Genomic DNA, 45,800 nt, shown 5'->3' on the forward strand with positions numbered 1-45,800 from the left:
TTTAAAGACTACTTTTGAAGCTATACACACACCGCAATTTAATTAAATTGCAAGAATTAGGAAAGCGAAAACTTTCCTTTTTTTTATGCCACAAAAAAAGCTGCCTCACTTTTGAGACAGCCTCTTTATTTGAATTGCAGTATCGCAAATTTTGAAGATTTAAATCGAAAAATGAGGTTTTTTCACAGCCTGACGTTCTGGTACTACAGCGGGTTTGGGACTAAATTAAGCCGATTCTTTGGATTTGCCAAATTATACAAATACAAAGCCATTTTTCCATTAAGCCTATTGCCCAAATCCGTTGTAGTAGCTGTTGTATGCAGTTGCTTTTATTTAATTCTTTCTGCTGTAAACTTTTCTGCGATTATAAATGGTTGATTCAGATTAAAATCATTTGGGCTTACATCTTCATTTCCAAATATTAAAATTTTTGACTTTGGTTTGTCTGCGAAACCTTTATCTTTTTCTATGATTTCATTCTTTATTTGAAAATTTAATTTATGTTTTTCGCATATTTTACGAATAGGCTTTTCCAAAGATTTTGGAATACAGATTGTTCTTTTTGAGTATTTCTCATAGTATTCCTCATTATTCCAAAAATATTCTTTTACAGCAATCCAATTTCCCGTTTCTTTTTCCAAAACGTTACTAATGTCACCAATAAATTCACTTACATTTTCTGGTTTGTCTTTAATTTCGCATTCAAGTTCATTTTCATGAAAAATTAGTAATAACGGATGTTTGTCCAAGATTTTCATTTTAACGTATGGCAAAGTTAAACTCCAAAAAAAACCATCAAATTTTTCAGTATTACTACACGTTAATTTCCATTCTTCATATTCAATTGGAATATCATAACTATTTTGATTAATTGAAAGTACCATTTCAAAAGTATTATCTGAAGTTCTAAAGCTATATGTTTCAATTTTTAAATCACAATCGTTATAAAAATCTTTGTCGTTGGTTTTTTTTATAAGTTCTTCTATCATAGTGGTTTCTTTGCAATTGCATACAACTCGTTTATATGCGAAACAAACATTCGCATATCTACCCAAATTTAGGTGTATATACGAAGGTTTGTTTCGTATTATTTTTTTTCAAATATATTTATTATTTCTTACAAATCATCAAACAGTATTTTGATTATCTAATAGGAAGGAATTAAGTTTTAAACGAATAGAAAATTTACCTTCCAAATCGGTAATATTCCAAATCCGGGTGTGTTTTGTTTTTTATAGAATCCATAATCGAATTCATGGCCATAACGCTGAAAGTGATTCCGTTACCGCCAAATCCTAAAATGTAGTGTTCGTTTACATCAGGATCTGGTTTTCCAAAGTAGGGCAGTCCATCTTTGGTCTCGCCAAAAGTACCAGCCCATGAATAATCTATTTTGAAATTAATTTTCGGGAATTTTTTTTCGAATTTATGTAAAAGAAACTTTTCTTTTCTGGGCAGAAATTTGTCACGTTTTACAGGATCTTTAAAATCTTCATCTCCACCGCCCATAATAATTCGATTGTCAGGAGTACTCCTAAAATAGAGATAGGGTTTTGATGTATCCCAGAAGATACAATTTTTAAATGCAGTAGATAATCCTGGTATGCTTTCAGATGCAATTACATAAGTGCTTTTTAAGTTCACCACTTTCTCTTTAAGGGTTTCGGTGCTTTCGTAACCGCTGCAGTGGATGATGTGGTTTGCTTTTATGGTATATTTATTTTGCGTTCGGGCAATCATTTTTTCTTTTTGATTTTCTGTCGAAACAATGTTTGTACGGTCAAAAATCTGCATTCCTTTTTCTTCGCAATAAACATATAAATCTTGCGCAAGTCTGTACGGATCCATCACGGCAGCTGTTGTGGATTCTATAGCAGCAATAGCATTTAGCCCATATTTTTCCAGATCCCATCTTTCAAGCCAGTTTACATCAAAACCATGTTCTTTTCTGGCATTAAATTCATTTTTTAAAAACGGAATATCTTTTTTTAAAGAGCAGAAATAAATGCTTTTTTTGAATTCAAAATGGCAGTCGCTTTTTACATCGTCTATAATTTTTCGGAGGTCAAAGATGGCTTTTTTTCCGTTGTTATAACTGTCAACAGCGCATTCTTTACCCCTTAAATTAATGAGTTCATGCAGCGGAACGTCAATTTCATATTGCAGCAGGGCAGTACTTGCTGCTGTACTTCCGTTGCCAATGTCACGGCGGTCAACGACAACTACTTTTTTTCCTTCATTAATAAGCTGATAGGCAATGAGGGCTCCGGTAATCCCGCCTCCAATGATTAAAATTTCCGTTTCAATATCAGAATCTAATGATGGATAACTAGTGTTCATTGCATGTTTCAAGGGCCAGAAACTTTCTGTTGAGCGTAATTTCATGTTTTTAGGGGTTTGGCGTCGATTTTTATATTATTTCGCTTGTGCTTATAGATAAGTGTCTTTTTAATATTGCATTTATTTTACTTCACTTTTTCTTTCTTTATTACTGTATTGCTTTTTTCGTTATAAACAGCACCAAGTATTTCTTTTCCTGTTTTGCTGAATATTTTTATTTTCGGCTCTTCATGAGTACCGGTAATGGTTATTGGAAAACCAACAATCCCAAATGGCGGAAGCCCCAATCGCATTCTTAAGTCCAGTAATCCGTTAAAGCTGGTTGTTCCTTTTACAGTGGGTCTAAAACTGGCTACACTGAAAGTAAATGGTTCAAGGTGAATGAGATTCTTATCAATTTTTGATTTGATTTCGATACCTTTCATATCAGGATTGTTTAGCCCATCCTGACCGGTTTTAGAACTTATTCCGTCAAATAATTTAAGGCCTTTGATTTTTACATCGCGCAGATTCAGCGTACCGCCTCCTTCAAGAGATTCGTATATCGGACTCATATTTCCGTCCAGATCACCTTTAACTTTATAATCTACAGAGATAATTCCATGCGCTTTTTCGGCGGCAGTAACCATCTCATGAAACATCGGGATTTCTTTATAAGCTCTTTGAACACTGAAATCTTTTGCACGAAAATGTGCATCAAAACGAGCTGCAGTAGGAGATTCATCTGTGTATGATGCATCAACCACCAGCGCACAATCAATAATATTAAATACGGCATTTTGCAAATAGAAATTGCCTTTAGAGACACCTGTTTTTCCTTTAAGATCGTTAAAGACAAGACCGTTATATTCGACTTTATCTGCATTTGCGGTAAGGCTGACATCTAAATTTTCGGGTATAATAACTACTCCGCTCATTTTTGGATGATCTTCTTTTGCATATTCTACTTCTAATTTCCGGTCTGTGTTTTCACCTTTTTCCAAAGCCATAAATTCATCCACATTGATCAGTTTCGATTTCATATTGAAATTACCGCTTAGTGTTCCGCGTGATTCCAGGAAATAATTGATTGTATTCAAAAGGTATCCGTTAATATCGAAATCGGATTTTCCATAAGTAGCGTAGAACTTTTCGAACCACATTTTTTCATTCTGAAACCTGAAATTCCCTTGTTTAATAAAAAATGCCTTCGGAAAAAGTTCTGATGTTGCCTTGATATTTTTTAGTATGATAGTTCCTTTATTATTCAGTTTATCATACTGTCCGTTTGTAGCATAACTTTGTTTTCCCTGAAGTGAAAGGTCTGCTTTGGCATAGCCGGAAACATCCATTCCTTTTTTCGAGAATACCTTGTAAATATTCCCCACGTTGAGTTCTCCCTTGATTTTTGCATTATAAGCCAGATCACTAAAATCTGAAAGTGCTGCATTTACATAAACCGGATTGCCTTCAAACACAAAAGAGGCAGGCGCCACAGCTATTATCAAATCTTTGTAGGTGCCAGCTTTATTAAGTGCATTGGCTACAAAAGTGATATTGGTGATTGGGTTAGGATACGAATCTGTTTTAAGCCAGCCATTGCGTAATGAAATTCCGCCAATGGTTTTTGGGAATAGTTTTTTTGAAGTACTAAATTTACCCTTTGCCTGAATATTGGTTTTTAAAATCCCTTTGAGTTCTAAACTGCTTAAGCCTATAGCAGCATCTACAGTTGCCAGGTCCAATGCGCCTTTTACGCTTGCATCTACATCCATTTCGGTAAAACCTTTGCTTCGTAAATAAGCAGTGAAATAATCTTTTTCGCCCACTTTAAACCTGAATGTCTTTAGATTCACTAAAAGTTTTTCCATATCCAGTGAAGGCATAATAGCATTCACATTCATTTGAAAATCTGTTAATGGGGCAGGGGCATTCTGATAATCGATGGCGCCTTCATTAACTTTTAGATTAAAAGCCAAGTCTGGCTTTTGCTTTTTGGATACATTATAATTACCTTTAAAAGTAAAAATCAAATCACTTTTGCCAGAAATTTTGGTTTCTTCAAGCCATGTTAAATATTCTGGAGGCATTACAGATAATAAATCTTTTACAGTAGTATCCTCTGAAGCAGCTTTAATATTGATTTTGTATCCATCTCTTAAAATAGTAAATAAACCGGTGAACTTTAAAGGCAGTTTATTGATTTTTAATTCATTTTTCTGAAGGATGAATGAAAGTGCATTTGTATTTATTCGTGTAATTAAATCGGCACGCAATTCTTTTTTTCGGAGATAAGCTGTTCGGTCGTAATAAAAATCGACATTATCAATTTTTGCATCCGTATTGAGGTCGAAAATATCTTCGCTTAAGTTCCCTTTTCCAACATAATTGAAACCTTTTGCATCAACCAGAATTTTAGCCGAGCGGTCGTTGTATTTGATATGACAATCTTTAAAATCAATACGTTCCAGGCGAATTGCAGTTCCTTCTTCAGGAGCATTTTTATCCTTTTTCACATCTTTTGGAGCAATATAAATGTTATAATTGGCTTCTCCTTTTTGGTTTACCATCACATTTATATCTGCTTTTGAAACATATAATTCATTAATTTTTACTTCATTGTCGAATAATAATCTTTTAATATTTATTCCAAAAGAAACCTGTTCAGCTTTCAGCAAAGTGTCATTTTTGAAAGGTGCAGAGCCTGTAAGGGATAAATCGTCAAGTGAAACTGTGAGTGAAGGAAAGTGTGTAAAGAATGAAAAATGAGATTTTGAAAACTCCATTTTACTGTCTAATCTTTCATTGGCAATTTTTTTTACTTCAGAAGCAACAGTTCCCGGGAAAAGCAACGGAATCAAAAAAAGTAACAGCAAAATACTTGCTATTACTATTCCTGAAATTTTTGCTGTTTTAAAGGCAATATGTTTGAAGTTGGAATTCATGCACGCTAACTTTATTTATTCTTTTTTTTGTTCTCTTCAGCTTTTTTAGCTGCTTCCTCTGCTTTTTTCTTTTCTTCTTTCAATTTTTCTTCCTTTTCTTTCTCCGCTTTTTCCTGCTGTTCTTCCTTTTTTTCTTTTGCTTCTTCCAGTTTTTCTTCCTTCTCTTTTTCTTTTTTCTTAAAGTAACCTCTTAGCAGAAAGTTGCTTTTGGCAGCTTCCATATTTTCACTGAAACCTTTCGTTCCTTTTTCAAGATTGTTAAGGGTTTTATCCATAGCGTTTGCCATTCCCGGATCGCTAATTAATTTTGACAGAGCTCCGTTACCATTGTTCATACTATGACTAAAAATCGCCAGTTCTTCGGAAATTACGCTTACATTATCCATGCTTTTTTTGACGGTTTTCATAATGTCGCTCATTTCTACACTGCTGACTGAGGCAATTTGACCATTATTTTCAATTGCTGTCTGCGACTTTACTCCCGGAGATATGGTAAGTACTTTATCACCCATCAGTCCGTCAGATCCAATACTTGCCCTTGCATCTGTTTTAATAAATTCGCGGACATCATCTTTAATGACCATTCCTACTACAACGGTGGAATCATTCACCAGCTGAATTTCGTCTATAGTCCCAATATTGATTCCGGAAAATCGTACATTATTACCAACCTCCAATCCGCTTACAGTTTTAAAACTAGATGTAATTCGGAATGTAGATCCAAAAAGATTTTTTTGTTTTCCGATAAAGTAAACTGCCAGTATAAAAAGCAGTAAACCTATTGTTACAAACATTCCTAATTTCCAGGTATATCCAGATTGCTTCTTCATGATCTTTGTTTTTGGTTTTATATTTTTATTCAAAGAATGAGCGTACCCATTCGTCTTCACTTTTTTCTAATTCTTCGTAAGTTCCTTCTGCCTGTATGGTACCTTCTTTTAAAACGATAATGCGGTCAGCGGTTAATTTTGCACAAGGCATATCGTGTGTAATAATGATTGCAGTGGTTTTTTGCTTTTGTTTGATATCTAATATCAATTCGCTGATCTCTCTTGATGTAATTGTATCTAATCCTGTAGTGGGTTCATCATATAAAATAATTTCAGGCTTTAAAATGAGAGTACGGGCCAGGCCTATTCTTTTGCGCATTCCGCCTGATAATTCAGATGGCATTTTATCAATTGCATCGGTCAGTCCTACACTATCGAGCGCTTCTATAACTTCCTTCTCCACTTCATCCGCACTTAAATCGCGCTTGTGTTTTTTAAGGGTAAAAGCGAGATTTTCTCTTACCGACATCGAATCGTATAAAGCTCCGCTTTGAAACAAAAATCCAATTCTGACCCTCATTTCATTGAGTTCCTTTTTTTTAAGTTCCAGCACATTTTCATCAAAGACTTTTATTTCACCTTTATCAGGCGTGATAAGTCCCACAATGCATTTTATGGTTACCGATTTTCCGGAACCTGAGCGTCCTAAAATAACTAAGTCTTCGCCTTTGTTTACGGTAAAATTCACTCCTTTTAAAACCTGGTTATTTTTACCAAAAGTTTTATGCAAATCTTTGATTTCGATTATGGGCGTTTTTTTACCCGCTTCGGCTGTAGGTTCTATATTTTCTTTTTCCTTTATCATCTTAAAAAAATAAATCGGTTATCTGAACGGCAAGCATATCAATAATGAAAATCGAAAGAGAAGCTGTTACAACTGCAGAGTTTGCAGCCTTACCAACGCTTTCTGTCCCGTTGGAAGCATTGAATCCTTTATAACATCCAATCATTCCAATAAAAAATCCAAAGAAAAAAGTCTTTATAGTGGCCGGAATCAAATCCAGAAATTCAAGTGACTGGAATATCTTTGTGATGTATCGGTAAAAGCCCATGTCACCATGTATATTGACACCTATATAACCTCCGAAAATTCCAATAGCATCTGCAAAAAACACAAGAATGGGAACCATTAAAGTGGTAGCAAGGATTCGGGTAACGACTAAATAATTATAAGGGTTAATGGCCGAAACTTCCATAGCATCAATTTGCTCGGTCACTTTCATAGATCCTAATTCGGCACCAATTCCGGATGATACTTTTCCGGCACAAATCAAAGCGGTAATTACCGGAGCAATTTCACGGATTAAGGAAAGGGCCACCATACCAGGCAGCCATGATTCTGCGCCAAATTTTACTAAGGTAGGTCTTGATTGTAAAGTAAGTACCAGCCCCATAATAAACCCTGTTATGGCTACCAATGGCAATGACTTATAACCAATAACATAACATTGTTTAAGGAATTGTCTGGTTTCATAAGGCGGAACAAAAAGCTCTTTAAAAAACCGGACTGCAAACATTGTTGTATTTCCTATATCTTCGAAAGTATTTTTTAAGGTTAGAATCAAAATCTTTAGTTTTAGAGTTATGTGTTCTGAAAATCAGTTTTTTAACAATTTTATATTGCTTTTTAATTATAGTTGAAAGTTACCTCGATACTTGTTAAAATTCTTTACACAACTTTTTTGCAACCTTATATAATTTTCATTCTGTTACAATAATTATATAAGAATGACGTTTGGGACAATTTTAAATAAAAAAAAATCCCTTTCGCTAAAAAGGGATTTTGGTTTGAAATATATAAGCACTTTAAGAATTTATAATCAGGTCAGCCTTTGTTTTAACAAGGTCAATTACCTTGCATTCGGCTTCTTTAAAGTTCTCCATGATTAATCTGGCTGTCAGATAACAAACAGTTGATTCTGCACCCTGGTTAAGATTTATATTGTCTTTTTCAAGGCCGTCATAACCGCCTCCGCTAACCGGATTATACATAATCTGATTTAAATGATTTTTGCCTAAAAACCAGTTAAATGCGGTTTTCATATATTCTTTGTATAACGGATTTTTGAATTCATTATAAAAGCCGTTTAGTGTCTGTATAATGTATGAAACATCAATTGGCTGTTCTCCATATTCCTGAGGTTCTGAACCTTTATGATACCATCCGTTATTTGAAATAACTTTGAAACCATTTTTAGTAAACATTTTTGACAGAAGGAAATCCAGTGATTCCAGTGCTATTTTTTTGTAAATAGGCTTGTTGGTTACCAAATAGGCGTACAACATAGATTCAGGAAGGATTCCGTTTCCGTAGGTTAAATAATTTTCGAACCATTTCCACTCTTCGGTAGCATGGATTTCGTAGTTGGAAACCAGTTTTGCATTCAGTTTATTAACAATTGCCGAAACATACAAGTTTGGGATTGCAGAATTGTATAAATACAGTCCTTTTGTGGCAAATCCGATGGAACGCGGTGACTGAATCGTTTCAGCCCAAGGCAGGCTTTTCAGAAAACATTCTGAAGCTTTTTGTACAATGTTTTCCGGTAAAATATCTTTTAAGGCAATTACGCTTCCTAATGCCCAGATTCCTCTGGCGTTGGAGTCTTCCAGGTTTACCTCTGCATTTTGTTCGATATGTTCTCTGTTGTGTTCATCAACATAATTAATGAAACTTCCGTCTGGTTTTTGACAACGGTGAATAAAGTCCAGATAAATCAGCATATAAGGCAAATCGTCTTTGTCGCCCGTCAATTTATAGTGCATTCCAACGGCTACCAATGCTCTGGCGTTATCATCCAAGGTATAACCAGAAGATAAATCCGGAATAGAAATGTTACTGAATTGAATCATTCCTAAATCGGTTGTCAGTTTTTTAACGTGTTTCAGTTGAATTTCAGGATAATCGAAGTCAATTACGGTATCGTTTTCAATTAGGTCTGTGTATCTGCTCATGTGTGTTATGGCAACATTTTCCCATGAAGATGCTCTCATTTTACGAAAAGCATTTTTACCCATTTCCTCTCTTAGATTATCATCAGAAAGTAATTTAAGTGTTGCTTCAGCAAACTGATCAACATTTCCGATATCAACTAAAACACCACAATCTGAACTTAGGACTTCTAAAGTATGAGGAATTTTTGATGCAACAAGAGGGCATGCGCAGCTCATTGCATAAGCAAAAGTACCGCTTACAGCCTGATTTGGATCTTTTGAAGTAAATAAATAGATATCTGTTGCTTTCAGGTAATCCAAAAGTTCATTTGTTTCTAAATATTGATTGATGAAACGAACATTGTTATGTAAGTTTAATTCGTCAACAAGGGCTTCTAATTTATTACGGTAATGATCAACACCATCTATAATTAAATTAGGATGTGTCCTTCCGATAATCAGGTAAAGCACATTGGGCTCTTTTTCTACAATTTTAGATAAAGCCTGTAATCCTGTCTCAATATTTTTTCCTTCACCCAAAAGTCCGAAAGTAGAAAGTACTTTTCTGCCTTCCACATTGAATTTTTGTTTGGCCTGTTCAGGTGTTTCATAAACCACAACGTGGGTTCCGTGTGGTACGCATGTGATAATGTCTTCCTGAATGTTATAATCTCTCATTAGGATTTCCTGAGATTGATTAGTCATCACAAAAACAGAATTACTGTAACTTAAAAGTAATTTTACAAAAGTTTTTAATTCGTTATTTGGATTTTGAATAACACTGTGAAAAGTAAAGGTTACAGGTTTCTTTATAGCATTTAAAAACTCTAATAAATAATCTCCATAGTTGCCGGCAAATAAACCAAATTCATGCTGAATGTGTACCAGTTTTACCAAATCATCATTATTGATTTCTTCGGCAACTCTTACATAATCTTCCTTGTCATTTGTATTTAATGTAAAAGCCTGAGTTGGATTTTCTTTGGGAGATTTTACCAGTTCACAAATTTCACAGCTGATTGAGTTTCCATATACGTCCATAATCCCTTTGATGGTATCTTGTGTATAAGTGGCAATACCACATTGAGTCGGCGGATACGTTGACATGAAAATAATTTTCGATTTAATAGTTTGTAGCGTTTTCATTGGGATCATTTTTATTTCGTTTAATAAATCATTCGGTTTATATAAGAAGTCAAGGATTTTAATTGTTTTGTAGTTAAATTCCTTACTTAATTTATTTTGATATAAAATTATTTTAGAAGCAAGCCTGTATTTAATCCAATCAGCTAAAAAATTAACTCAAAAGGTTTTAGATGGGAATTATGTAAAACTAAAGGACTTGTAGAAAGTGTTTTAAAGTTAAAAAAAAAATCAATAGGATTAATACTATATTTTTTATTGTATGATATTTATGATTAGTTTAAAAAACTGCAAATCAGGTATTTGGTTTTTGGATATCCCTAAAAAATAAGCCCTAATTATATACTAATATGAATACAACTACAAAGTCCCACGATAAATTAATGACCCTTTTAATCACAAAACCTGAGAAGGCTATAGAAAAATTAGATTTGGTTTATGTAAGTGATAAATCGATGCCCATAGAGAGATGTAAAGAAGGAGATGTTTTTGTTTATAAAAAAAATGGAAGGCACATTAAAAAGAAGAGTGAATTAAAACGCATTCACAGTCTGGTACTCCCGCCTGCATGGGAAAATGTCAGGATTTCGGATTTGTCCAATGGTCATCTTCAAGCAGTAGGATTAGATCAGAAAAACAGAAAGCAATATCGTTATCATCCAAAATGGAATTTAATCCGCAATCAAACCAAATTTTATAAAATAGCCGATTTTGGGAGAATGCTCCCGGCTATTAGAAAACAGGTCGATTCTGATTTAGAGAAAAAAGAATGGTCAAAAGAGAAAGTCGTAGCACTGGTCATTCGTTTGATGGAAGAAACCCATATCAGGATAGGAAATGAAAAGTATGCGAAAGACAACAAATCTTACGGGCTTTCTACCCTGCGAAAAAGGCACATTAACATTGATAAAAATGCAATAAAATTTGAATTTACCGGCAAAAAGGGCATACAACATACGATAACAATCCGAAACAAAAAGCTGATTAAATTAGTCAGCAAATGCGAAGAGATTCCGGGCTGGGAGGTTTTTAAATATTACGATGAAAATGGTGAAAAGAGAATTCTGGACAGCCATATGGTCAATGTATATCTGCATGAAATATCAGGAGAATATTTTAGTGCGAAAGATTTCCGGACATGGTCAGCATCGGTTATTTTCTTTGAAGCATTAATGGAATTAGGAATTTCAGAAGATGAAAAGGAAATCAAGAAAAATATTTTGACTGCTTTTGATGTTACTGCTGAAGCTTTAGGAAATACCCGAAATGTTTGCAAAAACTATTATGTACATCCTTTATTGATTTCAACTTATGAAGACGGAACGATTAAAGAATATTTTGAGAAGTTAAAAAAAAGCCGCAGCAACAGACAATATTTTTCCCGTACAGAAACCGTATTTTTAGAAATGATACAGCATTATCAGCCGTTATCTGTTTAAGCTTCCGGATTATTTTTTAATGAAGTATAGATATTTTTTAGTTGATATGTATGTCTTTGCGTATGAAAAACTCCAAAGCTAAGCAGTTCATAAATAGTTAAATTTCCTATTCCGGGTATTTCAAAATCCATGCAGGTAAGCGTTAAATCATAATTGGTGGCTATGCTCAGCGTTTCATTTTTGATTTTTTGGAGTGTGGATAGCAGATCAATTTTGTCGTATTCTTTACTTTCCGGATATATAAAATCGGGGGAATCATATTTTTTATTCAAATTAAGAAAAATTTCTTTGAGTGTAGGAATCTTAGCATTCGCTGGCTGATCTAACTTTTTGGTATTTGAACCGCAAACTTTAGTAAAGCCAGATGTTGCTTTTATAATATGTCGGGTGACCTGACCAGCTGTCCAGCTTCCTTCAAACGGAATACGATTAATCTCTTCTTGTGTAAATAGAGAAATTGTTTCATTTAATTGTTGAAAAGTTGTGGTAATTTCTTGTTTTAATTCCATTTTCATAATTTTTAATTAAGATGCGCATTATTTACAGAGGTAATCCACCAGACATTTCCAAAAGGATCGGTTACGCCACAGGTTCTTCCGTAATCCTGATTGCTTAATCCCATTACAGAAACAGCACCATTATTTATTGCTTTCTGATAGGTTTCATCTGCATTATGGACATATACAAATAAGTTCGCAGTTTGTTTTGCCCAGTCAGCAGTTTCATCAGTTACCATTATGGTACTGCCGTTTAGGGTAATTTCGGCATGCATGACAGTGCCGTCTTCCCTAAATGATTTTGTAGTAGTTTCAGCAGCGCCGAAAACTTTTTTTGTAAAATCGATAAATTTTGTAGCGCCCTGTAAAATCAAATAAGGCATAATAGTCTGATGTGCTGCCGGTATATTCATTTTGTACTTATATTAAAGTTGAAACTTAAAATTACGATTTTTATTTATTATTTTGTTAATCAGTAAATTAAGGTTTTATAAAAGTACTTCACACTTAAAGCCATGTGAATTTAGAAGTTCGATTATTTTATGATTTGAAATTTCTGAAGCATGGATACGCAGAATTTTATCGCAGTCCTCCAGATCAAAATTGATGACGCTGTTAGGGAAATGTTCAAGAAGCCGCCCTATAATCATTTCTGAGTGTGCTGCTTCCTGAACATTTGTTTTAAAAACTTCTATCATCGCAATTGGATTTATATAGAACTGTTTTTAGCACGTTCTATTTTATGATGATAGATATAAGAAGTCATTAAAATGGCGAGAATGATTAAAGGAAAGAATCCCTGAAAATCCAATCCGTCAACTGCAAAATGACTTATTGATGCGAATATAAAGTCGAAAGCAAAACCCGCATAAGCCCACTCCTTAATACGATTTGGTACTTGTGGAATCACTAATGCCAATACGCCCAAAATTTTGAAAACGACTAATGCATTTCCGAAATATTCAGGATATCCTAAATGTCTTATTCCTTCTTTTGCAAGTTCAGTCTGTGAAGTCAGTGCCGGCATAACACCTTCAAACAGAAAAATAAGAATGGTCGTAGTCCAGAAAATAATTTTTTCTTTTTTCATTGGTTTGTTTTAAAAATAGTTATTAGTTAATTATTCCATACAAATCTACCATTACTATTTTTTTTATGAAACAGGTATTTCTGACTATTTTAGGGGCATTTAGGACATATTGATGATTTTGGAATTTGAAGAAGAAAGAGAATAGAGAAAGAAGAAAGAAGAAAGAGATCTGCTTAAATCTGTAGAAGCTACATGAAATTTCTGATAATGCAATCGCAATCTTGTCATTTCGACCTTTTGGGAGAAATCACATAAGAAGCTCGACAAAGATTGGCGATTTTGATTGTGGAGTTCCTAGTGTGATTTCTCCTCCGTCGAAATGACAAAAAAACTTTTTATTCGCATTTTCGCTTAGAGAATCCTTATTACGTGTTTCCCATTCATTCGGTTTCCAAAACATAATTCTTAATCAAAAATAAATCCTCAAAACCTAATCTGTTGTAAATAGCCTTTCCCATTGCTGAGGCTTGCAAATGTGCGGTTTCGGCATTTAAATCGATAGAGATATTTATGGCAAATTTCATAATTTCCTCTGCGAAGCCTTTTCTGCGCATTTCGGGAATTACGCCAACACCATGAATCCCCATATCTTTTTCTGTTTGGTAAAGCATAAAAGTTCCGATTGGTTTTTTATCTGCAGAGACCAAATAGAAATGTGCGTTTTGATAATCCTGAATCAGAATGTCTTTTCTGATGACGTAGCCAAAAGCATTGGGATAAACCTCTGACCAGATTTTGGCATCTTCCTCAGTAATTACTTTTTTGAAAGTTAAATTATCCTGAAGTGTAAATTTTTGATTCAGCTCTAAAAACATTCCAATTTGTTCCGTTTTGATTTCAAAACTGTTTTGTTCCAGAAAATGACTGGAATTACTTCTAAAAATATCCCAATACGGAATTACCAAACCTGGATTGTTTTTTACAATTTCAATGATTTTTGAGAGATCATTTTCTTTAATATCTTCTCTAAACCACAACTTATTAGGCCAGCCTGAATTTTCTATTTTACAGTATTCGATTGCATCCTGTTTTTTGTACGCTTGGAAAGGAACTCCAACTGTTTTCCAAAAGCCGGTTAGATTGTCGATATTATCTTTTATGAGATTTATATTTTTCATTTTTTAATAACGAAATTAATAATACAGCAAAGATAAATCTAGCCTTATTGAAAAACCTTTACATATGTTGATTTACAAATCTTTTTCAACGCTCTTCCTGATTCGGCTTAACTGAGTAGGCGTGATTCCCAAATGCGATGCGATATGCAATAACGGAATACGATCTGCAATATCAGTATGTTTTTCAAGAAGTTGTACGTATCTCTCAGTAGCGTTTTGCATAACGAGCGCAACTTCTCTTTGCTCTTTTTCGATAATCCAGTTTTTTTCCAAATGAGCGATATAGAAGTTTTTGAGATCTTCATTTTCGTTAATCAGCTTCATATATTTTTTATAGTCAATGTTGATTATTACACAGTCTTCCAAAGCTTCAATTGTAAAATTTGAAGGCGTTTGAAGCATCAATGAAACTTTAGAACCTGCGAATGCATTTCGAAAAAGAGATTTTTATTGTAGAAATTTCCCTGCTGATCTGTAATATATGCTCTCAGGATACCTTTTGCTATAAAATGAAGGTTTTTAGCAATTTCTCCGTTTTGTAGTAGTGTTTCTCCTTTTTTAAGGGTTTGGAATTCTGAGATGTTGTCAATCAGCTTCCATGACCTTTCAGAAATAGGGGAGTAACTCTGAAAGGTTTGTTTTAGGTTGTTGAGGTATGTTTCTTTATTGAAAGTCATAATTGTTGGTTTGACATAAAGTCAAAAAAGCTTTTTTCAAAAATAAAGAAATACGGTCATACTATGTCATTTTGAGAACGAGAAATCCCATAAGCTGCTTAACAATAAAAATCCAGTATTTGTTGACGTTTCTTACGAAGATCCTTCCTTCGTCAGGATGACAAAAATGACTATAAATCTGCTTAAAAATTAAAATAACAATATTTCCTGAAAACCGATGCCCTAGCCCTGATAGCAGCTACATCTTTTTATGGTGGAGTTCACCATAAAAGATATGAGCATGAAACAGCTCCTAAAAAAAACGCCATGAAAAAACTAAAAGTCCCATAGCATTTTTAAATTTTATCGAAATGTGTTATTCGTAACAAGTGTAATCTACCTTGATGGTTTTGGCTTCATTATCTTTCGTGAAACTGTAGGTATCTACTAAATTAAAGTCATCTAAATGAATGGTTCCAAAAAATTTGTAATCATCATTTTGATCGGCGCGTTCTGCTGCGGAAAAATATTTTTCAAAGGTCCTGTCGTCTTTTTTTTCTATTTTGGATTTTCTGAACTGAAGTACTTCTTTGTCCTGATAGGAGGTATAAGTATGTATAAACGGAAACTTGTTCTCTGCACCGCCACAGTTATTGGACCACACTACATTATTGATATAATAGGAGATACAATTATTTTCGAATTTTTCTTCTGCAAAAGTATTCATATAAGAAAACTTGTCATCTGCCATAAGGGTATATGATTTTTGTAACAGTTTACCATTCTCAAGCCAATATACTGTTGTTTCATTTGCATCGCCAACGTTCCCGCTAAATATCACTTTGTTATCATCGTAGTTAACTGAACAAACCATAGTCTGATCCTCTTTCATGATTTTTGTAAGCATACCATCTTTGTAAACGAATTCTTTTTTGCTGTTGCTTTTTCCTTCATCTTTATAGTAGGTCACGGCTGTGGGAAGTCCTTGGTTGTTAAAAGAAACACTTTTTAAAGGAATCCTGACACCTTTCTTTTTAAGGAAGTAAGAATCCAGCGTTTTTAATTTTGCTGTTCCCTGTTTAAAAATGGCTTCATCATCTAATTTAATATCTGGAATAGGTAGGGAATGATCGCTCAACAATGCTTTCATAACTTCTTTGGATTTGGCAGTAATTTTATTTTTGCCTTGCAATGAAGCAACTTCCTTTTTGTACTTTCTGGTATTGATAACGTATGAGGATTCTTTTTTCGATTTCAATTGTTCTGCTACAAATTCAGTTGCCATTCTTGTGCCTTCCTTTACTTGTACTTTATCATCCAGTTTTCCGCTCCAGTAAGCAAATGCCTGAAAAGACTGGCCGTCTCCGGTAATATCTAGTGTTTGTTTATTTTCGAAAAGAACATAGGTGTATTTATTGATGGTAATGATTTCTAGGTTTTCTTTTGGAAAATTACGATTCAGTTCCGCTTTTTCAGAATTGTTTTCATTGCCTGCATAGACAGTATTTCCTTGTGAAGAATATTCGTTTACATCGACCAGGAAAACATACTTTTTACCTTTTTTAATCTGCAAAGTATCGGGTATTATTTTTTCTTCTATAATTGGCGCTGCCATTGCGACTTCCTGAACCGCTGTGGTTTTAGGTTTAGATATTGGCTTTTTTTTACCTTTTTTCTGGGAATAGCCCTGAAATGAGAGTGTTAGTAGAAGAACTAATGCTAGTAAATGTTTCATTTTGTATTTGTAATTAAATTTTTACAAATATAAGTCTTTTAATAAATTATTAAATAATTATCTTACAAAATTTTAATAAATAGGTATAAATACCTGAATTTCAATACGTATAAAAACGCTGCAAAACGTAAAGTCTCACAGCGCTTTCAGAAATAAATAATTAAAAAACGGGTATTATCTCCAGCCTCCGCCTAATGCGCGATATAAATCGGTATTGGCAGATAAATGTTGTCTTTTTATGTCGGCAAGTTCCAATTCGCTTTGCAACAAATTCGACTGTGCTGTAATTACTTCAAGATATTCAGCCATACCATTTTTGAATAATAAATTGGCATTTCTGATAGCTGTCTGTAAAGTTTTTACACGTTCCTGAAGAAGCGTTTCCTGTTGTTGTAATTTTTCTACTTTTACCATAGCATCAGCAACTTCACTTACAGCAACCAAAACTTGTTGTCTGAAATTTAGAACTGCTTTTTCTCTTTCCGCTACAGCGATATTATATTGCGTTCTCACTCTTTTATTATTGAATATTGGCTGAGTCAGACCACCAGCTACAGTTCCGAATAAAGAAGCCGGAATGTTGAACCAATTGCTTGTTTCGAAAGAGTTTAATCCGCCTTGAGCTGTGATTCTTAACGCTGGATATAAATCTGCTTTTGTGATTCCAACATTAGCATTGGCAGCTTTCAAAGCCAATTCTGCACTTTTTACATCCGGTCTTCTGCTTACTACAGAAGACGGAATTCCGATTTTAGTATTATTTTCAATCGTAATACTGGTCAAAAGTGGATTTCTTTCTTTTGCACCCGGAAAAGATCCTGTTAAAACACTCAAAGCATTTTCCTGAATCGCAATATTTTGTTCTAATAAAGGAACCAATTGTGCTGCAGTTAATTTTTGTGCTTCAGATTGTTGAACTGCTAATGAAGTAACCTGTCCTGCATCATATTTTAATTTGATGATATTGGTTGTACTGTCATTCAACTGAACATTTTTCTTTGCAATTTCCAATTGAGCATCAAGCATCAAAAGATTGTAATATCCTTTAGAAACATTCGCAACAATAGTAGTCTGCAAAGCTTTTTTTACTTCAGATGACTGAAGATAACTAGCATAAGCACCTTTTTTCTGATTTCTGATTTTTCCCCATATGTCTGCTTCCCATGAAAGTGAAGCGCCTGCAGCATAATCGTCAATATGTTTGGCACCAATAGCCTGACTTAGGTTTAATCCTGTAAAACTGTTATCAGACGGATTGCTGGTACTTGCATTTACAAATAAATTAACCTGAGGCACATTTCCCCATTTCGATTGTGTAAATCTGTATTGCGCAATCTCAATGTTTTTTTGTGCAATCTGTAAATCGTTATTACGCGTTACAGCACTATCAATTAATTTGATAATATCCTGTTCTGTAAAGAATTTTTTCCACTCCACATCTCCAATACTTGTTGTATCGCCTGAAACCGATGCACTCCTGAAATTTTCAGGAAATGCATCTTTTGGAGTTTCAATATCCTTAGAAACCTTACAGGATATAAATGTGACGATTAAAACAGCAACCATCACGATTTTGGTTATATACTTTTTCATTTTACTTTGTCGTAATTAAATTTCTGGACATTTATCTTTTTTGCTTTCGAGGTCTTTCGAAATTCTATAAGAGATGTATGCTAGGCTTCCGATGATTGTCATCAGAATTGTCGTTATATAGTTTTCCATTTATTTTTCTTCGTTATAAATTACAGCTACCGGTTTTCCGGAAACTTTTTCTTGTAAATGCTGGAATACGATAAATAAAACCGGGATAATCATTAACCCAAGAATTACTCCCGAAACCATTCCTCCGGCGGCACCAATACTAATAGAGTGGTTACCCTGAGCCGATGGACCTTTGGCACTCATCATCGGAATCAATCCAACAACGAAAGCCAGTGACGTCATGATAATCGGACGTAAACGTAATTTTGCGGCTTCAATTGAAGCTTTTACCAACGCCTGACCAGATCGTCTTTTTTGTACTGCGAACTCTACAATCAGAATCGCATTTTTGGCCAGTAATCCGATAAGCATTACTAAGGCAACCTGTACATAAATGTTGTTTTCGATACCAGTTAATCCAATTGCTACGAAAACTCCAAATATACCTGCAGGGATAGATAGGATTACAGCAAGAGGCAAGATGTAACTTTCATACTGTGCAGCAAGTAAGAAATAGATAAAGATCAGACACAATAAGAAAATAGTTGCCGATTGTCCTCCCGAAGAAATTTCTTCACGGGTTTGTCCTGAAAACTCATAACTATAACCTGCAGGTAATTGTTGCGCTGCCACTTCTTCGATTGCTTTAATGGCATCTCCGGAACTAAATCCAGGTTTCGGAATCGCATTAATCGAAATCGAATTAAACAAGTTGTATCTTGAAGCGGTTTCTGAACCATAAATACGGGTTAGTTTTACCAAAGTATTTATCGGAACCATTTCTCCATTTTTATTTTTTACAAAAACCCTGTCAATTGCTGTCGGATCAGCTCTGTCGGCAATATCTGCCTGAACTACGACTCTGTAATATTTACCAAATCGGTTAAAGTCAGATGCCTGTGCACTACCAAAATACGCCTGCATCGTTTGCAGAATGTCTTTTACTTTTACGCCTAACTGATCTGCTTTTTCGTCATTGATATCCAATTGCAATTGTGGATAATCGGCTTTGAAACTGGTAAAGGCTACAGCAATTTCCGGACGTTTCATTAATTCTCCAATAAACTGCTGAGAAATTCCACTAAACTTATCCAGTTTTCCTCCCGTTTTATCCTGTAATACTAAATCCAAAGCTTCAACATTACTAAATCCTGGTACAGTTGGGAAACTAAATACGAAGAAACTTCCTCCTGAAATCGCGCCTAATTTTCCGCGGACTTCATTCATGATTTCATCAATATTTTTAATCTCTCCACGTTCTTCATTTGGTTTAAGCAATACGAAAACAACTGCAGAAGAAGGGCTTGTAGAGTTCGTCAGTAAGTTGAAACCTGAAATCGCGGTTACAAATCGTGATGAATTTAAACCTCTTAAAGTATTTTCTGCTTCAGTCATTACTTTTTGAGTTCCGTCAAGCGAAGTTCCTGAAGGTGTATTTACCGCAATTGCAATAAATCCCTGATCTTCAGTTGGAATAAATCCGGCAGGAGTTGTTTTTACCATTACAACCGTTGCGAAAGCAATTAAAGCCAAACCTCCTAAACTAACCCATTTGTTACGGATTAAGAATTTTAATCCGCCCACATAACGGTTGGTCAAAGCTTCAAAACTATTGTTGAATCCGATAAAGAATTTCTCTTTAAATCCTTGTTTTTTATACGGAGTATTTCCATCATGCGCTGCGTGATTATCTTTTAAGAATAAAGCGGCAAGGGCAGGACTTAAAGTCAAAGCGTTAACAGCCGAAATAACAATTGCAATTGCCATCGTAAAGGCGAACTGACGATAGAAAACCCCTGTTGAGCCTTCCATAAAACCAACCGGCAGGAATACAGCAGCCATTACCAGCGTAATCGAGATAATAGCACCCGTTATTTCGTGCATAGCTTCATGCGTTGCTATTTTTGGAGACAGACGTTTGTGTTCCATTTTCGCATGCACCGCTTCGACTACCACAATGGCATCATCGACCACAATACCAATCGCTAGAATTAATGCGAAAAGTGTAAGCAGGTTGATTGAGAATCCGAATAACTGCATGAAGAAGAACGTTCCTAAAATTGCTACAGGTACAGCAATTGCCGGGATTAATGTTGATCTGAAATCCTGTAAAAAGATAAATACCACGATAAATACCAGGATAAAGGCTTCCAGTAAGGTATGTTCAACCTGTTCGATAGATTGGTCTAAAGATACTTTTGTACTATAGAAAATGTTATGTTTAATACCATTTGGAAAATCTTTTGAAGCTTTTTCCATCATTTTATTAATCGCAATCTGAATATCATTAGAATTTGAACCTGCTAACTGAATAACTCCGATTACAATTCCTTTTTTACCATTCAGACGTGTTAAACTGTTATAAGAATAAGCGCCCAATTCAACTCTTGCCACATCTTTTAAACGCAGGACAGAACCATCTGCGTTAGAACGAATGGCAATATTTTGATAATCTTCAGGTTTGGTTAGTTTTCCTTTGTATTTAATTACATATTCGAAAACCTCTTTACTTCTTTCACCAAATTTACCTGGAGCCGCTTCCAGACTTTTATCCTGAATAGCGCCCATAACTTCGCTTGGTGTAACATTGTGAGTTGCCATTTGTGTTGGATTTAACCAAACACGCATAGAGTAATCTTTTACACCACCAAAAATACTGGCAGAACCTACACCCGGAATACGTTTAATCTCCGGAATAATATTAATTTGAGCATAATTGGCAACAAATGTCTGATCATATTTTGACTCATCATCAGTATACATACCGATTGCCATGATAAAACTGTTTTGTTGTTTTGCCGTAATTACACCTTGCTGAACAACCTCTGCAGGCAACTGACTTGTCGCCTGAGCAACCCTGTTCTGAACGTTTACAGCAGCCTGATCGGCATCTGTACCTAATTTAAAGAAAACGGTAATCGCTAACGTACCATCATTACTGGCAGTTGAACTCATATAAGTCATATTCTCAACACCATTTATAGATTCTTCCAGAGATGGTGCCACAGAACGTAAAACCGTTTCTGCGTTAGCTCCGGGATATACCGCCGTTACCAAAACCGATGGTGGCGCAATATCAGGAAACTGTTGTAAAGGCAATTTCGTAAGTCCAAGTACTCCCAGAATCACCAGTAAAATGGAGATTACGGTTGCCAGTACGGGTCTTTGTATAAATATTTTGAACATTTTCGTAAAAATTATTTTTTGTTAGTTATTTGAGCAACCTTAGCAGCACCTTTCTCAGGCTGGATCACCTGACCTTCCTGAAGTTTGTCAATACCGCTTAATACAATTTGGTCACCAGCTTGTACACCATCTTTAATCAGATAGTTGGTACCGCTTTTACCTACAACAGTAATTGGCATTTTTGTAACCTTGTTGTCTTTGTTTACTGTAAAGACAAAAACTTTATCCTGCATTTCAATCGTAGCCGATTGTGGAACAAGAATAGCATCATCATGCTGTAGTCCTAAACGGATTCTTCCTGTATTCCCAGAACGTAAAGTTCCGTTTACATTTGGGAAAGTTGCTCTCAACGTAATAGCACCTGTAGTTTTATCAAACTGACCGTCTACCATGTCAATTTTTCCTGTTTGAGGATAAGCGTTGTTATCAGCTAAGATTAAAGAAACAGGAGGTAATTTTTTGATTTTGTCTCCAATGCTGTTTCCTGCATATTGTGATTTGAAGTTGATAAAATCTGTTTCACCTAAAGAGAAATAAGCAAAAACTTCATGAACATCTGAAAGTGTAGTTAAAGGTTCAATATCTGAAGCAGAAACCAGACTTCCTTGTTTTTTAGGCAATCTTCCGATGTATCCGCTTACCGGAGCAGTAACATTCGTATATCCTAAATTGATTTTAGCAGAAGCAACCATGGCTTTTGCCTGTTCAATATTAGCAGCAGCAATTTTTTGAGAAGCTTTAGCCGTTTTTAACTGATAATCAGAAACTACTTTGTTTTGTACTAAAGGAGTTAATTTATCCACTTCTAATTGTGAGTTGATCAAAGCGGCTTCAGCAGCGTGAAGGCTTGCCAAAGCATTGTTTAACTGCTCACGAAACGGACGTTCGTTTATTTTGAACAAAGTCTGGCCTTTGCTTACATAAGCTCCTTCATCTACCAAAACACGGTCAAGGTTTCCGCTTACCTGCGGACGAATCTCCACATCTACAGTTCCTTGTATAGAAGCAGGGTATTCATTGTCAGTAGTAGTATTTTCGCTTGTTATGGCCATAACCGGCAATACAGGAGCGGGTGCAGCGGCCGGAGCCTGCGATTTATCGGCGCAGCTACTAAGAACTAGTGCCAGAATAAAGCTGGTTATAATTACATTTTTCATCTTAATATTGGTTTTAATTTGTTGGACATTCTCGTTTTTAAAAAATTTATTTATAGTATTATTTGAATTTCATATTTAAGCTTGTTTATTTTTCTAACACTGTTAAGTAAAAAAGTGTAAAATTCCATATAATGATGTGTTTCAAATCTATTTTATAATAGTCATTAAATTATTTATCGGTGTTAAGTAATAAGCTAAAGAAACTTATTTTTATGTTAATTAAATTATTTATCACTGTTAAGTAAAAGAGTAAAAAAAAAGTATTAGCTAAATTACCTATTAAATCATTTACCCCTGTTAAGTTAAAATGAATTTTTTTTTATTGTATTGACTTTATGATACCGCCAATTGCATCTTTAAGAATCTGTCCGTTAATAGTGTCCAGCGAAATGCTTTTGTTGATAATATTAATCGCAATCAGACCATGAATGACCGAAAAGAAAGTAAAATACTTTTGTTTGATAACTTCTTCAGTCGGGTTGCTGTTTTTCATGATTTCTGCAATGACCGAAGTAAATAATTTATAAGGTGTTTTTGCAGCATCACATTGTTCAGAACAGCAGTTCATCTGCACACCAAACATTACCTGGTACATTTCGGTATCCGTAAAGGCAAAATCCCAATAGGCCATCCACATGGCTTCAATCTGCTCTTCCGGTTTGTCAAACTTAGCTTTGGCATCTTCCAGCTCTTTGCCTAATTTAAGGAAACCTTTACCGGTTAACTCTCTTAATATGGCATCTTTATTTGAGAAGTACTCATATATGATGGGAGCAGTATATTCGATTCTGTCGGCAATTTTACGCATACTCAAACCAGTCCAGCCTTCTTCTTTCACGATATCATAAGCAGCGCCAAGAATATTATTTCTTGTCTCTTCTTTTTGTCTTAAAATACGATCTTTACTAGCCATTTTGAATAAGTATTAAATTGTTTAACACCGTTAGGCAAATGTAAGGCGGTTTTTCGAATTACGCCATAATTTTATCATAATATTTTCTTATCGTACAATAAGCTTCTTTAAAAAAGCTTGGTAAACATTGTTTTAATTAAGGTTTTTTTGATTTTAAATATTTTTAGGAGCAGGAGATTTTTCGTTTTTCAAGACGTTTTGTCCCGCTCTTCACTATATCTTTTGTGGTGAACCCCACCACAAAAGGATGCCGTTTCGATCTGGGCTAGGTAAAAGGAATTATTGTTTTCATAATTTTCACAGAAAATAACTATCTATGTATTAAATGAATCAATTCCGGATATCAAACTTTTAGTGTTCTATTTGTTTGCGGTGTATTTATTTTACATAGTTTGGGGATACACATGCTTCCCAATAGCTTACAATTGTTTTAATTGTTTGTTTGATTTGATTGTAATCAGTAGGCTTTACAAAAAATCCCTGAATAGATTTAGAATAAGCATCCACAAAATGCCTTTGTTCTGCGCTTGTAGTAAAGAACAAGTATGGAATGGACTTAAGTCTTAAATCTTCATTTTGATGGATTTTTTCCCGCAGTTCAATTCCACTTAGCTTAGGCATATTAATGTCTGAAAAAATGATAAAAGGCTCAATTTCTGTGGTAGTTAAATATTCTAAAGCTTTTTCGCCCTCAGCAAAAAAGATAATTTCATTTTTATAATCAAGTTCATTAAATACATCAGTTAAAATATTCTGGTCATCTAAATCGTCTTCAATAATAATAATTGGACCACCTTTGTTCATTTGTGTTTTTGATAAAGGTAGTTCAATTAATCCTGCATGCAATTTTAAATTTAGAGTAATATAATTAACTGTGATTTTTATGGCTTTGTATGACGCCCAAACATATTCATATTTTGCTCTTCTAAAACTTCTGTCAGCATTGTGGAACGTTTTGGAGTGATTTAAAGTACTGTATCCATGTCATTTTTTTGTATTATTACAGAAAAAAATAAAAAATGAAACCAACGACAGTTATAAAAATTGCGATTTTTACTTTAATTATACAATCAACCCAAGCTCAGGAAACTAAAAAACAAAGAACTTCTGCAGAAATAAAATATTCGATTGAAAATTGTGTGAATCATTTTGATCTAAACAAAGCCACAAAAACAAAGGTGGGGTATCAATATTGGTTTGCCGATAAAAATTTCACTCAGGAAAATACGCTCAAAATGAGTATCGTCGAGCCTGGGAAATCAACCCACGCGCCGCATCATCATCCTGAAGAAGAATTCTTCTATATCCTGGAAGGCACTGCCGAATTCTTTCTTGACGGAAAAACGGTCACAGCCGGACCAAATACCAGTTTTTATTGCCCTCCAAATGCGGAACACGGAATCAGCAATGTTGGGAAAACCGATTTGAAGTATTTGGTGATTAAGAAGGATTTGAGGTAAATTTTCTAATTTGCTTTTTGATTAGATAATATATCCAGACAAATAACAAAAACAAAATGATCTTCATTAATAAAGCCAAAAAATAGTTTGGCGGATAAATCCCTATATCATTATACATTGTAAAGGTACTTGGTAAATAATCACGATGAAAAGTAATAATTAATATCACAAATCGCTCAATTGAAATAATCAGCAAAAAGCTAAACACAATTCTTAAAAAGACATTTTTATAGATTTTTCTAAATCGCAGAAGCTGTGTTATCGTAAACCATAAAATTGGCTGTAGCCAAAATCCAATTGCATATTTTCCAAACATTCTTTGTAGCATATAGCTTTGTTCTTCAGGATTACTTTCGGCATAAAAAACAATTGTTCCAATAATCCATACGAGAAAGTAAATGATTCCAACAAAGGAAATAAACTGAACAGCTTCTTTATCTGTTTTATATAATTGTGGCTTCTTCACAAAAACAGATAGCAATAAATAGAGTAGTGTATATAAGCCAAAAGCTGTAAAAAAGTCTATTGTTATGATTTGAAGAAGTAACAAGATGTTTTCTTTCATGTATTTTATAGATTGTTAATCGAAGTATGCAATTAATTCTTTATCCTCATCAACAATATGATCTGTGATATGAAATACTTCCTGAATCCATGGATGTTCTAATGCATCTTTTCTGTCTAAAATCTTTTCAAGTATTTCATGTTTCCATGGTGATTCCTCTTTGTCCATTAAGCCTATCTGAAAATATGTCTCGTCCAGCCATATTCTAAATGGAAACGAAAACCTGTTTTTAGGCTCTTCATCTGTTCCCCAATCGCCAATGCTAATTAATCCAAGTGCATATTTGTCTTCGTGTCCCTTTGTGAATTTTAAATAATAAATAGCAAATGCATCTTCATCTTTATAAACAAATCGGGTTAATTTAACGGTTTCATTTTCGCAACAGTCACAAAGCTCTATAACTGGTTCTTCAAATTCGATTCGGATCATTAGAATGTTTTACAATTTGTAGTTTCAAATGTATGGATTTTGGATTGAGGATTCATACATTTTATAATGTGAGTTATTATTTCATTCCCCGAATGTTCATCTCCAGCGTATAAACGCTTTTCCCTGCAGTAATAAATAAGGTTTTGAATTTTTTTCCTCCAAAGCATACATTCGCTGTCCAGGGTTCTTTTACATCAATGTGAGCAATTTTTTCTCCCTTTGGATTAAAAACTGAAACGCCTTTTCCGGTTAAGTAAATATTCCCAGCTTCATCAATCGTGATTCCATCTGAACCGGATTCGGTAAAAAGTGTTTTTTCGCCTAATGAACCATCATTGTTGATTTTATACGAGTAGGTTTTGTTTGCTTCAATATCAGCAACGTACAGCATTTTTCCATCCGAAGTTCCTATAATGCCGTTGGGTTTTATCAGGTCGCTGGCAACGTTGGTAATTTTAGTTTTATCAGGAGATAAATAATAAACGCATTCTTTTTCTATTTCTTTGGAAGTATGTTTCCAGTAATCACGTTTGTAAAAAGGATCTGTAAAGTAAATACCGCCTTTGGGGTCAACCCAAAGATCATTCGGGCCATTGAGTCTTTTGCCTTCAAAATCATTTACCAATACCGTAACATTTTTGTTTGGATCAATTTTCCAGATTTCATTTTTTTCATCGGCGCAGGCCAAAAGATTGCCTTCGCGGTCAAAATACATGCCGTTTGCTCTTCCCGCATTTTCCATGTAAACAGAAAGCTCACCATCAACCGACCATTTCATGATTCGGTTATTAGGCTGATCGGTAAAATAAATATTGCCTTTTTTGTCTGCAGCAGGCCCTTCCGTAAAACTATATTGATCCGATAATTTTGTAAGAACCGCACCCTTTGCTATTAAGTTGTGATTTTGATTTTGTGACATTTGCGGATATATAAAATTCGTAAAGACGAAAGCGATAACGAAGAAGTAAATTGTTTTTATTTTAAGTTTGGAATGATTCATAATGAAAAATGGTTGATAATTTTAAGGATTATAGTTTTTTATAAACTCCTTAGCATCACTTAGATTCTTTGGATAATTTACTTTTAAAAAGACACCTTTTTCTATTTGTTCGTAAACCGCTTGGAACTTAAAACCATTTTCAACTAATAGTTTTACCGTTTCCCAATTTTTTGTGTCAGTTTTTTTAGGAGGTTTGAATTTATGATTTACCAGAGTCATTTTTTCACCACATTGTGGACAATTAGATTCTACTTGATTTTCATAATCATTTCCTTTGCTATATGAAGTTCTGCATTTTAAGCAGATATTTTTATATCCCATCTTTTGATTTTAAATTTTGGAAATGATTATGCTATCGATTTGAAATTCGTTGTAGCATCTATTTTAGTGGCTTGGCTTTTAGTTCTTATTAAATTTTTCACAGTATTCGATTTGCCCTTTAAAGTCTACTTCTATGTGTTTAATAATAGTTTCGCATACGTCTTTGTAGTCGTCTTCTGTTATTGGTGACTGTTCACTTCGCCAACCTCCATGTGATAGGTCATTGATTAATGTATATGATTTAGTGTCGTTAGGAATATTCTTTTTTATGTATTCAGCAATTCCGTCTTTTGATATGTCAACGTTTTGAAACTTGGTTAAAGTTTCAATAATGTGTCGAATAGAATTTGCTGTTGTATGATTTGCAAGTTCATTTTTTCTTGCAATGTTGTAAATGTCAATTAAGTGATTGATGTATGGCACAGTCAAATTGTTGTTGAAGTCTTTTAATTCTCCTTTTTTCAATAGTAATTTTTTGTCAACAATGTTATTAGCTGTTAAAACCCGCATAAAATCATTGTTGTGAGTAAAGATTATTAATCTCTCACGCTTCAGTTTGTCAATGATTTTTGAAATGTCACGGATTACACCACTAACAGTATAAACATGCGTAAAATCCATACTTGAAATTGGGTCATCAATTATGAAAAATAATTTTTCGTAATCGTCTTCGTTTTCTACTTTCAAATGTGTGTCGCCAATATAGTATGCAAACGCTATGATATTTTTTTCTCCTTCACTTAAAACGTCTTTTGCTTGGTCTTTTTCGAGTGCGTTTTTATAAAAAACAAGTCTGAAAGTTTCTTTGTCCAAAGTGTATTTGTCAGAGAAAAAGTAATTCAAAACCGCTTTAATTGTTGAGACTACTTTATCTTTTTTACTGACTTTTTGTTGCTCTTTCTTCTTTTTAATTTCTGCATCAAGCGTTTTCCACTTTTCTCTTAATTGAAAAATAATTTTAATGTTTGTCTTGTGTGTTTCAATTAGATGATTGTATGCACATTTACAGATTTCCTTTCTAACTGTTTTATTTTCTTCGCCTATTCCATTTTTTTTAGCGTTAATTATATCAATTTGTTCATTGTTTAGGTCAATAATACTATTCAGTAAAGTTTGGTGTTTTTCGATGTTTTCAATTATTGAATTTTCTATTGGAATAGATTTGCTAATATCTTTAAGTTTTTCTTCAATAATGTCAATGAAAACTTGAATTGTTTTTTGGGCTTCTTCAACAATTAAAGAGCCTAACTCAACTTCTTCACTTGATGGAATGTATTTGGTTTTATATTCATTAAACGTATTTATTCGTTTCGAATTCGTATTTTCTATTGATTTTAAAAAGTCAATAATGTTTGATAACAGTTCTATGTTTCCCTTAAATTGCTTTATAGTTTTTGCTTCTGTGTCGTTAATATATTTAGTGTAGTTGTCAATTAAGCTAAGAGCATTTTCTTGTAACTTTTGTTCGCAGAAAGGACAAGTATTAGTTTCTGTTTCAGAAAGCAATTCCATTCCTGTTTCAACAAATACTTGCTTGCTTTTGATTTTCTGTTTAAAATCGTCTGCTAATGAACTCAAAGAAAATTCTTTGTTTAAGTTTCCCTTAATTGAGTTCAATGATGTGAAGTCAATGTTTATTCTATCAACATTTCCGATATCTTCTAGATTTTCAGGAACTGATTTGATTTTATTGTAGTCTGCAAAAAGTTCATCAATGTTTTTGGAAACTTGAAATAAATCTTTTTCAATGCCTTGAAAAATTTCGTTTGGCTTTAAATACGCATATTCGCTAAGTCTTTTGATGTTTTGAATGTTACTTATGTTTTCTTCTACGTAAGTGCTAATTTCCTTTTCAATTTGTTCCGAAAGTGTTTTTCCTTCTTTTTCAATTTTTTCAAGATTATCTTCGTCATCTTTTAGGTCGATGTTTACTTTACCTAAAATGAAACCTTGGATATCGCTGTCTTTTTCGTAGCCTAAAACTCGAATGTTTTGTTCAACGTAATCTTGGTTAAAGGTGTGATAAAGATATTTAGTGTATGGAATTGTTGGGATTTGTCCTTTTGTTACAGAAATACTGAAGTCATCCTTTACATTACCATCTTTGTCTATTATTTTAAAAGAAAATGTTCCGTTATTTTTTCCAAAAGTCAAAAATTTGTCCGTTGGACTTTTACCATTTTCGTCTAAAACAAGTTCGTCTTGTTTTTCTGTTAATCTAAAAAGTCTGCTGAGGAATGTCTTACCGCTACCGTTGTTAGCAAACACACCCATTTTTAAAGAACTTGATTTGATTTCTCTTGCCAAGTTTTCGATTGGTGCAATGTTTTGGCACTTAATTATGGTTGTAATTTTGTCGTCTGCCATTTTCTATGGTTGTTAGGTTGTAACCTTGCCACTAATTTATTTATACTGGCCACAAAATGGCTTCAAGTAATCTAAATATAGCTGGCTTTATGACATTAAAATATTTTTTAATGATCCGCTAAAATAATTCCTTTTTTGTTATCAATCACAAAATGACATTTTATTGAATGATTTTTCTGCATTTATTGTAGTTAGTGTGAATTAGCATGTTGATTTAAAAAATAAGTAAATCTTATTATAAATAAACCAACCTCAAAACACATTATTTAACATATTCACCTCAAATCTCAAAAATTAAAATCACAAATAACAATCTATAATTAATTGAAAGTAATATTTTTACGAAACAAATACAAAAACCACACACATGGAAGTAGGAATAATAGGATTGGGGAAAATGGGATTCAATCTCGCCTTGAATTTAAAACGTAATAACTATCAGGTTGTGGCACAGGATGTCAATGTCGATTTTGTTTCAAAAATAGGCGAGGAGGGAATTGAAACCGCCTATACTGTTGAAGAACTGTGCCAAAAACTAACTGAAAGAAGAGTCATTTGGTTAATGGTTCCGGCGGGCGAAATTGTAGATGGGGTAATTACTTCATTACTTCCATATTTATCCAAAAATGATATCATTATTGATGGCGGAAATTCGAATTACAACGATTCAAAACGCCGTTATGTCCAGCTAAAAGAACATGGAATTGATTTTCTGGACTGCGGAACTTCCGGTGGAACTTCGGGAGCTTTAAACGGTGCTTGTACGATGATTGGCGGAGATGCTGAGGTATTCGATTATGTAGCCGGAGTTTTTAAGGATATTTCGGTTGAAAACGGATTTCTATACACCGGAGCTGCCGGAAGCGGGCATTTTACCAAAATGGTTCATAACGGTATCGAATACGGTATGATGCAGTCTATAGCGGAAGGATTTGAGGTTTTTGAGCATTCTGAATTTGATATCGATTTTCAAAAAACCGCCAAACTGTTCAATCACGGTTCTGTGGTACGTAGCTGGCTGATGGAACTCACAGAAAATGCGTTTTCAAAAGACGCCAGACTGGACGGAATAAAAGGAATCATGCATTCGTCAGGAGAAGGAAAATGGACACTCGAAACCGCTTTAGATTTAGGTGTTCCAACTCCGGTAATTGCGCTTTCGATCATGATGCGTTACCGTTCTCAAATGTCGGATACGTTTTCAGGAAAAGTGGTGGCGGCACTTCGAAACGAGTTTGGAGGACATGCTGTAGAGAAAAGCGAATAATCTAGGTTGCAATGTTTTTTTTAAACACATAGAAAACATAGGTTTTTCTTTTTCTTTAAGAATATAAAAGAGAAACTTATTTCTCAACACATAGCTATGCGTTTTTACATAGGTGAAATACTTTTGATGAACTTAGAAATTTATTTTTCCATGCGTTAAAAAACTCTACACAAAGTAAACTATGAGTTTTGAAATAAGTGAAACGCCTATTAATAAGCTTACAATATCTATGTTTCTATGTGTTTAAAAATTATACCTAACGAATATCATTAATAACTAATCATTTCGAAATTTATGTCATTACTGATTCTGATTGCCAGTATTCTTTTATTACTTATCCTGATTTCCGGGGTGAAACTTAATGCTTTTATAGCCTTGGTTATTTCCGCATTTTTTGTGGGAATCGCAAAGGAAATGCCTTTTACGGATTTGATTAATTCCATCCAGCAGGGAGTCGGAAGCACATTGGGGTCTTTGATTTTAATTATAGCTTTTGGAGTTGTATTAGGAAATTTGCTTTCAGACAGTGGAGCCGCTCAGCGAATCAGTTCGGTTATGATTCGTTCTTTTGGGGTCAGGCACATCAAATGGGCGATGGTGATTACCGGTTTCTCAGTTGGAATTTCGATGTTTTATAATGCCGGTTTCATTATTTTGATTCCGATGGTTTTTGCAGTAGCGAAAAGCACCAAACAACCCATTATTTACCTCGGTATTGCAATGGCATCGGCGCTTTCGATCACGCACGGCTTTTTACCTCCGCATCCCGGACCGACAGCTATTGCTGTTATTTTCAAAGCAAATATCGGTAAAACTCTTCTCTACGGACTTTTGGTTGCCCTGCCTGCACTTTTTGCTGCAGGTATTGTGTTTCCTGAGTTCATCAAAAAGATCAATGCTTTTCCGCCAAAAGGCTTATTCGAAAGCAAAACGTTCACAGAAGCTGAAATGCCTTCGTTCGGAATTAGTATTGTAACAGCATTGGTTCCGGTGTTTTTAATGGGAATGGCAACCTTCAGCGAATTGGCTTTGCCGGAAGAGAATACATTGCGTTCTGTTTTGCTTTTTATTGGAAACCCAACCACTTCGATGCTGATTGCGGTACTTTTTGCCATATTTTCATTAGGTATTTTTCGCGGAAGAAAAATGCAGGATATCATGGATAAGTCGGGTAGTGCCATGAGTTCTGCTACGATGATTATTTTGATTATCGGGGCAGGAGGTGCTTTTAAACAAGTCTTGATCGATAGCGGAATGGGAACCGATTTGAGTCAGTTTTTCGAAAAGTCATCACTTTCTCCACTGGTTTTAGGCTGGCTGATTGCAACAATAATCAGGATTGCCTTAGGATCTGCCACGGTTGCGGGGTTAACAGCAGCAGGAATTGTACAGCCTTTGGTAGTAGCTTCGGGTGTAAGTCCGGAATTGATGGTGCTTTCCATTGGAGCCGGAAGTTTGATGTGCTCGCATGTCAACGATACCGGATTCTGGATGTTTAAAGAATATTTCGGAATCAGCGTTTCGGATACTTTTAAAACCTGGACGGTAATGGAAACCATTATTGGTGTAATGGGACTACTAGGGGTGTTATTGCTTAATTTATGGATCAAATAAAAGAAATGGAAGCATTTTATATAGGAATCGATATTGGAACCACGGCCACAAAAGCAATCTGTTTTGACGTTCACGGAAATGTAATCAGACAGGTTTCACAATCTTATGAAATGTATCACCCAAAACCAAACTGGAGTGTACAAAATCCTCAGGAAATCTTAGAAACGGTTTTAAATTGTATCACTGAAATTACAAAGGGCATTCGGCCGGAGTTTATCAGTTTTAGTTCGGCGATGCAGAGTATTATAGCTATTGATGAAACAGGAAAACCATTGACTGAAGCTATTCTATGGGCAGATAACAGAGCAATCGGAATTGCAGAACAACTGAAAAAATCTGAAAAAGGAAAGCATTTTTATAATAAAACCGGAATTCCGATTCATCCTTTTTCACCTATAACTAAAATAGCATGGTTTAAAGAATTTGATTCGGAAGTTTTTTCGAAAACTTATAAATTCATCAGCATTAAAGAATATGTGTGGAATTATCTGACCGGGGAATATGTTACAGATACTTCAATGGCTTCCGGAACTGGATTATTGAATATTCATACCTTACAATGGGATGATGAAGTGCTTGATTATTTAAACATAAAAATCGAACAATTATCGAAGATTTGTGACGTAACACATCAATGCAAAGGTATTTCAGATGATTTCCTGTATATCATTGGAGGTGGAGATGGTGCTTTGGCCAATTTGGGAACCGGAGCGATGAATAAAAATTGTATGGCACTGACTATTGGTACAAGCGGTGCAGTACGATTGCCTATTGAAAAACCGTATCTGGATGAGCATATGCGTACCCAGTGTTATCATTTGATGGATAATCAATACCTGACTTTGGGAGCTGTGAACAACGGTGCCATTATCCTGCAATGGCTTCGCGAAACGCTATTAAAAACAGACAAATCTTTTGAAATCCTTTTTTCAGCAGCAGAAAAAATTCCTGCCGGTTCTGAAGGCTTACTTTTTGTACCCTACTTGTTAGGCGAAAGAGCGCCTATCTGGGACGCTTCAGCGCAAGGAACAATTTTAGGAATGCAGATTACCCACACGCAGTCACATTTGGTAAGATCTACCCTGGAAGGCATTTTATTTGGATTGTTCCAAATTACAGAAATTCTCCTTCCTGATCCTGAAAAAAGAAAACAAACCAAAGTCATGGCAAGCGGAGGATTTGGTAAAAGTGAATTGTGGCTCCAAATGGTTGCAGATATTTTTCAGATGACAGTAGAAACCTCACAAACCATTGAAGGTTCTGCCTGGGGCGCTGTTTTGATAGGGGTGAAGTCTTTGGGAATGGATATCAGTACCGAAAATAAAACAGGAAAAACTTTTGTTCCGAATGCTGTGCATAAAAAGGTGTATGAAGAGGCTTTTGCTAAGTTTAAAAAGGTTTATCCTGTATTGAAGGATTTGTAGTGACTTGCAGGAGTATTATTTGAAAACATAGTTATTCATACAAATTTGTCATGCTGACGAAGGAAGCATCCCCACAAGAAACCCCACATTGTATATAATTTAACCGGTTGGGTAAAATTTATTTTTTTTCAATTCTGTCGCATCAACTTAGATATAAATCTGTCTAAATCTGTCTAAATCTGCTTTAATCTGTGTAAATCTGCGTGAAAAATTAATACGCAAAAGTATTTCATGCAGATTTTAAAAGATTTTCGCAGATCAAATTTAAATGAAGCTATTTTATTCTATTTCACCCAACGGGTTATTATATTTGCATATGCGAACGAAGATCCCTCCTTCGTCGGGATGACATGGCTTTATAATTTTCATATGGGAGGTTTGCAAGACACAAAATAGGTTCTTAACTTAATAAGTATCAACCACCGTTACCAATAAATCAGAATCTGCCAAATTAGATGGCGAAACCACTTTTTCTTCCAGCGGAATGTCATTACCATATCTTTCTTTCAGAATTTTTTTAACCCTTTCATCAGTTAAATTAAAATCTTTCAGTTTCTGTAGTTTCGATAATTCAATGTTAGCCCCGTTTTTATAGATTTTCCAGATTAATTCCGAGCAATAAATTCGGGTATCGGTCCATTCAAAAAAGGCATCGTATTTTTTACCCATAAATTGCTGGCTGTAGTCTTTCATTTTTTGTAGCGTATCCGGAGTCAGTATTTTATCAGCATTTTTTAATCTTTTTACCACATAATTTTTATTCTTTCCATGCGTAATCCAATCATCCAAAGGAGTGAGTTTTACGGGCTGAACAGCTTCATAAACAAATAAGCTGCCGTTAATTTTATAAATGATTCCGCAATGCGAAAACTTCGAATTGGTTGCAATTCGTACTGCCTCACACTGAGGTGATTCTGAAGTTTGAAAAATAATATCGCCATCCTGAATCTTATCAGGTAAACTTTTTTCTCCTTTTGTTTTGGATGCCAAAAACGGATTGACTGGAAAAACCTGAAGCGTTACATACAGCGCACAACAAAAGCTTAGTAAAAAGGTAATGGCGGGTAAGAGGTATTTTTTCTTTTTCATTTTAAATTTTAAAGCTTAAAAGTATTATTTATTTTGTACAGATTAACAATTATTGAAATGAAACATGATGATAAATATTGAATAAAAGTAATTTAACGTTTTAGTTTGTTTTGTGAAATCATTATAAGTATATCCTTTTAAAAGTATTAATTCCTTATATTTAGGCGGAACAATTTTTTAATTCAATAATTTGTATATATGTTTAATGATGATTATTCAAGAAGGAAGTTTTTAAGGGATGCTTTATTGGCATCTGTTGCTGTTGCGACACCTGATTTGGTTATGGCTGCAGGAAGGGCTTTTGCGAGCGCTGATAAAGTAAACCTTGCCTGTGTTGGTATTGGTAATCGTGGAGCAGAAATTATTAAAGCATTATACGCTACAGGTTTAGCAAATATAGTGGCACTTTGTGATGTAGATATGGAAGCACCGCATACATTGGATATATTAAAAATGTTTCCTGATGTTCCTAGATTTAAGGATTTTAGGCAGATGTTTGATAAAATGGGCAATAAAATTGAGGCTGTTTCTATTGGAACACCTGACTTTTCCCACTTTCCTATTACGATGATGGCTATTGGTTTAGGAAAACATGTATATGTAGAAAAGCCAATGGCGCGTACTTTTAACGAAGTAGAACTGATGATGAAGGCTGCGGCAAAATACCCAAAAGTAGTGACGCAAATGGGAAATCAGGGGCATTCAGAGGAGAATTATTTTCAGTTTAAAGCATGGAAAGAGGCTGGCATCATTAAAGATGTAACTGCTATTACGGCACATATGAATTCACCAAGACGCTGGCACAAATGGGATCCAAAAATTACTTCGTTCCCGCCAGCAGAACCTATTCCGGCAACGCTCGACTGGAACCTTTGGCAGGCGCAGACAAAGGGTCATGAGTTTAATAAAGATTTTATCAACGGACAATGGCGCTGTTGGTATGACTTTGGAATGGGAGCACTAGGTGATTGGGGTGCACATATTTTAGATACAGCACATGAGTTTTTGGATCTCGGACTTCCTTATGAAGTTGATCCTTTGAAATTAGAGGGGCACAATAATTTCTTTTATCCAATGTCCACCACGCTTTCTTTCAAATTTCCAAAACGGGGCGATATGCCACCAGTGGAAATAAAATGGTACGATGGACTGGATAATTTCCCTCCAATACCGGAAGGATATGGTGTACAAGGTCTTGATCCTAATATTCCGCCTCCGAGTACAGGAGCCATTGAACCGGCCAAACTGAATCCGGGAAAAATTATTTACAGTAAAGAACTTACTTTTAAAGGAGGTTCTCATGGCAGTAAATTATCGATCATACCGGAAGAAAAAGCAAAGGAAATGGCTTCTAAATTGCCTAATGTACCTTTAAGTCCGTCAAATCACTTCGCTAATTTCCTCAAAGCATGTAAGGGAGAAGAACAAACACGTTCACCTTTTGCTATTGCAGGGCCGTTGAGCCAGGTTTTTTGTCTTGGTGTTTTGGCGCAATGGACGGGTGAAAAAATTGTTTTTGACAGAACAAAAAAAGTGATCACTAGCAGTAAAAAGGCGAATCAATTGTTGATGGGACCTCCACCGCGTAAAGGATGGGAAGAATATTATAAAGTGTAATTTTTATTTATGAAACGCAGGGATTTTATTCGCCAATCGGGATTGTTTACCGCTGGAATGTTATTGCATCAGCAAATGTTGCATGCCTATTCTTTTACTGAAACAGCAAAAATAATTTCAGTTGGGATAATTGGCTGTGGCGACAGGGGTAAAGGGCTGGGAAGTGTCATTAACAACATGCCGGAAGAATTTCAGTTGAAAGCCGTTTGTGATGTATTGCCTTTCCGTCTCGATCAGGCAAAGAGACTGGATATAAAGAATAATATTCGTTATGAAAAAGACTATCGTAAACTGCTCGATGATAAAACCATTGAGGCGGTAATTATTGCCACGCCGCTATACAATCATTACGAAATTGCAGCAGCAGCCATTCAGGCAGGAAAGCATGTATATCTGGAAAAAACAATGACCTACAATGCAGATCAGGCGCTTACTTTGGTTAAATTGGCGCAGCAGCATTCGAATCAAATTTTGCAGGTTGGACATCAATATCGCTATACACCGCTTTATTTCAAAGTGAAACAGATGATTGATAATGGTTATCTGGGTAAAGTGACACAAATTGATTGCCGATGGGACCGTAATGCAAATTGGCGCAGACCAGTACCTGCCGGTTATACGGATAAGCAGGTAAACTGGCGCATGTACAAAGAATATTCAGGAGGTCTGCCAGCTGAGTTACTCTCACATCAGGTAGATTTTATCAACTGGGCTTTTGATACACATCCGGATGAAATTTATGGAACCGGCGGTATAGATTATTACAAAGACGGAAGAGAAACTTTTGACAACATACAAACTATTCTGCGTTATAAGAAAGAGGGAATGATTGGAAATTTTGGTGCTACCTGTGCGAATGAAAAAGACGGATATCTTTTTAAGCTAAAAGGAACAAAAGGAACAATCGAATTACTAATGGACGAAGGGCTTTTTTTTCCTGAGAAACAAACCAGAAAAGAACTAGAAACAGTTGATGGAGTTACCGGTGCTTCAAAAATTGAATGGAACAAAGAGGGAGGTACATCCATTCTGAAAGAAAAAACAAAAGATGGCAGCTGGTATGCGTTACAGGAGTTTTATAAAACGATTACAACCAATTCAAAGCCAGTGTCTAATGTTATAACCGGTGCAAAAACAGCTTGTTGTGTGCATCTGATGAATAAAGCAATTTATAAGGATGATATTGAAAAATGGAAGCCTGAATATAATCTTACCTAAGAATAAACAAAAACGACTATGAAAAAAATCACAATAATTTTTTTGTTATGTATTGCAGCTAATGGTATTGCACAAAACAAAGAATGGAAATCCTTATTTGACGGAAAAACACTCAAAGGCTGGAAACAAGTAACCGGATCTGCTCCTTATAATGTTGAGAATGGAATGATTGTGGGCACAACGGTTGACAAATCACCCAATTCATTTTTAGTAAGCGATCAAAAATTTACCGGCGATTTTGTATTAGAAATGGAAACCATGTTATCGGATGCAAACACGAATTCAGGTGTACAATTCAAAAGTAATTTTGACCCTAAGGCAAATAATGGAAAAGGACGTGTTTATGGTTACCAATATGAATTAGATCCTTCAGCACGTAAATGGAGTGGGGGGATTTATGATGAAGGAAGAAGAGAATGGCTGTATCCGGGATCGTATAATCCAGAAGGACAGCAGCTTTTTACCCTGAACGTTTTCCATAAAATACGTATCGAGTGTATAGGCAATACAGTAAAGACCTGGTTAGATGATGTGCCTGTTTCTTATCTGGTTGATTCTTTAGCTGTTAATGAAGGACTTATTGCTTTGCAGGTTCACTCGATTGGAAAACCGGAACATGCCGGCATTAAAATATGCTGGAAGAATATCCGTATTCAGACTAAAAACATAAAACCGCTTCCTCTTCCAAAAGGAATTTATGTTGTTAACCTGATGCCCAATAAACTTATTCCTTATGAAGAAGAAAGTGGCTGGAAATTGTTATTTGATGGTAAAAGTACATCAGGCTGGGTGGGTGCCCACAAAACTACTTTTCCGGAAAAAGGCTGGGAAGTAAAGGGCGGTGTTTTGAAAGTATTGCCATCATCCGGTGGCGAATCTATAAATGGAGGGGATATTGTGACCAAAGAAATGTTCAAAGCATTTGATCTGTCAGTCGATTTTAAATTAACGAAAGGGGCAAATAGTGGTATAAAGTACTTCGTAACACTTAATGAAAAAAGTAACGGATCGGCTATAGGTCTGGAATATCAATTGCTTGATGATACGTTACATCCGGATGCAAAATTAGGGCGTGAAGGAAACAGAACCCTGGCTTCATTATACGATCTTATTAAATCGGAGAAATCTGCACGATTCTTCAAACAGCCAGGCCATTGGAACACTGCACGCATTGTTGTTTATCCAAATAATCATGTAGAGCACTATCTTAATGGAATTAAAGTATTAGAATATGATCGCGGATCTCAGGTTTTCCGCGATTTGGTTGCGATCAGTAAATATAAAATATGGCCAAACTTTGGAGAAGCTCCGGAAGGGCATATTTTAATTCAGGACCATGGCAATGAAGTGAGTTTTAGAAGTATTAAAATCAGGGAGCTGAAATAATTAATTGCATTTGTGACTGCCATAAATAACAAAGCCAACTTAAATAGGTTGGCTTTGTTATTTAATTTTTTTTTTCTAAAACTATATTCTCTTTTAAACCTGCGTTGGCTTTACCTCCTCAGTTTCTTCTTCATCGTCTTTGCCTGGAATAAGGCCATAAATGATAAGACCAATAATGATGAGCAAAATAGCTTTACCGCCATATCTCGTATAAAAACCTAATTGAAGCAGACTGTCTTTGTCTAGTTTGTTATCTTTTATAATTTCAGCAAGCTGTTGATCGGTAAGTTCATAATATACGTCGGAATCTTTTTTCGCCAGTACTAATTTAGGTTCTTGTGTTACCCAGGCCGGAATTACCCATGCAATATTATATTCCTGATGCAGTGTTGCCAGATCCAGATATTCTTTTGAGCCTTCAGCAGCAGTATATTTTTCATTGTTGGGTAAATCTGCTACGATTTCAATTTTATCAATTTTACCAAATGGAATCCTCACTTTTGCAGATACTGTAATCGAAGTGAAAACTGTAAACATTGTGATTAAAAAGAATGCTTTCTTTCTCATATTTATCATTTTTGAAGTTTAAATGTTTTAAAATCAGTTATGATTTGTTTGCAAATAAAACTCAAAATCAGATAAAATTTGTAATCATATTTAGTGATTTTACAATCTTTTTTTTTAATGAAAAAGACGAATTAATTTCAACCAGTTCAATATCCATCTTTTTAATCAGACCGTCGTCCTGAAACGTATAAATATGCTTTACCATTCCGTCAAATACTAAGTCGCCTTGTAAATGTTTTACATTTTGATGCACTCTGACTTCTAAACTACCGTTTTCTCTTTCAGCAAAACCAACAGGTTCTACTTTGGATTTATTTCCGTCCATTGTCTTGTCCAGTACGTCTTTATTTCATCGTGCCCATAATATAGACGCCTTCCCATGCTTTTGACCACTTTACATCTGCCTGCATCGTTGATAAAGCATTGTCTATATTTCTTTCATTAAAAGTAGTATAAGCTTTAAGAATTATGTCTTCTGATTGATTTTGCATATTATAGTAATTTTGTTTTTAAAGAGTACTATGCCCAAAAGTAAGCAGATTATTGTCAGGATCAAGTATCGAAAATTCCTTTTGTCCCCAAGGCTTAATTTGCAAAGACCCGTTAGGGTGTATCTCTGTTTTATTATCTAAGAGTGATTGATAAAAAGCATCGATATCGTTGGTTCTGATATAGACCTGTCCATAATTTTCATTTGGATTAAGTTCTTTAAATTCAAAGAAATGAATTTCAATACTATCTTTTTGCAGCATTAGATAATGCTTATAATCAGCGTTTCCAAATTCTTCGAAGCCAAGTTTGTTGATGTAAAATTCCCGGGTGGCTGTTTTATCGCGCATGGGTAATTTTGGGTTAATAGCTGTGAGCATAAATTTAATATTGTTTCTTTATTTAATTTGATATAGTTATACTATAGTTGTCTCATTTTTTGAAACATTTCTTCATACTTTTCTTTAAACATGCCTTCTGCTTTTTTAGGAAATGGGAGCCTGTCGGTGCCCACATAAATATGAATAGTATTTTTATCCTCGTTCATCTTTCTTAGATGATGATATTTAACTAACCAGGCATCGTAATGCTCTATTAATTTTGACGCTTCGCCTAATAATTCCGGAGGTAAATGATGTCCATTTTCTAAAAGGATATCACGTATTTTTTTGTTAGAAGTGTACATTATTTCATCTTCAAATTTAGCGTCATATTTTTCTAGTCTGGAATAAGTATTTTCGAATGCAAGGCGTGTTCTGTTCAAATGTGTATAAACCTGTCCAAGTAGTTCGGTTGTCTTTTTTCGCCATTCAAAGTCGGTGTTGTGTATTTGTGAGATTCTGTCAAATTCATGTTTTATTACAGCATTGCTTCTTTCAGTCTTTTTATGAAAATAATAGACAATAGCACTTGTTAAAATTGTAGTTACTATTGAACTGCCCAAAATTGTTTTGAATAAGTCTTCCATATCGTTTCTGTTTTTTTACATGTTACTTCTGAATTTTTTTTTAGTCTAAAGCAAAATCAATTGTAGTAGAATGAAGTATTCTTTTTAATAGCCTGAATAGAAAGGTCGGAAGGTTTTTGGGTTAAAAAAGAATCCAGTGAAACGATTATATTTTTTTTGTAACTAAACCGAATGCTCTGCTCTTTATCATTGTCTAAAACAAAAATTCTCAAACTTCCACTCTTTACATAAATATAAATTAGTATCAATTCTGCCTTCACTTTCAGGAAATCATTTCTGTCAATAGTGATGGTTTGACTCGAAAGTTCAATTATTTCTTTTATTAATAAAGTTAAGTTCCGAAGTTTTTAATTCTCATACTTGTTTAAGTATTCTTTATACAATTCTTCTTTACATTGTGGAAGCTCATATGCAATGCAAAAAGGGAATTAATCTAATGTCATTGTAAGCAGCAATAAATTCATGTTTGTGTTCTAACCTTTTATCGGATATATTCAATTGTCATACATAATAATTTAATTGATATAAGGTCCGCCTGTTGCACCCCAATTCCATTTTGGCATAGGTTCGTTTGAGTCTATTGGATTTTCTGTCAGATTAGAATTTATAACTGCCAGTCGGGTGCCCCATTCGATATAACCAACGAAAGCCGAACGGAATTCAGGGTCGCTTTTTAATCCAATTTCGTCTGAAGTTTCCAGCAGTAAATGAACCCAGCGCTGCCTCATTTCTTCTGTCAGCATTTTACCAATATGTTTTCCAATCATTTTTGCATGGCTGCCATTGTCATTGGAAGTATATAATTTTTCGCCTCCAAAAACTTCAGCAACAAAATGTGCTACGTGTTGAACGTGCTCAGGTGACATGTTTTTGAAGACTTCACCCAATATTTCGTCCTTCAGTACTTTTTCGTAAAATTTCGAAAATAAAGTATCAAAGGTTTTCATATCGCCTGCCCACTCATATAATGTTGGTATATTTTTCATTCTTTATATTTTGCTAAGAATCTAAATGAATACTGGTTTGATTTACAATATGTTATTTTAATTCAAAAATATGAAAATTTGCTTACAAATGATATTTGCTTTTATAAAAGCCTGTGAAAAAATGATGCCTTTAATGCAAGGTTCTGTTTTTCGAAATATCTTATGTTCCGACTTTAACCCTTTACTAAATAAAATTGAGATCGATCTTATATAATTTTACTTTAATTTTCAATAATGATCTGAATAGTAATTAATTAACTTTTAGTAAAGAAAGGTTTAACATCGTCAGTTTTTGCTTGGTATATGAAATAAGTAATTTTAAGTAAATCAAAATTAATAACATATAAATTTTAAAATTATGAAAAAGAATATAGCCATATTAGCCACAAACGGTTTTGAAGAATCAGAATTAGCATCGCCAAAAGCGTATCTGGAAGAGCAGGGGTGGAATGCCGATATCATCAGTTTGAAATCAGGAACTATAAAATCCTGGAAAGATGGTAACTGGAGTAACGAATACGATGTTGATGTAGTATTAGATCAGGCAAATGAAGCAGATTACGATGCTCTCGTTCTTCCGGGCGGCGTTATAAACCCAGATCTATTGAGAAGAGAAGAGGCTGCAGTACATTTTGTACGTTCCTTTTTCGAAAGTAAAAAACCAGTAGCGGCTATTTGTCATGGTCCTCAAATTCTCGTAGATGCTGATGTTTTAGATGGGAGAAAAGTAACTTCTTTCTTCTCTGTTAAAAACGATTTAATAAATGCGGGAGCGCAATGGGAAGACTCAGAAGTAGTAGTTGACAACGGATTGGTAACCAGCCGAAACCCTAATGATTTGCCCGCTTTTAATAAAAAAATGGTAGAAGAAATTAAAGAAGGAAAACACGAGCGTCAGACAGTTTAAAAAAGATCTTTAATTAGATTTATCAAATGAAATGCAAGATCAATTTTGGTCTTGCATTTTTTGTATATAGTTCACTGATTTGAGCGTGTTAGCTTTGAAGGTAGTAAAGTGATTCCTTGTAAATTATTTGTAGTACGAATGTCATTTATGGAGTCTCTTTCGAATAAAATACTTTCTCCATAAAAATCAATTCTTCCAATCATGGTTGTAAACTTTTCTTTGTGTAATAGAGAAACCAATTCAAATTTATAACTTTTGTTAATCCTTATTTTTAAATAATTGTATAAAGGCCTATCAATCCTTTTAGAAACAATTTTATAATAATTGTTTTTATTTTTAGCTTTAATTACATAAATATCAGCAGTTGAATCTATAGAAAGGATTTTATAATAATTAGTGTTGGTGCTACTAAGATTCGATTTACATGATGTATTCAAAAGGATTCGTTCGGGAGCGCGGTAAACCTGCACGATCGGGATAAATTCAAAGAATATCTTTTCTGTAAAAAATCGCAGGTTACGAAACCTGCGATTTTTTGAAAAGTCTTATGCAATTAAGCAAGACTTTGTCCAATCTGTAAGTGGGTACTTAATACAACTCTGTTCCAGAGGTTGATTGTAATTATGGCAGTTATGATATCTGCAATTTGAGTTTCGCTAAAAAACTGTAATGCTGTTGAATAGGTATCATCTGATAATCCATTTTGATGTATTAATGTTATCTCTTCCGTTATTGCCAATACTATTTTTTCTTCTTCCGTAAAAATACCCTCAGCTTCTCTCCAAGCATTCAGTAGAAAAATGCGCTGATTTGTTTCTCCACTATTAATTGCGTCTTGAGTGTGAATGTTGATGCAGTAGGCACAACCATTAATTTGTGAAGCACGAATCTTTATAAGTTCTTTGGATGTCTTAGATATAGGAGCCTTTGAAATATACATTTCTAAGCCAACCAAAACTTTTAATGCATTTGGAGCAACTTCCTTAAAATTAAATCGTTTTTGCATTGTATTATTCTTTTAAAATTGTTCAATACAAAATTGGAGAATAAGAAAATGAAAAAACTTAAACTGGTTTAAGAAAGAAGCCTCTTACGGATTTCGCTTAAATATTCAGGGGTAAAGCCAAGATAGGAAGCGATTAAGTATTGGGGGACACGTTGCACAAATTCGGGATGATTTCTAACGGCTTGGAAATAAAATTCTTCTTTTGAAAACGAAAAAAGAAATTTGATACGCTTTTGAGCCGCTGCATATGCCCGCTGATAAATAAAACGGAAATAGCGTTCCATCACAGGAAATTCTTTTAATAATTTTTCCTGTTTATCTGGAGTAATATACAATATCGTAGATTTTTCTACAGCCTGAATATAAAATTCCGTAGGTACTTCGTTTTCGTAGGCAAAGTTATCTGTAATCCACCAGGTTTCAATGGCAAATTCAGTGGTTTGTTCAGTGCCTTTTTCGTTGATGTAAAACTTTCGTAACAAACCGCTCAAAACAAAATAATGATGCCTGCAAATTTGTCCCTCCTCTAATAGATTTTCTTTTTTTGCGACCTCTTTCGTATCAAAGAACTTTTTAATTTCTTCAAATTCATCGTCAGAAACTTTTGCGAATTTAGTTATATGTTTTTTGAAAATTTCGGACATCTTTGCTTTACACGATTTGGGTTTAGATTGCAGGTAACGTCCCGCGGCTAGGCGCAGCAGCCGAGCTTAACATTTCCCTGAATCGTTTTACATTTCTTCCCTGATGTATTTTCTGTTCCATAAATATCAATTTTCTGAAGGGCTCAAAGCCATTTGCATTAAAAAGTCTTAATTTCAAAGGTAAAAAAATATTCAGTATATTATTAATCTTTCGTTTTCTCTTTTATAATTGAATGAAATTCTGCGTGATCTGGATGATATAGGTATTTAGAATGTTTGAAGTATAAAACTCTGTTTTTAAAAGTTAATTCATCGCTCTCATACGAATCCTTTCGTGTGGCTTTTGAGTTTCATTATTTTTAGAAGCAGAAAATTCGTCCTCATAATAGCTTTTAGTCCCGCTGTCCTTCCAATCTTTTATTTTTTAAAGGAAAAAATAAAAGGATTTTCCCTCCCATCGGGGCTAGATAAGAAATTTATTTTTTCATAGCCTTTGTATGTTATTTTATGATAAAAGATAACAAGTTCTTTGATACTATGGCTTTATTAGAATGTCTGAAATATAAGAAATTCTGGTTTCAAAAAGCCCACACGAAAGGATTGGTACGGGAGCGGCGAAAAAACGTCCTTTTCTATTTGATCAAATATAAAAAAATATGCCCTGATCTTCGAAATGTTCTTCTTACCGCTGCGCATTCTATGATAAAAAACAATTAAAAAGTGTTAAAATTTAAGATGCAAATTTATAGGTGTTTATGTATTCTGTTTCTCGATTAATAACTGCGAATATCCTGCTTATAAGTTTGCATCTAAT

General features: G+C 34.5%; 44 protein-coding genes. 9 read left to right on the forward strand and 35 right to left on the reverse strand.

Going from position 1 to position 45,800, the window contains the following annotated elements; all coding sequences use genetic code 11:
* Positions 1-329: 329 nt before the first annotated feature.
* The 7 genes from K8B81_RS19365 to K8B81_RS19395 form a co-directional block, all read right to left on the reverse strand.
* Positions 330-989, reverse strand: coding sequence for a hypothetical protein (locus K8B81_RS19365; RefSeq protein ID WP_223683196.1), 660 nt, complete (start codon positions 987-989; stop codon positions 330-332).
* Between the two features lie 196 nt (positions 990-1,185).
* Complete coding sequence (locus tag K8B81_RS19370; protein ID WP_223683197.1) at positions 1,186-2,385, reverse strand: NAD(P)/FAD-dependent oxidoreductase; 1,200 nt, start codon at positions 2,383-2,385, stop codon at positions 1,186-1,188.
* Between the two features lie 80 nt (positions 2,386-2,465).
* Positions 2,466-5,264, reverse strand: coding sequence for an AsmA family protein (locus K8B81_RS19375; RefSeq protein ID WP_223683198.1), 2,799 nt, complete (start codon positions 5,262-5,264; stop codon positions 2,466-2,468).
* Between the two features lie 11 nt (positions 5,265-5,275).
* Positions 5,276-6,094, reverse strand: coding sequence for an MlaD family protein (locus K8B81_RS19380; RefSeq protein ID WP_025571731.1), 819 nt, complete (start codon positions 6,092-6,094; stop codon positions 5,276-5,278).
* A 25-nt stretch (positions 6,095-6,119) separates the two neighbouring features.
* Complete coding sequence (locus K8B81_RS19385) at positions 6,120-6,899, reverse strand: ABC transporter ATP-binding protein (protein ID WP_025571730.1); 780 nt, start codon at positions 6,897-6,899, stop codon at positions 6,120-6,122.
* Position 6,900: 1 nt separating this feature from the next.
* Positions 6,901-7,659 (reverse strand): MlaE family ABC transporter permease, encoded by a 759-nt coding sequence (locus K8B81_RS19390; protein WP_223683199.1) that lies wholly within the window; start codon positions 7,657-7,659, stop codon positions 6,901-6,903.
* A gap of 241 nt (positions 7,660-7,900) precedes the next feature.
* The gene (locus K8B81_RS19395) at positions 7,901-10,174 is read right to left on the reverse strand and encodes a glycosyltransferase (RefSeq protein WP_223683200.1); all 2,274 of its coding nucleotides are present in this window, start codon (positions 10,172-10,174) and stop codon (positions 7,901-7,903) included.
* Between the two features lie 347 nt (positions 10,175-10,521).
* Between K8B81_RS19395 and K8B81_RS19400 the strand changes: the two genes are divergently transcribed.
* Positions 10,522-11,610 (forward strand): DNA topoisomerase IB, encoded by a 1,089-nt coding sequence (locus K8B81_RS19400; RefSeq protein WP_025571727.1) that lies wholly within the window; start codon positions 10,522-10,524, stop codon positions 11,608-11,610.
* On the opposite strand, the gene K8B81_RS19405 is transcribed toward K8B81_RS19400, so the two are convergent.
* From K8B81_RS19405 to K8B81_RS19465, 13 genes are all read right to left on the reverse strand, one after another.
* Positions 11,607-12,119 (reverse strand): DinB family protein, encoded by a 513-nt coding sequence (locus tag K8B81_RS19405; protein WP_223683201.1) that lies wholly within the window; start codon positions 12,117-12,119, stop codon positions 11,607-11,609. The genes K8B81_RS19400 and K8B81_RS19405 overlap by 4 nt on opposite strands.
* An 11-nt stretch (positions 12,120-12,130) precedes the next feature.
* On the reverse strand, positions 12,131-12,520 hold the full coding sequence (locus tag K8B81_RS19410) for a VOC family protein (RefSeq protein ID WP_223683202.1): 390 nt from the start codon (positions 12,518-12,520) through the stop codon (positions 12,131-12,133).
* A 75-nt stretch (positions 12,521-12,595) separates the two neighbouring features.
* Positions 12,596-12,805: a hypothetical protein gene (locus K8B81_RS19415; protein ID WP_223683203.1), complete on the reverse strand. Its 210-nt coding sequence runs from the start codon at positions 12,803-12,805 to the stop codon at positions 12,596-12,598.
* Between the two features lie 11 nt (positions 12,806-12,816).
* Entirely contained in the window at positions 12,817-13,197 is a 381-nt protein-coding gene (locus K8B81_RS19420; RefSeq protein WP_025571721.1) for a DoxX family protein, read from the reverse strand.
* A gap of 380 nt (positions 13,198-13,577) precedes the next feature.
* Complete coding sequence (locus K8B81_RS19425) at positions 13,578-14,315, reverse strand: GNAT family N-acetyltransferase (protein WP_223683204.1); 738 nt, start codon at positions 14,313-14,315, stop codon at positions 13,578-13,580.
* 72 nt (positions 14,316-14,387) lie between these two features.
* Positions 14,388-14,717 carry a Crp/Fnr family transcriptional regulator gene (locus tag K8B81_RS19430; RefSeq protein WP_223683205.1) on the reverse strand — a complete coding sequence of 110 codons (330 nt, stop codon included), beginning with the start codon at positions 14,715-14,717 and terminating at the stop codon, positions 14,388-14,390.
* The gene (locus K8B81_RS19435; RefSeq protein WP_223683206.1) at positions 14,717-14,992 is read right to left on the reverse strand and encodes a cyclic nucleotide-binding domain-containing protein; all 276 of its coding nucleotides are present in this window, start codon (positions 14,990-14,992) and stop codon (positions 14,717-14,719) included. Before K8B81_RS19435 ends, K8B81_RS19430 begins: the two co-directional genes overlap by 1 nt.
* A gap of 355 nt (positions 14,993-15,347) precedes the next feature.
* The gene (locus tag K8B81_RS19440) at positions 15,348-16,706 is read right to left on the reverse strand and encodes a hypothetical protein (protein ID WP_223683207.1); all 1,359 of its coding nucleotides are present in this window, start codon (positions 16,704-16,706) and stop codon (positions 15,348-15,350) included.
* 174 nt (positions 16,707-16,880) lie between these two features.
* Entirely contained in the window at positions 16,881-18,299 is a 1,419-nt protein-coding gene (locus tag K8B81_RS19445; RefSeq protein WP_223683208.1) for a TolC family protein, read from the reverse strand.
* A gap of 129 nt (positions 18,300-18,428) precedes the next feature.
* Positions 18,429-21,593: an efflux RND transporter permease subunit gene (locus K8B81_RS19450; RefSeq protein WP_223683209.1), complete on the reverse strand. Its 3,165-nt coding sequence runs from the start codon at positions 21,591-21,593 to the stop codon at positions 18,429-18,431.
* An 11-nt stretch (positions 21,594-21,604) separates the two neighbouring features.
* Positions 21,605-22,750 (reverse strand): efflux RND transporter periplasmic adaptor subunit, encoded by a 1,146-nt coding sequence (locus tag K8B81_RS19455; protein WP_223683210.1) that lies wholly within the window; start codon positions 22,748-22,750, stop codon positions 21,605-21,607.
* A gap of 319 nt (positions 22,751-23,069) precedes the next feature.
* Positions 23,070-23,663, reverse strand: a complete 594-nt coding sequence (locus K8B81_RS19460) for a TetR/AcrR family transcriptional regulator (protein ID WP_223683211.1) — start codon at positions 23,661-23,663, stop codon at positions 23,070-23,072.
* A 378-nt stretch (positions 23,664-24,041) separates the two neighbouring features.
* The gene (locus K8B81_RS19465) at positions 24,042-24,467 is read right to left on the reverse strand and encodes a response regulator (RefSeq protein ID WP_223683212.1); all 426 of its coding nucleotides are present in this window, start codon (positions 24,465-24,467) and stop codon (positions 24,042-24,044) included.
* 215 nt (positions 24,468-24,682) lie between these two features.
* Between K8B81_RS19465 and K8B81_RS19470 the strand changes: the two genes are divergently transcribed.
* Positions 24,683-25,123 (forward strand): cupin domain-containing protein, encoded by a 441-nt coding sequence (locus K8B81_RS19470; protein ID WP_223683213.1) that lies wholly within the window; start codon positions 24,683-24,685, stop codon positions 25,121-25,123.
* Here K8B81_RS19470 and K8B81_RS19475 read toward each other — a convergent pair.
* The 5 genes from K8B81_RS19475 to K8B81_RS19495 all read right to left on the reverse strand — a co-directional run bounded on the left by K8B81_RS19475 (position 25,104) and on the right by K8B81_RS19495 (position 29,805).
* Positions 25,104-25,688 (reverse strand): hypothetical protein, encoded by a 585-nt coding sequence (locus tag K8B81_RS19475; RefSeq protein ID WP_223683214.1) that lies wholly within the window; start codon positions 25,686-25,688, stop codon positions 25,104-25,106. The two genes, K8B81_RS19470 and K8B81_RS19475, sit on opposite strands and share 20 nt — an antisense overlap.
* A 15-nt stretch (positions 25,689-25,703) precedes the next feature.
* A complete protein-coding gene (locus tag K8B81_RS19480) occupies positions 25,704-26,117 on the reverse strand; it encodes a hypothetical protein (RefSeq protein ID WP_223683215.1) in 414 nt (137 codons plus the stop codon).
* A gap of 76 nt (positions 26,118-26,193) precedes the next feature.
* Positions 26,194-27,117 (reverse strand): SMP-30/gluconolactonase/LRE family protein, encoded by a 924-nt coding sequence (locus K8B81_RS19485; protein WP_223683216.1) that lies wholly within the window; start codon positions 27,115-27,117, stop codon positions 26,194-26,196.
* Between the two features lie 21 nt (positions 27,118-27,138).
* Positions 27,139-27,438, reverse strand: a complete 300-nt coding sequence (locus K8B81_RS19490) for a hypothetical protein (protein ID WP_223683217.1) — start codon at positions 27,436-27,438, stop codon at positions 27,139-27,141.
* 78 nt (positions 27,439-27,516) lie between these two features.
* Entirely contained in the window at positions 27,517-29,805 is a 2,289-nt protein-coding gene (locus K8B81_RS19495) for an AAA family ATPase (protein ID WP_223683218.1), read from the reverse strand.
* A gap of 367 nt (positions 29,806-30,172) precedes the next feature.
* Here K8B81_RS19495 and gnd point away from each other — a divergent pair, with 367 nt between their 5' ends.
* The 3 genes from gnd (at position 30,173) to K8B81_RS19510 (ending at position 34,110) form a co-directional block, all read left to right on the forward strand.
* Positions 30,173-31,072 carry a phosphogluconate dehydrogenase (NAD(+)-dependent, decarboxylating) gene (gene gnd / locus K8B81_RS19500; protein WP_223683219.1) on the forward strand — a complete coding sequence of 300 codons (900 nt, stop codon included), beginning with the start codon at positions 30,173-30,175 and terminating at the stop codon, positions 31,070-31,072.
* A 294-nt stretch (positions 31,073-31,366) separates the two neighbouring features.
* Entirely contained in the window at positions 31,367-32,686 is a 1,320-nt protein-coding gene (locus K8B81_RS19505) for a gluconate:H+ symporter (protein ID WP_223683220.1), read from the forward strand.
* Complete coding sequence (locus K8B81_RS19510) at positions 32,674-34,110, forward strand: gluconokinase (protein WP_223683221.1); 1,437 nt, start codon at positions 32,674-32,676, stop codon at positions 34,108-34,110. The genes K8B81_RS19505 and K8B81_RS19510 overlap by 13 nt, the downstream gene beginning before the upstream one ends.
* Before the next feature lie 405 nt (positions 34,111-34,515).
* Here the strand turns inward: K8B81_RS19510 and K8B81_RS19515 are convergent, their stop codons facing one another.
* On the reverse strand, positions 34,516-35,199 hold the full coding sequence (locus K8B81_RS19515) for a YiiX family permuted papain-like enzyme (RefSeq protein ID WP_223683222.1): 684 nt from the start codon (positions 35,197-35,199) through the stop codon (positions 34,516-34,518).
* A gap of 198 nt (positions 35,200-35,397) precedes the next feature.
* On the opposite strand from K8B81_RS19515, the gene K8B81_RS19520 reads away from it, so the two are divergent.
* Genes K8B81_RS19520 through K8B81_RS19530 form a run of 3 tightly spaced genes read left to right on the forward strand, consistent with a single transcriptional unit; the run spans position 35,398 to position 39,420 of the window.
* Positions 35,398-36,816 (forward strand): Gfo/Idh/MocA family protein, encoded by a 1,419-nt coding sequence (locus K8B81_RS19520; protein ID WP_223683223.1) that lies wholly within the window; start codon positions 35,398-35,400, stop codon positions 36,814-36,816.
* A 9-nt stretch (positions 36,817-36,825) separates the two neighbouring features.
* On the forward strand, positions 36,826-38,034 hold the full coding sequence (locus K8B81_RS19525) for a Gfo/Idh/MocA family protein (RefSeq protein WP_223683224.1): 1,209 nt from the start codon (positions 36,826-36,828) through the stop codon (positions 38,032-38,034).
* A gap of 18 nt (positions 38,035-38,052) precedes the next feature.
* Complete coding sequence (locus tag K8B81_RS19530; RefSeq protein ID WP_223683225.1) at positions 38,053-39,420, forward strand: 3-keto-disaccharide hydrolase; 1,368 nt, start codon at positions 38,053-38,055, stop codon at positions 39,418-39,420.
* A gap of 93 nt (positions 39,421-39,513) precedes the next feature.
* On the opposite strand, the gene K8B81_RS19535 is transcribed toward K8B81_RS19530, so the two are convergent.
* The 6 genes from K8B81_RS19535 to K8B81_RS19560 all read right to left on the reverse strand — a co-directional run bounded on the left by K8B81_RS19535 (position 39,514) and on the right by K8B81_RS19560 (position 42,429).
* Positions 39,514-39,987 carry a hypothetical protein gene (locus K8B81_RS19535; RefSeq protein ID WP_223683226.1) on the reverse strand — a complete coding sequence of 158 codons (474 nt, stop codon included), beginning with the start codon at positions 39,985-39,987 and terminating at the stop codon, positions 39,514-39,516.
* 67 nt (positions 39,988-40,054) lie between these two features.
* Positions 40,055-40,312 (reverse strand): hypothetical protein, encoded by a 258-nt coding sequence (locus tag K8B81_RS19540; RefSeq protein ID WP_223683227.1) that lies wholly within the window; start codon positions 40,310-40,312, stop codon positions 40,055-40,057.
* A 19-nt stretch (positions 40,313-40,331) separates the two neighbouring features.
* Positions 40,332-40,478 carry a hypothetical protein gene (locus K8B81_RS19545; RefSeq protein WP_223683228.1) on the reverse strand — a complete coding sequence of 49 codons (147 nt, stop codon included), beginning with the start codon at positions 40,476-40,478 and terminating at the stop codon, positions 40,332-40,334.
* Between the two features lie 18 nt (positions 40,479-40,496).
* A complete protein-coding gene (locus K8B81_RS19550) occupies positions 40,497-40,856 on the reverse strand; it encodes a bleomycin resistance protein (RefSeq protein WP_223683229.1) in 360 nt (119 codons plus the stop codon).
* Between the two features lie 41 nt (positions 40,857-40,897).
* On the reverse strand, positions 40,898-41,443 hold the full coding sequence (locus K8B81_RS19555; RefSeq protein ID WP_223683230.1) for a hypothetical protein: 546 nt from the start codon (positions 41,441-41,443) through the stop codon (positions 40,898-40,900).
* A 515-nt stretch (positions 41,444-41,958) separates the two neighbouring features.
* Positions 41,959-42,429, reverse strand: coding sequence for a group II truncated hemoglobin (locus tag K8B81_RS19560; RefSeq protein ID WP_223683231.1), 471 nt, complete (start codon positions 42,427-42,429; stop codon positions 41,959-41,961).
* A gap of 358 nt (positions 42,430-42,787) precedes the next feature.
* Here K8B81_RS19560 and K8B81_RS19565 point away from each other — a divergent pair, with 358 nt between their 5' ends.
* Positions 42,788-43,336: a type 1 glutamine amidotransferase domain-containing protein gene (locus tag K8B81_RS19565; RefSeq protein WP_223683232.1), complete on the forward strand. Its 549-nt coding sequence runs from the start codon at positions 42,788-42,790 to the stop codon at positions 43,334-43,336.
* A 71-nt stretch (positions 43,337-43,407) separates the two neighbouring features.
* On the opposite strand, the gene K8B81_RS19570 is transcribed toward K8B81_RS19565, so the two are convergent.
* The 3 genes from K8B81_RS19570 to K8B81_RS19580 all read right to left on the reverse strand — a co-directional run bounded on the left by K8B81_RS19570 (position 43,408) and on the right by K8B81_RS19580 (position 44,986).
* A complete protein-coding gene (locus K8B81_RS19570; RefSeq protein WP_223683233.1) occupies positions 43,408-43,773 on the reverse strand; it encodes a hypothetical protein in 366 nt (121 codons plus the stop codon).
* A 116-nt stretch (positions 43,774-43,889) separates the two neighbouring features.
* Complete coding sequence (locus tag K8B81_RS19575; protein WP_223683234.1) at positions 43,890-44,342, reverse strand: carboxymuconolactone decarboxylase family protein; 453 nt, start codon at positions 44,340-44,342, stop codon at positions 43,890-43,892.
* Positions 44,343-44,410: 68 nt separating this feature from the next.
* A complete protein-coding gene (locus K8B81_RS19580; protein ID WP_223683235.1) occupies positions 44,411-44,986 on the reverse strand; it encodes a Crp/Fnr family transcriptional regulator in 576 nt (191 codons plus the stop codon).
* Positions 44,987-45,800: the final 814 nt, after the last annotated feature.

Source organism: Flavobacterium hibisci (assembly GCF_020026925.1).
Classification (GTDB): domain Bacteria; phylum Bacteroidota; class Bacteroidia; order Flavobacteriales; family Flavobacteriaceae; genus Flavobacterium; species Flavobacterium hibisci.

What these genes read in the sequence shown, in the direction of transcription:
- K8B81_RS19365 (WP_223683196.1), bottom strand. Translation starts at nt 989, where the DNA reads ATGATAGAAGAACTTATAAAAAAAACCAACGACAAAGATTTTTATAAC.
- K8B81_RS19370 (WP_223683197.1), bottom strand. Translation starts at nt 2,385, where the DNA reads ATGAAATTACGCTCAACAGAAAGTTTCTGGCCCTTGAAACATGCAATG.
- K8B81_RS19375 (WP_223683198.1), bottom strand. Translation starts at nt 5,264, where the DNA reads ATGAATTCCAACTTCAAACATATTGCCTTTAAAACAGCAAAAATTTCA.
- K8B81_RS19380 (WP_025571731.1), bottom strand. Translation starts at nt 6,094, where the DNA reads ATGAAGAAGCAATCTGGATATACCTGGAAATTAGGAATGTTTGTAACA.
- K8B81_RS19385 (WP_025571730.1), bottom strand. Translation starts at nt 6,899, where the DNA reads ATGATAAAGGAAAAAGAAAATATAGAACCTACAGCCGAAGCGGGTAAA.
- K8B81_RS19395 (WP_223683200.1), bottom strand. Translation starts at nt 10,174, where the DNA reads ATGAAAACGCTACAAACTATTAAATCGAAAATTATTTTCATGTCAACG.
- K8B81_RS19400 (WP_025571727.1), top strand. Translation starts at nt 10,522, where the DNA reads ATGAATACAACTACAAAGTCCCACGATAAATTAATGACCCTTTTAATC.
- K8B81_RS19405 (WP_223683201.1), bottom strand. Translation starts at nt 12,119, where the DNA reads ATGGAATTAAAACAAGAAATTACCACAACTTTTCAACAATTAAATGAA.
- K8B81_RS19410 (WP_223683202.1), bottom strand. Translation starts at nt 12,520, where the DNA reads ATGAATATACCGGCAGCACATCAGACTATTATGCCTTATTTGATTTTA.
- K8B81_RS19415 (WP_223683203.1), bottom strand. Translation starts at nt 12,805, where the DNA reads ATGATAGAAGTTTTTAAAACAAATGTTCAGGAAGCAGCACACTCAGAA.
- K8B81_RS19420 (WP_025571721.1), bottom strand. Translation starts at nt 13,197, where the DNA reads ATGAAAAAAGAAAAAATTATTTTCTGGACTACGACCATTCTTATTTTT.
- K8B81_RS19425 (WP_223683204.1), bottom strand. Translation starts at nt 14,315, where the DNA reads ATGAAAAATATAAATCTCATAAAAGATAATATCGACAATCTAACCGGC.
- K8B81_RS19430 (WP_223683205.1), bottom strand. Translation starts at nt 14,717, where the DNA reads ATGCTTCAAACGCCTTCAAATTTTACAATTGAAGCTTTGGAAGACTGT.
- K8B81_RS19435 (WP_223683206.1), bottom strand. Translation starts at nt 14,992, where the DNA reads ATGACTTTCAATAAAGAAACATACCTCAACAACCTAAAACAAACCTTT.
- K8B81_RS19440 (WP_223683207.1), bottom strand. Translation starts at nt 16,706, where the DNA reads ATGAAACATTTACTAGCATTAGTTCTTCTACTAACACTCTCATTTCAG.
- K8B81_RS19445 (WP_223683208.1), bottom strand. Translation starts at nt 18,299, where the DNA reads ATGAAAAAGTATATAACCAAAATCGTGATGGTTGCTGTTTTAATCGTC.
- K8B81_RS19450 (WP_223683209.1), bottom strand. Translation starts at nt 21,593, where the DNA reads ATGTTCAAAATATTTATACAAAGACCCGTACTGGCAACCGTAATCTCC.
- K8B81_RS19455 (WP_223683210.1), bottom strand. Translation starts at nt 22,750, where the DNA reads ATGAAAAATGTAATTATAACCAGCTTTATTCTGGCACTAGTTCTTAGT.
- K8B81_RS19460 (WP_223683211.1), bottom strand. Translation starts at nt 23,663, where the DNA reads ATGGCTAGTAAAGATCGTATTTTAAGACAAAAAGAAGAGACAAGAAAT.
- K8B81_RS19465 (WP_223683212.1), bottom strand. Translation starts at nt 24,467, where the DNA reads ATGAACAAAGGTGGTCCAATTATTATTATTGAAGACGATTTAGATGAC.
- K8B81_RS19470 (WP_223683213.1), top strand. Translation starts at nt 24,683, where the DNA reads ATGAAACCAACGACAGTTATAAAAATTGCGATTTTTACTTTAATTATA.
- K8B81_RS19475 (WP_223683214.1), bottom strand. Translation starts at nt 25,688, where the DNA reads ATGAAAGAAAACATCTTGTTACTTCTTCAAATCATAACAATAGACTTT.
- K8B81_RS19480 (WP_223683215.1), bottom strand. Translation starts at nt 26,117, where the DNA reads ATGATCCGAATCGAATTTGAAGAACCAGTTATAGAGCTTTGTGACTGT.
- K8B81_RS19485 (WP_223683216.1), bottom strand. Translation starts at nt 27,117, where the DNA reads ATGAATCATTCCAAACTTAAAATAAAAACAATTTACTTCTTCGTTATC.
- K8B81_RS19490 (WP_223683217.1), bottom strand. Translation starts at nt 27,438, where the DNA reads ATGGGATATAAAAATATCTGCTTAAAATGCAGAACTTCATATAGCAAA.
- K8B81_RS19495 (WP_223683218.1), bottom strand. Translation starts at nt 29,805, where the DNA reads ATGGCAGACGACAAAATTACAACCATAATTAAGTGCCAAAACATTGCA.
- gnd (WP_223683219.1), top strand. Translation starts at nt 30,173, where the DNA reads ATGGAAGTAGGAATAATAGGATTGGGGAAAATGGGATTCAATCTCGCC.
- K8B81_RS19505 (WP_223683220.1), top strand. Translation starts at nt 31,367, where the DNA reads ATGTCATTACTGATTCTGATTGCCAGTATTCTTTTATTACTTATCCTG.
- K8B81_RS19510 (WP_223683221.1), top strand. Translation starts at nt 32,674, where the DNA reads ATGGATCAAATAAAAGAAATGGAAGCATTTTATATAGGAATCGATATT.
- K8B81_RS19515 (WP_223683222.1), bottom strand. Translation starts at nt 35,199, where the DNA reads ATGAAAAAGAAAAAATACCTCTTACCCGCCATTACCTTTTTACTAAGC.
- K8B81_RS19520 (WP_223683223.1), top strand. Translation starts at nt 35,398, where the DNA reads ATGTTTAATGATGATTATTCAAGAAGGAAGTTTTTAAGGGATGCTTTA.
- K8B81_RS19525 (WP_223683224.1), top strand. Translation starts at nt 36,826, where the DNA reads ATGAAACGCAGGGATTTTATTCGCCAATCGGGATTGTTTACCGCTGGA.
- K8B81_RS19530 (WP_223683225.1), top strand. Translation starts at nt 38,053, where the DNA reads ATGAAAAAAATCACAATAATTTTTTTGTTATGTATTGCAGCTAATGGT.
- K8B81_RS19535 (WP_223683226.1), bottom strand. Translation starts at nt 39,987, where the DNA reads ATGAGAAAGAAAGCATTCTTTTTAATCACAATGTTTACAGTTTTCACT.
- K8B81_RS19540 (WP_223683227.1), bottom strand. Translation starts at nt 40,312, where the DNA reads ATGGACGGAAATAAATCCAAAGTAGAACCTGTTGGTTTTGCTGAAAGA.
- K8B81_RS19545 (WP_223683228.1), bottom strand. Translation starts at nt 40,478, where the DNA reads ATGCAAAATCAATCAGAAGACATAATTCTTAAAGCTTATACTACTTTT.
- K8B81_RS19550 (WP_223683229.1), bottom strand. Translation starts at nt 40,856, where the DNA reads ATGCTCACAGCTATTAACCCAAAATTACCCATGCGCGATAAAACAGCC.
- K8B81_RS19555 (WP_223683230.1), bottom strand. Translation starts at nt 41,443, where the DNA reads ATGGAAGACTTATTCAAAACAATTTTGGGCAGTTCAATAGTAACTACA.
- K8B81_RS19560 (WP_223683231.1), bottom strand. Translation starts at nt 42,429, where the DNA reads ATGAAAAATATACCAACATTATATGAGTGGGCAGGCGATATGAAAACC.
- K8B81_RS19565 (WP_223683232.1), top strand. Translation starts at nt 42,788, where the DNA reads ATGAAAAAGAATATAGCCATATTAGCCACAAACGGTTTTGAAGAATCA.
- K8B81_RS19575 (WP_223683234.1), bottom strand. Translation starts at nt 44,342, where the DNA reads ATGCAAAAACGATTTAATTTTAAGGAAGTTGCTCCAAATGCATTAAAA.
- K8B81_RS19580 (WP_223683235.1), bottom strand. Translation starts at nt 44,986, where the DNA reads ATGTCCGAAATTTTCAAAAAACATATAACTAAATTCGCAAAAGTTTCT.